56 protein-coding genes and 2 tRNA genes (2 of these 58 cut by a window edge) are annotated in these 57,671 nt (G+C 36.8%); 27 read left to right on the forward strand and 31 right to left on the reverse strand.

All coding sequences use genetic code 11. The features are described 5' to 3' along the window. On the reverse strand, positions 1-376 hold the 5' end (the start) of the coding sequence (locus WBF63_RS03420) for an alpha/beta hydrolase (protein ID WP_424368294.1). Its footprint begins 437 nt before the window's first position; only the first 376 of its 813 coding nucleotides appear in the window; it begins with the start codon at positions 374-376; its stop codon lies beyond the left edge, outside the window. A 19-nt stretch (positions 377-395) separates the two neighbouring features. Next, a complete protein-coding gene (hemW, locus tag WBF63_RS03425; RefSeq protein WP_424368295.1) occupies positions 396-1,523 on the reverse strand; it encodes a radical SAM family heme chaperone HemW in 1,128 nt (375 codons plus the stop codon). Between the two features lie 103 nt (positions 1,524-1,626). On the opposite strand from hemW, the gene WBF63_RS03430 reads away from it, so the two are divergent. Beyond that, positions 1,627-3,789, forward strand: a complete 2,163-nt coding sequence (locus tag WBF63_RS03430) for a S46 family peptidase (RefSeq protein WP_424368296.1) — start codon at positions 1,627-1,629, stop codon at positions 3,787-3,789. A 50-nt stretch (positions 3,790-3,839) separates the two neighbouring features. Here the strand turns inward: WBF63_RS03430 and WBF63_RS03435 are convergent, their stop codons facing one another. The 4 genes from WBF63_RS03435 to aspS all read right to left on the reverse strand — a co-directional run bounded on the left by WBF63_RS03435 (position 3,840) and on the right by aspS (position 9,952). Further along, complete coding sequence (locus WBF63_RS03435) at positions 3,840-5,309, reverse strand: hypothetical protein (RefSeq protein WP_424368297.1); 1,470 nt, start codon at positions 5,307-5,309, stop codon at positions 3,840-3,842. A 379-nt stretch (positions 5,310-5,688) separates the two neighbouring features. Further along, positions 5,689-6,849, reverse strand: coding sequence for a 4-hydroxyphenylpyruvate dioxygenase (gene hppD, locus WBF63_RS03440; protein WP_424368298.1), 1,161 nt, complete (start codon positions 6,847-6,849; stop codon positions 5,689-5,691). Positions 6,850-7,107: 258 nt separating this feature from the next. Beyond that, complete coding sequence (locus tag WBF63_RS03445; RefSeq protein WP_424368299.1) at positions 7,108-8,187, reverse strand: glycosyltransferase; 1,080 nt, start codon at positions 8,185-8,187, stop codon at positions 7,108-7,110. A gap of 13 nt (positions 8,188-8,200) precedes the next feature. Beyond that, positions 8,201-9,952 (reverse strand): aspartate--tRNA ligase, encoded by a 1,752-nt coding sequence (gene aspS / locus WBF63_RS03450; protein WP_424368300.1) that lies wholly within the window; start codon positions 9,950-9,952, stop codon positions 8,201-8,203. Between the two features lie 149 nt (positions 9,953-10,101). Here aspS and WBF63_RS03455 point away from each other — a divergent pair, with 149 nt between their 5' ends. From WBF63_RS03455 to WBF63_RS03470, 4 genes are all read left to right on the forward strand, one after another. Next, the gene (locus WBF63_RS03455) at positions 10,102-10,473 is read left to right on the forward strand and encodes a hypothetical protein (protein WP_424368301.1); all 372 of its coding nucleotides are present in this window, start codon (positions 10,102-10,104) and stop codon (positions 10,471-10,473) included. Between the two features lie 56 nt (positions 10,474-10,529). Next, positions 10,530-11,537, forward strand: a complete 1,008-nt coding sequence (locus tag WBF63_RS03460; RefSeq protein ID WP_424368302.1) for a TQO small subunit DoxD — start codon at positions 10,530-10,532, stop codon at positions 11,535-11,537. Between the two features lie 127 nt (positions 11,538-11,664). Next, positions 11,665-12,219, forward strand: a complete 555-nt coding sequence (locus WBF63_RS03465) for an NADPH-dependent FMN reductase (protein WP_424368303.1) — start codon at positions 11,665-11,667, stop codon at positions 12,217-12,219. Between the two features lie 46 nt (positions 12,220-12,265). Next, a tRNA-Leu gene (locus WBF63_RS03470) sits at positions 12,266-12,348 on the forward strand. Between the two features lie 53 nt (positions 12,349-12,401). Here WBF63_RS03470 and WBF63_RS03475 read toward each other — a convergent pair. Beyond that, positions 12,402-14,117: an amino acid permease gene (locus WBF63_RS03475; RefSeq protein WP_424368304.1), complete on the reverse strand. Its 1,716-nt coding sequence runs from the start codon at positions 14,115-14,117 to the stop codon at positions 12,402-12,404. A gap of 180 nt (positions 14,118-14,297) precedes the next feature. Between WBF63_RS03475 and WBF63_RS03480 the strand changes: the two genes are divergently transcribed. The 6 genes from WBF63_RS03480 to WBF63_RS03505 are packed head-to-tail and all read left to right on the forward strand — an operon-like array spanning position 14,298 to position 20,065. Then, the gene (locus WBF63_RS03480; RefSeq protein WP_424368305.1) at positions 14,298-15,362 is read left to right on the forward strand and encodes a DUF6263 family protein; all 1,065 of its coding nucleotides are present in this window, start codon (positions 14,298-14,300) and stop codon (positions 15,360-15,362) included. A 2-nt stretch (positions 15,363-15,364) separates the two neighbouring features. Continuing rightward, on the forward strand, positions 15,365-15,595 hold the full coding sequence (locus WBF63_RS03485) for a hypothetical protein (protein ID WP_424368306.1): 231 nt from the start codon (positions 15,365-15,367) through the stop codon (positions 15,593-15,595). After that, the gene (locus tag WBF63_RS03490; RefSeq protein ID WP_424368307.1) at positions 15,585-18,209 is read left to right on the forward strand and encodes a YfhO family protein; all 2,625 of its coding nucleotides are present in this window, start codon (positions 15,585-15,587) and stop codon (positions 18,207-18,209) included. Before WBF63_RS03485 ends, WBF63_RS03490 begins: the two co-directional genes overlap by 11 nt. Before the next feature lie 21 nt (positions 18,210-18,230). Beyond that, positions 18,231-18,440 (forward strand): hypothetical protein, encoded by a 210-nt coding sequence (locus WBF63_RS03495; protein ID WP_424368308.1) that lies wholly within the window; start codon positions 18,231-18,233, stop codon positions 18,438-18,440. Next, positions 18,430-18,774 (forward strand): type II toxin-antitoxin system RelE/ParE family toxin, encoded by a 345-nt coding sequence (locus WBF63_RS03500; protein ID WP_424368309.1) that lies wholly within the window; start codon positions 18,430-18,432, stop codon positions 18,772-18,774. Before WBF63_RS03495 ends, WBF63_RS03500 begins: the two co-directional genes overlap by 11 nt. Beyond that, a complete protein-coding gene (locus WBF63_RS03505; RefSeq protein ID WP_424368310.1) occupies positions 18,767-20,065 on the forward strand; it encodes a glycosyltransferase in 1,299 nt (432 codons plus the stop codon). The genes WBF63_RS03500 and WBF63_RS03505 overlap by 8 nt, the downstream gene beginning before the upstream one ends. Before the next feature lie 233 nt (positions 20,066-20,298). Here the strand turns inward: WBF63_RS03505 and WBF63_RS03510 are convergent, their stop codons facing one another. The 6 genes from WBF63_RS03510 to WBF63_RS03535 form a co-directional block, all read right to left on the reverse strand. Then, the gene (locus WBF63_RS03510) at positions 20,299-21,756 is read right to left on the reverse strand and encodes an aminoacyl-histidine dipeptidase (RefSeq protein ID WP_424368311.1); all 1,458 of its coding nucleotides are present in this window, start codon (positions 21,754-21,756) and stop codon (positions 20,299-20,301) included. An 833-nt stretch (positions 21,757-22,589) separates the two neighbouring features. Continuing rightward, entirely contained in the window at positions 22,590-23,807 is a 1,218-nt protein-coding gene (gene odhB / locus WBF63_RS03515; protein ID WP_424368312.1) for a 2-oxoglutarate dehydrogenase complex dihydrolipoyllysine-residue succinyltransferase, read from the reverse strand. 25 nt (positions 23,808-23,832) lie between these two features. Then, entirely contained in the window at positions 23,833-26,577 is a 2,745-nt protein-coding gene (locus tag WBF63_RS03520) for a 2-oxoglutarate dehydrogenase E1 component (RefSeq protein ID WP_424368313.1), read from the reverse strand. Between the two features lie 155 nt (positions 26,578-26,732). Beyond that, the gene (locus tag WBF63_RS03525; protein WP_424368314.1) at positions 26,733-26,948 is read right to left on the reverse strand and encodes a (4Fe-4S)-binding protein; all 216 of its coding nucleotides are present in this window, start codon (positions 26,946-26,948) and stop codon (positions 26,733-26,735) included. 17 nt (positions 26,949-26,965) lie between these two features. After that, positions 26,966-27,406, reverse strand: a complete 441-nt coding sequence (locus WBF63_RS03530; RefSeq protein ID WP_424368315.1) for a universal stress protein — start codon at positions 27,404-27,406, stop codon at positions 26,966-26,968. A 31-nt stretch (positions 27,407-27,437) separates the two neighbouring features. After that, positions 27,438-28,046: a fumarylacetoacetate hydrolase family protein gene (locus tag WBF63_RS03535; protein WP_424368316.1), complete on the reverse strand. Its 609-nt coding sequence runs from the start codon at positions 28,044-28,046 to the stop codon at positions 27,438-27,440. Between the two features lie 361 nt (positions 28,047-28,407). Here WBF63_RS03535 and WBF63_RS03540 point away from each other — a divergent pair, with 361 nt between their 5' ends. The 3 genes from WBF63_RS03540 (at position 28,408) to WBF63_RS03550 (ending at position 32,367) form a co-directional block, all read left to right on the forward strand. Then, on the forward strand, positions 28,408-29,736 hold the full coding sequence (locus tag WBF63_RS03540) for an FMN-binding glutamate synthase family protein (RefSeq protein WP_424368317.1): 1,329 nt from the start codon (positions 28,408-28,410) through the stop codon (positions 29,734-29,736). A gap of 7 nt (positions 29,737-29,743) precedes the next feature. Next, complete coding sequence (locus WBF63_RS03545) at positions 29,744-31,063, forward strand: NAD-dependent succinate-semialdehyde dehydrogenase (protein WP_424368318.1); 1,320 nt, start codon at positions 29,744-29,746, stop codon at positions 31,061-31,063. Positions 31,064-31,161: 98 nt separating this feature from the next. After that, positions 31,162-32,367, forward strand: a complete 1,206-nt coding sequence (locus tag WBF63_RS03550; RefSeq protein WP_424368319.1) for an NAD(P)/FAD-dependent oxidoreductase — start codon at positions 31,162-31,164, stop codon at positions 32,365-32,367. Here WBF63_RS03550 and WBF63_RS03555 read toward each other — a convergent pair whose 3' ends face one another. The 5 genes from WBF63_RS03555 to WBF63_RS03575 form a co-directional block, all read right to left on the reverse strand. After that, positions 32,368-32,871 (reverse strand): hypothetical protein, encoded by a 504-nt coding sequence (locus tag WBF63_RS03555; RefSeq protein ID WP_424368320.1) that lies wholly within the window; start codon positions 32,869-32,871, stop codon positions 32,368-32,370. A gap of 131 nt (positions 32,872-33,002) precedes the next feature. Next, positions 33,003-33,719, reverse strand: a complete 717-nt coding sequence (locus WBF63_RS03560; protein ID WP_424368321.1) for a head GIN domain-containing protein — start codon at positions 33,717-33,719, stop codon at positions 33,003-33,005. A 17-nt stretch (positions 33,720-33,736) separates the two neighbouring features. Beyond that, entirely contained in the window at positions 33,737-34,774 is a 1,038-nt protein-coding gene (locus tag WBF63_RS03565) for a hypothetical protein (RefSeq protein WP_424368323.1), read from the reverse strand. Then, positions 34,758-35,318, reverse strand: a complete 561-nt coding sequence (locus WBF63_RS03570; protein ID WP_424368324.1) for a hypothetical protein — start codon at positions 35,316-35,318, stop codon at positions 34,758-34,760. The genes WBF63_RS03565 and WBF63_RS03570 overlap by 17 nt, the downstream gene beginning before the upstream one ends. Positions 35,319-35,322: 4 nt before the next feature. After that, a complete protein-coding gene (locus tag WBF63_RS03575) occupies positions 35,323-35,919 on the reverse strand; it encodes an RNA polymerase sigma factor (protein WP_424368325.1) in 597 nt (198 codons plus the stop codon). Positions 35,920-35,968: 49 nt separating this feature from the next. Between WBF63_RS03575 and WBF63_RS03580 the strand changes: the two genes are divergently transcribed. Beyond that, positions 35,969-36,337 carry a hypothetical protein gene (locus tag WBF63_RS03580; protein WP_424368326.1) on the forward strand — a complete coding sequence of 123 codons (369 nt, stop codon included), beginning with the start codon at positions 35,969-35,971 and terminating at the stop codon, positions 36,335-36,337. A 5-nt stretch (positions 36,338-36,342) separates the two neighbouring features. Then, complete coding sequence (locus tag WBF63_RS03585) at positions 36,343-38,016, forward strand: hypothetical protein (protein ID WP_424368327.1); 1,674 nt, start codon at positions 36,343-36,345, stop codon at positions 38,014-38,016. Here the strand turns inward: WBF63_RS03585 and WBF63_RS03590 are convergent. The 9 genes from WBF63_RS03590 to WBF63_RS03630 form a co-directional block, all read right to left on the reverse strand. Then, complete coding sequence (locus WBF63_RS03590) at positions 38,003-38,704, reverse strand: formyltransferase family protein (protein ID WP_424368328.1); 702 nt, start codon at positions 38,702-38,704, stop codon at positions 38,003-38,005. The two genes, WBF63_RS03585 and WBF63_RS03590, sit on opposite strands and share 14 nt — an antisense overlap. Beyond that, positions 38,701-39,558, reverse strand: coding sequence for a BadF/BadG/BcrA/BcrD ATPase family protein (locus WBF63_RS03595; protein WP_424368329.1), 858 nt, complete (start codon positions 39,556-39,558; stop codon positions 38,701-38,703). The genes WBF63_RS03590 and WBF63_RS03595 overlap by 4 nt, the downstream gene beginning before the upstream one ends. A 114-nt stretch (positions 39,559-39,672) precedes the next feature. Beyond that, positions 39,673-40,128, reverse strand: a complete 456-nt coding sequence (locus WBF63_RS03600) for a DUF4625 domain-containing protein (RefSeq protein WP_424368330.1) — start codon at positions 40,126-40,128, stop codon at positions 39,673-39,675. Positions 40,129-40,159: 31 nt separating this feature from the next. Continuing rightward, a complete protein-coding gene (locus WBF63_RS03605; protein WP_424368331.1) occupies positions 40,160-40,516 on the reverse strand; it encodes a hypothetical protein in 357 nt (118 codons plus the stop codon). Between the two features lie 5 nt (positions 40,517-40,521). Next, on the reverse strand, positions 40,522-42,891 hold the full coding sequence (locus WBF63_RS03610) for a TonB-dependent receptor (RefSeq protein WP_424368332.1): 2,370 nt from the start codon (positions 42,889-42,891) through the stop codon (positions 40,522-40,524). 48 nt (positions 42,892-42,939) lie between these two features. Beyond that, complete coding sequence (locus tag WBF63_RS03615) at positions 42,940-43,278, reverse strand: hypothetical protein (RefSeq protein WP_424368333.1); 339 nt, start codon at positions 43,276-43,278, stop codon at positions 42,940-42,942. Between the two features lie 17 nt (positions 43,279-43,295). Next, on the reverse strand, positions 43,296-43,976 hold the full coding sequence (locus tag WBF63_RS03620; RefSeq protein WP_424368334.1) for a hypothetical protein: 681 nt from the start codon (positions 43,974-43,976) through the stop codon (positions 43,296-43,298). After that, on the reverse strand, positions 43,976-44,473 hold the full coding sequence (locus tag WBF63_RS03625; RefSeq protein ID WP_424368335.1) for an RNA polymerase sigma factor: 498 nt from the start codon (positions 44,471-44,473) through the stop codon (positions 43,976-43,978). Before WBF63_RS03625 ends, WBF63_RS03620 begins: the two co-directional genes overlap by 1 nt. A gap of 223 nt (positions 44,474-44,696) precedes the next feature. After that, positions 44,697-45,932, reverse strand: a complete 1,236-nt coding sequence (locus WBF63_RS03630) for an ABC transporter permease (RefSeq protein WP_424368336.1) — start codon at positions 45,930-45,932, stop codon at positions 44,697-44,699. A 19-nt stretch (positions 45,933-45,951) separates the two neighbouring features. On the opposite strand from WBF63_RS03630, the gene WBF63_RS03635 reads away from it, so the two are divergent. Genes WBF63_RS03635 through WBF63_RS03645 form a run of 3 tightly spaced genes read left to right on the forward strand, consistent with a single transcriptional unit; the run spans position 45,952 to position 49,229 of the window. Next, a complete protein-coding gene (locus tag WBF63_RS03635) occupies positions 45,952-47,244 on the forward strand; it encodes an exo-beta-N-acetylmuramidase NamZ family protein (RefSeq protein ID WP_424368337.1) in 1,293 nt (430 codons plus the stop codon). 44 nt (positions 47,245-47,288) lie between these two features. Continuing rightward, positions 47,289-47,921, forward strand: coding sequence for an HAD family hydrolase (locus WBF63_RS03640; RefSeq protein ID WP_424368338.1), 633 nt, complete (start codon positions 47,289-47,291; stop codon positions 47,919-47,921). Between the two features lie 3 nt (positions 47,922-47,924). Beyond that, on the forward strand, positions 47,925-49,229 hold the full coding sequence (locus WBF63_RS03645) for a DUF2130 domain-containing protein (RefSeq protein ID WP_424368339.1): 1,305 nt from the start codon (positions 47,925-47,927) through the stop codon (positions 49,227-49,229). 86 nt (positions 49,230-49,315) lie between these two features. On the opposite strand, the gene WBF63_RS03650 is transcribed toward WBF63_RS03645, so the two are convergent. Both WBF63_RS03650 and WBF63_RS03655 read right to left on the reverse strand, forming a co-directional pair. Next, positions 49,316-49,921, reverse strand: coding sequence for a thiamine diphosphokinase (locus WBF63_RS03650; protein WP_424368340.1), 606 nt, complete (start codon positions 49,919-49,921; stop codon positions 49,316-49,318). Further along, on the reverse strand, positions 49,914-50,480 hold the full coding sequence (locus WBF63_RS03655; RefSeq protein WP_424368341.1) for a cob(I)yrinic acid a,c-diamide adenosyltransferase: 567 nt from the start codon (positions 50,478-50,480) through the stop codon (positions 49,914-49,916). Before WBF63_RS03655 ends, WBF63_RS03650 begins: the two co-directional genes overlap by 8 nt. Before the next feature lie 311 nt (positions 50,481-50,791). On the opposite strand from WBF63_RS03655, the gene WBF63_RS03660 reads away from it, so the two are divergent. The 4 genes from WBF63_RS03660 to WBF63_RS03675 all read left to right on the forward strand — a co-directional run bounded on the left by WBF63_RS03660 (position 50,792) and on the right by WBF63_RS03675 (position 53,769). Next, a complete protein-coding gene (locus tag WBF63_RS03660) occupies positions 50,792-51,616 on the forward strand; it encodes a MotA/TolQ/ExbB proton channel family protein (protein WP_424368342.1) in 825 nt (274 codons plus the stop codon). 71 nt (positions 51,617-51,687) lie between these two features. Then, the gene (locus WBF63_RS03665) at positions 51,688-52,284 is read left to right on the forward strand and encodes an ExbD/TolR family protein (protein ID WP_424368343.1); all 597 of its coding nucleotides are present in this window, start codon (positions 51,688-51,690) and stop codon (positions 52,282-52,284) included. Between the two features lie 7 nt (positions 52,285-52,291). After that, positions 52,292-52,846 (forward strand): ExbD/TolR family protein, encoded by a 555-nt coding sequence (locus WBF63_RS03670; protein WP_424368344.1) that lies wholly within the window; start codon positions 52,292-52,294, stop codon positions 52,844-52,846. Between the two features lie 11 nt (positions 52,847-52,857). After that, positions 52,858-53,769, forward strand: coding sequence for a hypothetical protein (locus WBF63_RS03675; protein WP_424368345.1), 912 nt, complete (start codon positions 52,858-52,860; stop codon positions 53,767-53,769). Between the two features lie 113 nt (positions 53,770-53,882). Here the strand turns inward: WBF63_RS03675 and WBF63_RS03680 are convergent. Further along, positions 53,883-53,955: transfer RNA gene (locus WBF63_RS03680), tRNA-Lys, on the reverse strand. Between the two features lie 158 nt (positions 53,956-54,113). On the opposite strand from WBF63_RS03680, the gene WBF63_RS03685 reads away from it, so the two are divergent. Further along, positions 54,114-54,638 carry a shikimate kinase gene (locus WBF63_RS03685; RefSeq protein WP_424368346.1) on the forward strand — a complete coding sequence of 175 codons (525 nt, stop codon included), beginning with the start codon at positions 54,114-54,116 and terminating at the stop codon, positions 54,636-54,638. Here WBF63_RS03685 and WBF63_RS03690 read toward each other — a convergent pair. Then, positions 54,607-54,993, reverse strand: a complete 387-nt coding sequence (locus WBF63_RS03690; protein WP_424368347.1) for an RNA-binding S4 domain-containing protein — start codon at positions 54,991-54,993, stop codon at positions 54,607-54,609. The two genes, WBF63_RS03685 and WBF63_RS03690, sit on opposite strands and share 32 nt — an antisense overlap. 59 nt (positions 54,994-55,052) lie before the next feature. Between WBF63_RS03690 and WBF63_RS03695 the strand changes: the two genes are divergently transcribed. The 3 genes from WBF63_RS03695 to WBF63_RS03705 all read left to right on the forward strand — a co-directional run. Then, positions 55,053-55,784 (forward strand): hypothetical protein, encoded by a 732-nt coding sequence (locus WBF63_RS03695; protein ID WP_424368348.1) that lies wholly within the window; start codon positions 55,053-55,055, stop codon positions 55,782-55,784. Between the two features lie 77 nt (positions 55,785-55,861). Beyond that, positions 55,862-57,154 carry a tRNA lysidine(34) synthetase TilS gene (gene tilS / locus WBF63_RS03700; protein WP_424368349.1) on the forward strand — a complete coding sequence of 431 codons (1,293 nt, stop codon included), beginning with the start codon at positions 55,862-55,864 and terminating at the stop codon, positions 57,152-57,154. 2 nt (positions 57,155-57,156) lie between these two features. Next, positions 57,157-57,671, forward strand: the start of a protein-coding gene (locus tag WBF63_RS03705; RefSeq protein WP_424368350.1) for a cytochrome c biogenesis protein CcdA. The gene runs 1,573 nt beyond the window's last position; only the first 515 of its 2,088 coding nucleotides appear in the window; it begins with the start codon at positions 57,157-57,159; its stop codon lies off the right edge, out of view.

Below are 57,671 nucleotides of genomic sequence, written 5' to 3' on the forward strand. Positions count from 1 at the left end.
ATTCTTGCTGACTACTAATTTTTCCACCACTTTTTCCAAATCCTCGGTAATCAATTACGAAAAAATCATATCCCAATTCCAAATACAATCCAGCTAAATCACCCCAGCCACTTAAATTCCCCGAATTTCCGTGCAGATAATAAATAACTCCCTTCGGATTATCGCTTTTAAAAAGTAACGCATTGATATTAATATCATCACTGGTTTTTAAATTGATTTCTTCAAAATTATCTTGAAAATGATAAACATAGTTTTGATCAAGTTTTGTAGGGAGAAAAATGAATTTCTCCTGATTGAAATAAATGAGAGTCAAACCAGCGATATAAATTCCTATAAGTACTAAAAATATTTTACTTAAAAGTTTAGTTTTTTTCAAATTCATAAAATTAAAAACATTAATCTACCCGAAACAAACTCGACGCAATTCCATCGGCCAGAAATTTTCCTTTTTCAGTCAATCTGAAATTTCTATCCTCTAAATAAACCGTTTCATTGTCTAGATGTATCCGGATTTCGCTTAAAAAATCCTCATAAAATTCTTGAGGAAATTTCGATTTAATTTCTTCCGAATTCAATCCTTCTTTCATTCTCAATCTAATCATAATCAATTCATTAAAACGGTCATTTTCATTTAAAACTTCAACTTCATTTGGCAATCGATTTTGAGCAATTTCTTTCAGATAAACCGAATTATTGGGAATGTTCCAGCTTCGGTTTTTTCCGTCATACGAATGGGCAGAAGGGCCAATACCCAAATAAGTTTTTCCTTTCCAATAGTTGGAATTATGCTGCGATAAAAATCCTTCTTTTCCAAAATTCGAAATTTCATAGTGAATGAAATCATTTGTCGTCAGCGTATCAACCAAGATTTGAAATTGCCTCGCTTGCTTTTCCTCATCAATTTCAGGAATTTTCTTGGTTTGAATTTGATAATCCAAAACAGTTTTCGGTTCCACCGTCAAAGCATAAGAAGAAATATGCAGAACCTTCAATTCCAGCGCAATTTCTAGATTTTTCTGCCAGATTTCATCGGTTGTACTCGGACTTCCGTAAATCAAATCAATTGTAATATTTTCAAATCCGAAATCCTGAGCCGTTTTTACAGAAAAAATGGCTTCATTGGCATTATGAGCACGGTTCATCAGCCTTAAATCTTCGTCAAAAAAAGATTGAATTCCAATGCTGAAACGGTTGATGGGCGTAGATTTCAGTTCTTTGATTTTCTCATAAGTCAGATCATCGGGATTGGCTTCCAAAGTAACTTCCGGATTGGAAATCACCGAATAATTTTTAAAAATACTTTCAAAAATCTGGTTGATTTCATTTAAATCGAGCAGGGAAGGAGTGCCACCACCAAAATAAATGGTTTCAACAGGCCCTAAAATTTCGCTTTTTCTCAATTCCAATTCGCTGCAAATGGCATTTACCATCTGCGATTTTAGTTTTAAATCGGTGGAAAAGTGAAAATTACAATAACTGCATTTTTGCTTACAGAAAGGGATGTGTAGATAAATTCCCGCCATTTGGCAAATGTAATTACAAAACCCTTATTTAAAGAAAAAAACTTAAGTTTGTAACGATTTCATTGGGAATTCAACAAATATTCAGATTAAAAATTAATAAAAAATGAAGAAACTAATCGTATTGATTGCGAGCGTTACGTTTCTTATTGCGCCTCTGCAAAAAGTAAAGGCCGATGAAGGAATGTGGTTTTTAATGTTCATCGACAAGAAAATCGATGATATGCAGAAAAAAGGTTTGAAATTAACTGCAGAAGAAATTTACAGTATCAACAACAGCAGTTTGAAAGATGCCATCGTTCAGTTTGGTGGCGGATGTACGGCTGAAATCATTTCTTCGACCGGTTTGGTTTTGACTAATCACCATTGTGGTTACGGACAAATTGCGGAATTATCAACGCCTGAAAACGATCATTTGACAAACGGATTCTGGGCAGCGGATTATTCGCAAGAATTAAAACCCAAAAACTTAAAAGTTCGGTTTTTTGTGAGAATGGATGACGTGTCCAAACGCATTTTGAGTCAGGTAAACGACAAAATGACCGAAGACGAGCGTATGGCAGCCATCAACCGTGAAATTGCAAAAATCGAACAGGAAAATAACGAAGGCGGAAAATACGTAGTTTCGGTTCGTTCTTTCTTTGAAGGGAACGAATATTATTATTTCGTATATCAGGATTTTCAGGATGTACGATTAGTGGGAACGCCTCCCGATATGGTTGGACGTTTTGGTGGAGATACCGACAACTGGGAATGGCCGCGTCATACCGGAGATTTTTCTTTGTTCCGCGTTTATACCGATAAAAACGGAAATCCTGCGGATTATTCGGCTGAGAATGTCCCGATGAAGCCCAAACACCATTTACCGATTAGTTTGAAAGGATACGAAGCAGGAGATTTTTCGATGATTCTAGGATATCCGGGAAGAACCAACCGTTGGATGCCGGCAGGCGGAGTAGAGCAAAACATCAATTTTGCTTATCCGGCTTGGGTGGAAGGTTCAAAACTGGGAATGGACGTTTTGAAAAAATATATGGACAATGAGCAAAAAGTCCGATTGGATTATGCTTCTAAATATGCAGGTTTGGCCAATTATTGGAAAAACCGTGGCGGAATGATCGAAGCTTTGAAACAACATAAAACAGTGGATTCAAAACGTAAAACCGAAGCAGATTTTCAAAAATGGGCCAATCAAAACCCAACTCGAAAAGCAAAATACGGTGATGTAGTTGAAATCATCAATAATTATTACAATAAAACCAATGAATCTGCAAGACACAATAATTATTTGATGACCATCCTTCGTTCCAGCACTTTTGCCGGACTTCCTGCAAATCTTGGAAATGCTTTGGAGCAATACGCCAATGAAAACGAAGCAAAAAGAGCGGAAATGCGTCCTGCAATTGAAGATATGATTAACAATGTTTTTGAAGGTGCGCATTTGGGATTGGAAGAAGAAGTTTTGGCAGCACAGTTGAATTTATATTACACAAAAGCTGCTAAAGGCGGTTTGGCTCCTTATGTGAAACAAATCGGTGAGCAATCCAAAGGAGATTTCAGAAATTATGTAAAAACAGCTTTCAACAACAGTATCTTTACAAAAAAAGAGGAATTGTTGAAGTATTTGGACAATCCGGTTGCCTCAAAAATCACTGATGATGAATTGTACAAATTATCAACGGATTTGATGACGCGTTACCGCGCTGAAACACCGGAAGACAAAGCTTTGAAAGATTCTTATTCCAAAGCATTCCGTTTGTTGGTAGAAGGTTTGAGAGAGTCCGGTTTGAGCCCGATTGAATATCCCGATGCGAATTCAACTTTGCGTCTGACTTATGGAAAAGTAGTCGATTTGCCACTGGGAAAAGGAAAAGTAAACGATGCAAAATACAATTATTATACAACGCTGAAAGGAACAATTGCCAAACACAAAGCAGGCGATCCCGAGTTTGACAATCCACCAAGATTGATCGATTTGTACAACAAAAAAGATTACGGTCAATATGCCGATAAAAACGGTGAATTGTGGGTGAATTTCCTTACCGATCACGATATCACAGGTGGAAATTCTGGTTCTCCGGTGTTGAACGGAAACGGAGAATTAATCGGTTTGGCTTTTGACGGAAACATCGAAGCAATGGCGGGTGACGTGATTTTTGATCCTGAATTGCAGCGAACAATTTCCGTTGACGCTCGCTATATTTTGTTTATTATTGACAAATACGCGGGAGCAAAACACATCATTGATGAATTGACTTTGGTAAAATAATTTCGAATTTATATTCAAACGAAAATCCCGTTTCTCAGGAAGCGGGATTTTTATTTTTCTGCATATTTCAACTTATAATCGACATAATTTAAATTTTCAATTTTGGATCGAAACCAAGAAGGGAAATCAAAATAAGAAAACAAAATCTGGTAATACCCCGAATCACCTGAAACTTCGATTCTATTCAGAATTTTTTCAAATATTTTAGCTCGGCTTTCATTATCGTACTTTTCAAAAGCTTTGCGCATCGGTTTCATGATTTCATCAAATATAGGATAATGCTCGGGATTACGATAAAAATGCATATAAGCCTTGTGGTAAGTGGTGTTGAATACTTCATAATCTTTGGATTCATAAGCCAATAAAACCCCAAACAAATAAAAAAACGAAAGGATTTCTTTGCGAAAAGATTTCGCATAGGATTTTTCATATTGGTATAAAAAATACAAACCTTTTTGCGGATAACCGGAAACATAGGCCGAAATCGAAATACTTCCGAGTAGTACGGGACGCCATTCCAATGCGCATTTCTCCAACCATTCATCCAGATGATTCTTGGATTCCAGATAAAGTTTTTTTACTTCATCGTAATTATATTCTTTGTGCGCTAAACGATTATCAATCAGGAAGATGATAATTTGTTGTTGTCCAGTGAAATAATCCGTCGAAAAGGAGATTTTTTTCAAAGTTGAGAGTAGTTCTGGTATTTCTTCTTTTCTATTAACCAGAAATAATAAATCGGAATAATATTTCAAAAATTGAAGCGTGAAATTTTCGTTGAAACGACAAAAAGATTTCCTACTTTCTTTCAAATATCCAAAACAACTCCGAGCCGAAAAATAAGCATCATTGAAGTTGTGTTGAAGAAAATGAATATAACTCTGAGCAGCATTGTACAAAATCTGGTATTCCTGATCGAAATATTTCATTTCACCAGAAAGGAATTTCAGATTTACAGCTAAATCTTTCAATAACTGATCATCTTTTTCATCTTTGAAATAAGATTTTTTCATCAAAAGCCTTGACTTTCTTTCGAGTTGTCTGATTCGGGTAAGCTTTTCATAACTATGCGAATGCTCCAGATAAAACTCGATGAAATCCGTGTATTCCTTTACTGAATTAAACTTTTCTTCCTCCAGGCTCAGGTGCCATCTTTCATGTAAAAGTAATTGTATGTGAGTCGCGAAGCCTTTTTGTAAACATTGTTTGTAAAGAGATTCCCATTTTTTTACCGCAAGTGAAATCATTTTTTTCTCCCGAAGTGATTTGATTAAAATTAACTCATATAAAATTTCTGCTTGTTCATCGTTTGATTGTCTGGAACTAACGATTGCCTCCAGTAATTTTTGAAGTAAAATATGTTTTAAATAAGTGATATTTTTAAAACCTATTTCCGTAATTTTTGTATCAATTATTTCGTCTTTCTTTTTTTTGTGCTTTTCAATTATTTCAAAAATTTGCATAAAACCAGTGTCAGACAAATGTTTTTGCTTGAAATACTGAACTTCTTGGTTGTTCATTTTTTTTATTAATTGAAATAAATGTTTCACATATTCAGAAAATTTAGGAGGAAAACTGATTTAAATTTACAAATTTTTAAGTCAATCTGAATAATTTTTTCTGCTTAAATACTGGGGTTTTTGCCGATCCCTTGTCCAACTCATTTTAATTTAAACTTAAAAACTATATTTTTTGTGAAAAAACCAAACTGAAATTTACTATAAATTTGAATTGAAAATAAAGCTGTGACCTTCTCTACTGAAAATATCCCCTAAGTATTCCGCGGAAACTCTGTGTTTCCGTGGGTATTTTTCTATCCTAAATCACCTTTCAATTTTTTACCAATAAAAAATTCCCGCCTTATCAGACGGGAATTTTTAAAATTATGATTTAATATTTTTAAAGTGTTCCTCTTTTTTCTTGCTCTCTTTCTATGGATTCAAACAAAGCTTTGAAGTTTCCGGCACCAAATCCGCGGGCACCCATTCTCTGAATTACCTCATAGAAAAGGGTAGGGCGGTCTTCAACCGGTTTGGTGAAAATTTGAAGCAAATAACCTTCTTCATCTGCATCAATCATGATTCCCAGTTTCTGTAATTCATTGATATCTTCTTTGAATTTGTGCATATGATCTTTCAAACGATCGGGAATTGCATCATAGTATGCTTGTGGTGGAACCGATAAAAATTCAACACCTCTTGCTTTCATTTCTGCAACTGTTTTGATGATGTCATCAGTTGAAAGTGCCAAATGCTGAACGCCCGGGCTTTCGTAAAACTCTAAATATTCTTCGATTTGAGATTTTTTGATTCCTTCAGCCGGCTCGTTGATCGGGAATTTGATACGTCCGTTTCCGTTGGCCATTACTTTTGACATGAGAGCCGAATATTCAGTTGTGATTTGTTTGTCATCAAACGAAAGGAAATTCACAAATCCCATGATATCTTCAAACCATTTCACCCAAACATCCATCTGGTTCCAACCTACATTTCCTACCATGTGGTCAATGAATTTTAAGCCTACAGGTTCAGGGTTATAGTCAGATTCCCATTTCACATAACCGGGCATGAAAAGTCCTTTATAATTTTTTCTTTCCGTAAACATAAAAACCGTTTCGCCATAACCATAAATTCCGGCTTGTACGATTTCCCCGTTTTCGTCCGAAGTCACTTTAGGCTCCATGAAAGAATTCGCACCGCGTTTGGTCGTTTCTTCATAGGATTTTCTGGCGTCCTCTACCCAAAGTGCAATGATTTTCACACCATCTCCATGTTTTTTCACGTGTTCTCCAATCGGTGAATCAGAGTTTAAAGCCGTTGTCAAAACCAAACGGATTTTATCCTGTTTCAATACATAAGAAGCACGATCTTTCAGTCCGGTTTCCAGTCCGGCATAGGCCTCTGATTGGAATCCAAATGCTGTTTTATAATAATGTGCAGATTGTTTTGCATTTCCTACGTAAAATTCTACATAATCCGTTCCCAAAAGAGGAAGGAAATCCTGAGCTCCTTCAAAAATCTTTTCCAAGCCGTATTCTACGCTTTTTAATTCTTGTGACATGATAATTTATTTTTTAATTTAAATGTGAACAATATAATTAACTAATTGATTTAGGTAAGTTGACAAAATCAATTAGACCACATCGCGCGATGTAAGACAGAAAGTAAAACCCGATTGTACATATCTCCCAAAGATACAAAACAAATAAGTAATGTTTTAAGTAATGTATAATGAATTATTGTATAATGTATTTTGATTATTTAATTAATTAATTATCAGGTAATTGAGGGTCGCTGAAATGCATAATACTCTATTCAATTAATCTGAATCTGAAAAATGTGAAGGAAATGCTTTCTCGGGTTTCATTTTAAAAATGTTGAGCAAAATCCAGGACTTCAAAAATCCGTAACCATAATTAAAGAATTGAACAGTTGTTGCTATGACTGATAAAAACCCAACTTTTAAATTTTTGGATTGAATCGAAGCTGTACAAAAAATTATAATTAAATATATAATTAGGGGAAAAAATGATAAAATACCTAATTGAAAATAAGAGTAATTAATCCAAGATGAACTGAAATTTAATGTATGAAGTTCAGGATAAATTAATCCATAAGAATATATCAAAAATGATGCAATGAAATATAGCAAAAACAAAGTCGGAAACCAATAAGTCAGCTTTCCGCTTCCCGGATGCCGTTGATTCAGAATCGGTCTTGCTACTCCAAACTGATAAACCTGTTTCGCGAATTTCTTCAAAGAAGTTCTTCGTTTATGAAAAACTTTTGCGTCAGGAAACAATCGGGTTTCAAAACCTTTTTCCCATAAAGTCATGCTCAAATCCGGGTCTTCGCCAATTCTTAAATTTCCAAATCCGCCCGTCGCCTCAAAAGCTGCTTTGGAAATCCCCATATTGAAACTTCTCGGCTGAAATTTTCCTATATGTTTTTTCCCACCACGAATTCCACCTGTTGTCAGAAAGGAAGTCATGGAAAATGAAATGGCTTTTTGCAAATCGGTGAAACTCTCATCCGCCGCATCCGGTCCGCCAAAAGCATCTACATAATTTTCAGTCAACTCTTTCCTTACGGTTTGAATGTAATTTTCAGGCGTAATCGTATCCGAGTCCAAAAAGATAAAATAATCCCCTGAAGCCTTCTGCATCCCGAAATTTCTTGATTTCGCAGGTCCCGAATTTTCTTTATAAAAGTAACGAATGTTTAATTCCGGTTTGAATTGGTTTGCAATTGCTTCCAAAGACTTAGGCGAACCATCATCCACAATCACTACCTCAAATTCGGAATCAGTTTGTTTCACCAAACTAGCCAATAATTCTTTGAGTTCATCTTGTCTTTGATAAACAGCGATGATGATTGATATTAGAATTGCATTTTCCAATCTCCACCTTTATTTATTTTCCTTTTAAACTGATTTCCAACTCATCCAATTGCGACTGATCAATCAGCGAAGGAGCATCAATCATCACGTCGCGTCCGGAATTATTTTTTGGGAAAGCAATATAATCACGGATGGTTTCGCTTCCGTCCAAAATCGAAACCAATCGGTCAAAACCAAAAGCAATTCCGCCATGAGGAGGCGCTCCGTATTGGAAAGCATTCATTAAAAAACCAAATTGTTCTTGTGCTTGTTCAGGTGTAAATCCTAAAAGTTCAAACATTTGAGATTGAAGTTCTTTGTCATAAATCCGAATGGAACCACCACCGATTTCGTTTCCGTTCAACACTAAATCATAAGCATTTGCGCGAATTTCTCCGGGATTTGTTTTCAATTTTGCAATATCTTCCGGTTTTGGTGACGTAAACGGATGGTGCATAGCATGCCAGCGATTGGTTTCTTCATCCCATTCCAGAAGCGGAAAATCCACAACCCAAAGCGGAGCGAATTCATTCGGCTTTCTGAGTTCCAGTCTTTCAGCGAGTTCCATGCGCAAAGCACTCAATTGTTTTCTGGTTTCGTTTGCTTTTCCGGCCATAATGATCATCAAATCACCTTTTTGGGCATTCATTCGTTGGGCAAAAGCTGCCAAATTTTCTTCTGTATAAAATTTATCGGCAGAGGATTTAAAAGTTCCGTCTTCATTTACCCGAACCCAAACAAAACCTCTTGCTCCGATTTGGGGTCTTTGCACCCATTCGAGCAATCGGTCAATGTCTTTTCGGGTATAAGAATTCAAAGTAGGAGCGGAGATACCGACCACCAATTCTTCTTTATCAAAAATATCAAATCCTTTTCCTTTGGCTAAATCATCCAATTCATGAAACTCCATTCCGAAACGGATATCCGGTTTGTCGTTCCCGTATTTCCGCATGGCTTCATCATAAGTCATTCGAGGGAATTTCTCCATTTCCAGATTATGAACCGATTTCAACAAATGTTTAGTCAAACCTTCAAAAATATGGAGAATGTCTTCTTGTTCCACAAATGCCATTTCGCAGTCGATTTGGGTAAATTCTGGCTGACGATCCGCACGCAAATCTTCATCACGGAAACATTTTACGATTTGGAAATATTTATCCAAACCACCGACCATCATCAATTGTTTGAAGGTTTGGGGCGATTGAGGCAAAGCATAAAATTGTCCCGGATTCATTCTCGATGGCACTACAAAATCACGTGCTCCTTCCGGAGTAGATTTGATCAAAACAGGTGTTTCTACTTCTATAAATTCTTTGTCGGAAAGATATTTGCGCACTTCCTGCGCAACTTTGTGACGGAAAATCAGTTTTTCTTTCACCGGATTTCTTCTGATGTCCAGATAACGATATTGCATTCTGAGTTCTTCACCGCCATCGGTTTTGTCTTCGATGGTGAAGGGTGGAAGTTTGGATTCGTTCAGGATTTCCAGTTTTTCAACCAGAATTTCGATTTCACCTGTTGGGATATTCGGGTTTTTGGAAGCGCGCTCAATCACAGTTCCCGTAGCCTGAATGACGAATTCACGACCCAGATTTCGGGCCGTTTCCAGCAAAGATTTGTCGGAACGTTCTTCATCAATGATTAATTGTGTAATTCCGTATCGGTCACGTAAATCAATCCATATCATAAATCCTTTATCGCGAATGACGGAAACCCATCCGCTCAAAGTTACTTTTTCATTTAAATGATTTAGGTTTAATTCCCCGCAAGTATGTGTTCTGAACATTTTTGAAAAATTTAACTGCAAAGGTAAGTTTAGAAATTAGAAGTTAGAAATTAGAAGTCAGAATTTTTCAGATTCTGGAATGAACGTTAAATTTTGTTGAGAAAGTCGCTAAGAATAACATTAATTTAATTAATTGTAATTTTGTCGGTATGACAAAAATAAAATCCCACATAAAATCATTTAGAAACTTCGGGTTGATGTGGTTTGTTTTATTTGCGTTAAGTCCTTGCACTGTCAAAGACGCGTTTTTTAGTTCAATAAACAGTGAATACGCTAAGCCGCTCAACAAATCCAGAACTACGGCTCCAACTACTTCTTGTTCATATGCACAAGTTAAAAGTTTGCAATCTTCGGTTGTAAAAGAATCAAAAAATAAACGAACTGAGCCTGAAGCGCTTATTGGTTGCGATTATTTAACTTTTAACACGGCTATAAATCATAGTGATTATTCTAATAAGTCTTCGGGCAATAGCCCTCCAAAATATATTTTATATAAACGTTTGAAAATTGCAATGGCTTAGAATTTTCACTTCTAACCTAAGCACATTATTTAATGTTTAATAAAATATAAAATTCAATGAAACAACATATTAACAGTGCAGTCAATAAGGCTGGACTTTTTACATTATCCTTAAGATGGGTCATCGGCTGGATCTATTTTTCTGCATTTTGGAGGCGGCTGATTTTAGACAACAAACTCATCCCGGAAGAAGCAGGATATATCGGCGAAAAATTCAATCACTTTCTTCCCAATGCTTTGGGCATAAAACCCATTATCGAATACCTCGTTTCCAATCCGGAAGCTCTACATGTTGCGATGATTTCTTTTACCGTTGTAGAGGCTATTGTCGGTTTGTTTATAATCTTAGGTCTTTTTACTCGGTTGATGAGTATTGGGATTTTCTCTTTGGCAATGGGAATTCTTTTGGGTTCCGGTTGGTTGGGGACGACTTGTTTGGACGAATGGCAGATTGGTGTGTTGGGGATAGCAAGTGGGTTCACCTTATTCCTCACAGGAAGCGGATCTTATTCATTGGATAATTTTCTGATGAATAAACCCTTTCGATTTACAGATAAAAAATGGTTTGCTTTTTTAGGTTCAGGCGAGCTTCCAATAAAGAATTTAGCTTCAAAAGTATTGGTAATGTCGGTATTCATTTTTGGATTGACTTTGTTTACCAATCAATATTTTCACGGTGGTGTGTTTGGTACGCTCCACAACAAATCGGTAAAACCAAAAGTTGAAATTTCAGATATTCAACAAGATGGTTCGCTACTTTCATTTCAATTATTCAGGGTTGAAGGAGCAGATGTTTACGGCTCATTTTTGATCGGAATACAGGTTTTGGACGAAAAAAATCAAGTCGTAAAGTCCATTGATCAAGAGGAATTGGCCTTATTTCCAAAAGAAAAAATCAACAATCATTATGTGGCGAAAATCAAACCCGGAAAACATAGTTTGATCTTACCACTTGGTGCCAAAGCCGACCTGACGATAGATTTGGAAAATATAGTACTCAAAGAAAATTACACTTTAAAACTAATTGATATCAGCGGTATAGAATGGACCGCCCAAATAAACTAAATTGTTATTATATAAAAGCTGTTGCAAATCGTGGCAGCTTTTGTTTTAATGTTTAGACAAAAGTATTTGGAAGAATTTTGATTGACGAAAATATATGTCTTAATTTTATAGTTAAAATAGATAAATAATGAATAAAACGATAGGATTGTTTGTAGGAAGTCTGAGAAAAGAATCATACTCCAAAAAAATAGCAAAAGCTATTGCCGAAATGGCTCCCGAAGGATTTATATTTAAACAAATTTCTTTGGAAAATCTTCCTATTTACAATCAGGATTTTGATGATTATGGTCTGGCGCCGGAGGAATATCTGAAATTTAGAAACGAAGTCAAATCACTCGATGGATTTATTTTCATTACGCCCGAATACAATCGTTCCATTCCCGGAGTTTTAAAAAATGCAGTTGATGTAGGCTCTCGTCCGAAAGGAGAAAGCGTTTGGAATGGTAAGCCCGGAGCTGTTTTCAGTAGTTCGCCCGGCAATCTCTCTGGATTTGGCGCCAATCATCATTTGCGACAATGTTTGGTTTCGCTCAACGTTCCTGTGATGCAGCAACCGGAAGTTTATCTGGCCAAAGTTCATGAGATTTTTGATGAAAACGGGAAAATCAATGAGAAGACATTGGAATTTTTACAGAAAGCTGTGGATGCATATATCGAATGGTTTGGAAAAATTGCAGATTAATAATTCTAATTAATTTAAAAATAATTCTAATTTTGCACGCAATCCAGCACACGTGGTGAAATTGGTAGACACGCCATCTTGAGGGGGTGGTGAGCCAAGCTCGTGTCAGTTCGAATCTGATCGTGTGCACACAAAGAAAAGGCGCCCATTTGAGCGCCTTTTTCATATATAATAAATTGATTTTAAACTGATTGTTTATTTCCCTGAAGAGATTTATATCCATAGAGCAGAATATGCAGAATTCCAAAAATCAGTGAGAAATAATAAAGTCCTGCGTCATTGATTCTACCTGTTTCAGGATTTATCTCGGAAACTTGATGATGTGCAATTGCAAGTCCAATTAATACTAGCGAAAATACAACGCCACAAATACCCACTATTTTATTGGCATTTTTCATAATTCCGGTTTGCTGGCTTGTGATATTACTGTTTTTGATACTATAAAACAAATAAACATCAAGTCCAACAATCATCCAAAGCACCAACCGCATCCAAGTGTCAAGCGGTAAAAATGCCATCATAAAGAAACATACCAGAATTCCGGCTATGGGAATAAATGGAACCAAAGGAGTCCGGAAAGCTCTTGGCGCATCGGGCATTGTTTTTCTCAGAACCAAAACTCCGATACAAACCAGAATAAATGCGAACAAAGTTCCGATACTTGTCATTTCACCTACAACTCTTCCGGGAACAAAGGCAGCAAAAATGCTGACAAACAAAAGGAAGAATAAGTTAGATTTATGCGGTGTACGGAATTTAGGATGGATGGCTGAAAAAACTTTCGGCACAAGTCCATCTTTACTCATCGAATAAAAAACACGGCTTTGTCCCAATAACAGAACCAAAATTACGGAAGCGTATCCCAGCAAAATCGCCACAACAATTGAGGTATTTAACCACGGATAAGCAGCGTGCACAACGCCGTCGGGTCCCAAATCTCCCATATTACTAATCGCAATGGCAACTGGCGCCAATTTATTGGTTGGGTCGGCACCATAAGCCTTGTAATTCGCTACTCCGGTCATTACAAATGCAAATAAAATATAAAGAACTGTACAAATTAAAAGTGAGCCTAAAATCCCTAGTGGCATTGATTTTCGCGGATTTTTCGTTTCCTGAGCCGCGGTACTTACCGCATCAAAACCTATATAGGCAAAAAATACGACGGCTGCTGCCCGAATGATGCCGGAGAAACCATATTCACCGAATTTACCGGTATTTTCAGGAATGAACGGAACGTGATTTTCAGGACGAATGTATTGAAAACCAACCGCAATGAAAATTAGTACGATCGTAACTTTCATAATTACGATTATTGTATTTACAAAAGAAGATTCTTGAGTTCCACGGATTAAAACCATAGACATTACACTCACAATGAATACCGCGGGTAAATTCATCACTCCGGTTACCACATCTCCATTTGCCAAAGTCATAGTATCAAAAGGAGTCATTAATAACTCAGGAGGAAAATCAATACCCATCGTTTTAAGGAATTTATCGAGATAGCCAGACCAACTCGAAGCTACGGTTGCCGCTCCTACGGCATATTCAAGCACTAAATCCCAACCGATAATCCATGCGACAAATTCGCCCATGGTGGCGTAGGAATAGGTGTAAGCGCTACCCGCGACGGGAATCATGGATGCAAATTCGGCGTAGCAAAGACCCGCCAATGCACACCCAAGTGCAGCAATGATAAATGAAATTACAATAGAAGGTCCGGCATAGTCTGCTGCGGCCATTCCTGTGATAGAAAATAAACCGGCACCAATAATAGCACCGATCCCCAATGAAATCAATCCCCAAGTCCCAAGCGTTTTCTTGAGGGAGTGTTCACCACTTTCATTAGATTCTGCAATCAGGCTCGAAATTGGTTTTCTCGAAAATATACTCATGTGTTTGTGTTTCTTATGTTAACAAGATTAACAAATGTAATAAAATCTTTAAATTCTCTTTAAGAAATTAATTTTCCGAATGAATTTTAACGAAAAAATCTTCGAAAAATACGTTCAAAACTCCTTAAGCTTTTCAGCGAAATATGATTTTATAACTATCTTGCCGAAAATTTTAAACAAATGAGAAAATCATTGATAATCCTATCGGTTTTTGTTGCTTTGATTGCATGTAAAAAAGAAGAAAAAACCGTTGGTACAAATGAAAATGGAGAAAAATTAATTCTGAATGAAGATGGTGATACAGTTATTATGAATACTGATTCTACGGCTTATGCTACTCCTAATTCCGATAACCAGCAAACCGCTTTGGTGAAAAACACCGACGATTCTTATTCATTTCGATACAACCTGAAAAAAGGCGAAACTTATCCTTTTTTGCTTAAAACTCAACAAGATCAATCGATGACTGCCGGCGGACAATCCATGAGTATGTCTTCTGAAAGAACGGTTGGTTTTGATTATTTCGTAGAAGATGCTGTGAATAATGTTTTCAAACTGAAAGCGACTTTCAAAGGTTTTAGTGAAAAATTCAAAGCGCCTACCGGCGAAACAATTTCTTACAATACAAATGCTGCCAAACCTACTGATAAAGATGTAGCGCAAAGTTGGACGATTTACAAAGCGATCATTGGCGAAAGCTTTCAGATGGAAGTGGACAACAAAGGAAAAGTTATTTCTGTAAAAGGTTTGGAAAAAGTTGTTTCAAACGTTCAGAATAAACTTAAAAATGATTTCAATGCGGAGGAACAAACAATGATTAAAGAACTTCTGACTGCTTCTCTGAACAATGAAGCCATAAAATCCCAGTTCGAAGAAACGTTGAATATTTTCCCCGACAAAAACCTGACAATCGGCGAGCAGTGGTCAGATTCTCAAAACATAAGCGAAGGCCCGGTAAAAGGGACTAACAAAGTGACCCGTACTTTCAAGGAAATTAAAGACGGCAAAGCGACCATTACCGTTGCCGGAACTCAGAATGTGAGCGGAAGCGAAACCCAGCAGGGAATCAGCATGAACATGAAAAATAATGCTACGCTGAACGGATTTATTGATGTGGACATGGAATCGGGATGGATCAAAAAAGTGAGCATCACCAAGAAGGAAACCATCAATACAACTTATCAGCAGGGAACTCAAAAAGAAACAGAATCAGGGACAGCCACCACAATCACAACCGTTAATTAATTATGTCTTTACTCAAATTCATACTTTATTCGCTCATCGCATATCTCGTGATTCGATTTGTGATGCGGCTGATTTCACCGCCACGTCAAAACCAATCTCGTCCCAACCCAAATCAAAGTTCGAATTCGCAAAGAAAAGGAGCTCAAAGTTTGGACGAACCCAAATTTACCATTGAAGCCGAATCGGTGGATTATGAAATAATTGAAGAACCGAAAAAGAAAAATGAAGAATAAAAATCTAATATTCAGCGCGGTCGCCATAGTTGTTTTTGCAATTCTGGCGATTGTTTATTGTGCGCCGGTGCTTTCCGAAAATTCAATCATTCAGCCCGACATTGTAAATTACAAAGGAAGTGCCGAAGAAATGCACAAATTTCAAGAACAAACCGGTGAAAATATTTACTGGTCAAACGCTATGTTTGGCGGAATGCCGACTTATCAAACCGGTGCCCGTTACGACAATGATTTAATCAAAAGCATTGACCGCGTCATCCGATTTTTACCGCGCCCGGCAGATTATATTTTTCTTCTCTTTTCGGGATTTTTCATCCTCGGAATGGTCTTGTTTAAAAACTGGAAATACGCACTCGCGGGTTCGGTTTTCTTTGCCATGGGCGCTTATTTCTATATCATCATCGGCGCCGGACACAACGCAAAAGTGCACGCCATCGCTTATTTTGCGCCATTGGTCGCAGGAATTTTATTGCTTTATCAGCGGAAATTCATTTTAGGATTTATTCTCACCGCGCTTTTTATGGGACTTGAATTATCGGCCAACCACCCACAAATGACTTATTATTTATTTCTGGTGATGTTGGTTTATTTTATTTTCGAATTAATTCAGGCCATTCAATCAAAAGAAATCAAACCCTTTGCGATTTCCACCGGATTATTGGTCGTCGCTTGTTTAATTGGTGTAGGACTGAATTCAACCAAACTTTTGACCACTTACGAATACAGTCAAGAAACCATTAGAGGCAACTCAAATCTCACGATTCTTCAGGACAAACAAAAAGGTCTGGATCACGATTATATCACACATTGGAGTTATGGAAAACTGGAAACATTCAATCTTTTCATTCCCGACTTTATGGGCGGTGCTAGCCAGCCACGTGAAGAAAATTTAAAGAATTACATAGCCGAACTCCAGAAACAACAATACATCCTCAATTTGGAAGATGAATTCAATGCGCAAGCTTTTGATTATCTCGCAAGTTCGCCTGTTTCTACTTATTGGGGCGATCAACCGGGAACTTCAGGGCCGGCTTATCAAGGCGCAGTCGTTGTTTTTCTTTTCTTTTTGGGATTATTTTTAGTTCGAAATAATTGGTCACGTTACAAATGGTGGCTTCTGGCTGCAACGGTTCTAAGTATCGTTTTGGCTTGGGGTAAAAACTTTGCCGGACTGACCAACTTTATGATTGATTACTTTCCGTTTTATGACAAATTCCGGGCGGTTTCTTCTATGCTCGTGATGGCTGAATTCACAATGCCTTTACTCGCCGCTTTGACTTTGTACGTTTTTATTAAAGATGAAAGCCTGACGGAAGAATACAAAAAGAAAATCCTGATGTATGCTGGAGGTGGAGTAGTGGCTTTGCTTGTGATTTTCTATTTGTTTGGAGGAAGTTTATTTAGTTTTTCAAACGAATTTGACATCGCTTCCAAACAGCAATACCTGGAACTTGTCAAAGAATACAATCCGCAAGCTTATGGAACCTGGGATACTTTGCTGAACAATGTAAAAAATGCACTCCGTCAGGATAGAATTGATATGTTCAAAGCCGACACGCTTCGCACTTTGATTTTTGTTTTATTGACTTTGGCGCTTCTTTTCCTTTATCATTTAAAGAAAATAAAAAACGCAATGGTAGTGGTTTTGGGAATTGCAGGATTGGCTTTGATTGATGGATGGCAAGTCGATAAACGTTACCTCAACGATGAAAATTTCGTGGATAAAATGTTTGTGGACAATCCCTTTCCGACTCAGTTTTCTCCTAAACTAATGGAAGGAGCCAGAGAAAATCACCATCTGGCAGGAATTGCACAAAAAGTTCCGTTCAACAAAACTTTGGATAGTTTAAAGTCGGCCGATAAATCTCAATTCAGGGTTTTTGACAATATTTTCAGCACATTCAACGATGCCACGACTTCTTATTTTGTAAATTCAATCGGCGGATACCACGGAGCAAAACTCCATAATTATCAGGATGTAATTGATTTGTATTTTTCCGGTTCTGAGAAATCCAAACAACTGGGAATCTCACAAGTTCACACCCAAAAAATTCTGAATTTGTTGAACACGAAATACATCATTCACGGCAATCCAAGTAGCCCGATGGTTCAGCAAAACAATGATGCTTACGGAAATGCTTGGTTGGTTTCCGATGTCAAATGGGTACAAAATGAAGACGAAGAAATTCTTGCGCTGAAAGACGTGGATTTGAGACGAACTGTCGTTTTGGAAACTAAACTAAACAATCAGATTGGAAAAGGATTTGTGCCGGAATCTGGTTCTACCATTGAATTGGTCAATTATCAACCCAATCGTTTGACGTATAAAACCAATATTGTTTCGCCGAAAATCGCCGTTTTCTCTGAAATTTATTATCCGCACGGATGGAAAGTCAAAGTGGACGGAAAAGAAAGAGAAATTCTGAAAGCCAATTATTTTCTTCGCGCAGTCCAATTGGAACAAGGAGACAAAGAAATTGTAATGGAATTTGATCCGCAAAGCGTAAAAACCGGAAATAAAATGACTTTGGCGTTTAATGTGATTTTCATTTTGATTGTTTTGGGTGGCGGATATTTTTGGTGGAAGAAAAGGAAAGAAGAAAATATTGATTAAATTTGTTAGAAACATTTAAGAATGAAAGTTTTAATTGAAATTAGCGATAAAGAATTTCCTTTCGCAATGCGTGTTTTGAAAAGTCTTTCATTTGTAAAAAAAGCCGTTCCTTTTTCTAAATCAGCAATTGAAATTTGGGATGAATTAACAGACTCATCGGAAGAAATCAGATTACACAAAGAAGGCAAAATCAAATTAAAATCTGCAGAGGATCTTTTAAATGAGTTATAAAATTCTCATTACTTCAAAGTTTGAAAAAGAGTTGAAGCGTTTATCTAAAAAGATCAGCTCTTTAAAAAATGAATATAGAGAATTTTTGTCTTTGGTTTCCGAGAATCCTGAACTTGGTACTTTCATAGGAAATAATTGTTATAAAATACGACTTGCAATCGCTTCAGAAGGAAAGGGTAAAAGAGGTGGAGCGAGAATTATTACTTATGTTTATCATTCTGGTGAAACTGTTTATCTCTTGACGATTTATGACAAATCTGAAAAAGAAGATTTAACGGAAAAAGAGTTAAATAAGATAATTAGCCAATTGGATTTAGGGGAAGAAAATGAGTAAGTCAAAAAATAATAAAGTTTTAATCGTCACGTATTATTGGCCTCCGGCCGGTGGGCCTGGCGTACAACGATGGTTGAAATTTGCAAAATATCTGCCTGAATTTGGCATTGAACCGATTATTTACACTCCGGAAAATCCATCTTATCCACTCATTGATAAAACTTTGTCCGCAGAAGTTTCCCCCAATTTAAAAGTTATAAAAACCAAAATTTGGGAACCCTACCAAATCGCTGAAAAACTCAATCCGAAAACGAAGGATTACAAAGCCGGGAACTTTGAAAAATCCGATAAACAATCGTTCTTGACACGATTATCGGTTTTTGTACGTGGCAATTATTTCATTCCCGATGCACGAAAATTTTGGGTGAAACCTTCCGTTAAATTTCTAAAAAATTACCTTCAAGAAAATCAAATTGAAACCATCATTACTACCGGACCTCCACACAGTATGCATTTGATTGGATTGAAATTGAAAAAGAAAAATCCGAATTTGAAATGGATTGCCGACTTTCGTGATCCCTGGACGCAAATCAGTTATCACAAAGAATTAAAACTTACCGAAAAATCAAATAAAAAGCATTCTGAACTGGAAAAACTGGTTTTAGAATCTGCGGATTCTGTAATTGCGACGAGTTTCAGCGATGGCGAGGATTTTCTGAATTCCGGAGCGAATAGGGTAGAAGTCATCACAAATGGTTTTGAAGAATCGGATTTCCGAATTGGGAAATTTATTTCAAATAAATTTAAAATCACTTATTCCGGTGGACTTGAATTTGCAAGAAATCCGCTTGTAGTCTGGGAAGCTTTGAAAGAACTAATTCAGGAAAATCAGGAATTTAAATCTGATTTTGAACTGGAATTTTATGGGAATTTAAGTCAGGATGTGGAAAATTCAATCCTTGAAAACGGATTGGAAAATCATTTGATCAAAAAAGGTTATGTTTCGCACAAAGACGCCATTCAGGGAATTAAAAACGCTGATTTACTATTACTTACAAATTTCCCCGATGAGAAATCCAGAGGAATTATTCCCGGAAAATTATTTGAATACTTGGCAACCGGAAATCCGGTTTTAGCCATCGGACCGAAAGATGGCGACGTAGCCAAAATCCTAAAAGCAACCCAAAGCGGGGGTTATTTCACACATTTTCAGAAAGAAGAAGTGAAATCCTTTATTTTGGAGGAATTTAAAAAATGGAAAACTGAAGATATTCGATTACCTTCTTCCACGATAGATCAATATTCCCGTAAAAATCTGACCCAAAAATTAGTTCAACTAATTACTTCTTAATTTTAAAAATACAATTTCCCTCAATCAAAAACAGGAATTTCCTTGTGTGGTTTTCAGGGTTTTTCCTTGTATATCAATGAATTGAGATATGTAAATTTGTAATATAAAACTCAACGAAGCGTTCTATGAATTATTTTGAACATCACTTATTCAAAATTCTCTTAATCCTCATTATTTAAACTCTTTATTTACAAAAAAACGCGCCACAATTCTCTATGCGGCGCGTTTTTGTTTTATTTTTTTGGCGTATTTTTCAATACATCAACAAAGAATTTCCAGAATTTCTGAACTGATTTAATTTCGACACGTTCATCTGGTGAATGCGCTCCGAAAATATTCGGACCAAATGAAACCATATCCAAATTCGGATAATGCCCTCCTATGATTCCACATTCCAATCCTCCATGTGTTGCACTAATTTTTGGTTCTTCACCAAACATTTCTTTGTACAATTTTTCCATCAATCTTAAGATTTCAGAATTGGTGTTGGGTCTCCACCCTGGATATCCTCCTGAAAAACTCACTTCAAATCCACATAATTCAAAGGTTGCTTTTAAGGTTTCGGATAGATTTTTCTTGTTGGAATCCAATGCCGAACGAGTCAAACATAAAATTTTCATTTCACCATCACCGACCACAACGTTAGCAACGTTATTGGAAGTTTCTGTTAGACCTGCAATTTCAGGACTCATTCTATACACTCCATTATAAGCGGTCATCAAGGCAAAAGCAAGATTTTTAGTTTCGTCTTGGCTGGCCACATTTGTTGCCAATTCAACATCAGAAACAGAAATTTGAATGTTGGGTTCAACATTTTGGAATTCGATTAAAATATCCTTTTTAAGGTTTTCCAATGCAGATTTTAATTCGTCAAAATTAGCAGTAGGAGTGGAGATGACAAAATGACCTTCACGCGGAATTGCATTACGTAAACTTCCACTGTTCATTGATGAAATCTGAGCATTAAAATTCAAAGATTCGTGTAAAAATCTTCCTAAAATTTTATTGGAATTCCCCAATCCTAAATGAATATCTCCCCCGGAATGTCCACCTTTCAATCCTTTTATATCAACTTTTAAAGATTTGAAATCTCCCGATAAATTTTCAACTGAATAAGACTTTGTAGCAGTTACATCTAAACCACCAGCACATCCCATTGTCAATTCATCGTCTTCTTCTGTATCTAAATTCAATAAGATTTCACCTTGAAGAATGGTTTCGTCCAAACCGATTGCTCCGGTCATGCCGGTTTCTTCATCAATGGTAAACAAAGCTTCAATAGGAGGATGAACCATATCTTGAGATTCCAATACCGTCATAATAGTGGCAACTCCAATACCATTATCGGCTCCCAAAGTAGTTCCTTTCGCTTTGACAAATCCGTCTGTATCAACATACATTTCAATTCCTTGTGTATCGAAATCAAATTGGACATCGTTATTTTTTTGACAAACCATATCCAAATGTGATTGTAAAACAATGGTTTTTCTGTCTTCCATTCCAGCAGAAGCCGGTTTTTTGATGATGACGTTTCCTACAGAATCTTTTATGGTTTCCAGATTAAGTTTCTTCCCGAAATCCATCATAAATTTAATTACTTTTTCTTCTTTTTTGGAAGGACGTGGAACTTGATTCAGGTCGTAAAAGTTTTTCCAGATATTTTGGGGTTCGAGATTTAGTATTTCTTGCATAATTGTTCTGATTTTAATTTGCTAAATTAAGAAACAATAAACTCATAAGGTAAGAATAACCTATGTTTTTTATAGGAAAAATCTTTTAAAAAAATGGGGTTTTTCCTTGTGAAACATTGATAATGATGATTTAGTTTTGTTAAACAGAAAATGTTAATCAGACTAACCTAAACTTTTTACCAGTTCAAACATTTTTGAAATGACGCTCTCTATCTAAAATTAAGTACATTGAAAGTCTCACGATTCTTTCCCTCAGAATTGTGGGATTTTTTTATTTACCCAAAAGTTGGTTTAGCAAGTCGGATTGAATAAATTAAATAGATTTGATTTCTAAAGGATTTGGATGATTTCGTGTTTGTATTTAATGAGTATGTTATAATTAAAAATTCAATTTGATTTCAGTAGATTTTTTTTCAAAGGGAAAAATCCTGTTGAAAAATGAGGGTTTTCCCTTATAAATTCATAGTTATCATGAGTAAGTTTGCTGTATCAAAAGTGTCAAATCAATCTAACCTAAACTGTTTTAACCAACTTAAACATTTTTGATACTATGTTCTAAACTAAAATTTAAGTGAATTGAAATCTCACGCTTCCTCCCCTGGATAGTGAGATTTTTTTTGATATCAACTAGGGATTTTCCTTTTAAAAATCAGGATAATTCCTGATAATAATTAAAACTTGAAAACTAAATTTGTATCAGAATAATAGACATCTCTCTCTACATATACTTTTTATAACTCTCTAAACCTCATAAACCTATTAGTTTTATGGGGTTTTTGAATAAAAAAAATGGATGCTTTAAGCATCCATTTTTAAATATAATAGACTTATTCTTACAACTCAAGCGCTTTTTTAACATTTCCGTCCATCAAAAGATTTACCGGATCTTCCAGTCCTTCTTTTACGGCAACCAAGAATCCAACGGATTCGCGTCCGTCGATGATTCGGTGGTCATAGGAAAGTGCGATGTACATCATCGGGTGGATTTCCACTTTTCCATCCACTGCAATCGGACGTTCAATGATGTTGTGCATTCCCAAAATTCCGGATTGTGGCGGATTGATAATCGGTGTACTCAACATCGATCCAAAAACGCCACCGTTTGAAATGGTAAAAGTACCTCCGGTCATTTCATCCACTGTGATTTGTCCGTCACGTGCGCGCAATGCCAAACGTTTGATTTCATTTTCAATTCCTCTAAATGTCAAGGCTTCTGCATTTCGCATTACCGGGACCATCAGTCCTTTTGGTCCTGAAACCGCAATGGAAATATCACAGAAATCGTAAGATATTTTATAATCTCCGTCGATCATGGAATTCACATCTGGATAAAGTTGAAGTGCTCTGACAACAGCTTTTGTGAAGAATGACATAAAGCCCAATCCGACACCATGTTTGGCTTTGAATTCTTCTTTGAATTCGCTACGCAATTTATTAATCGGTGTCATGTTGGCTTCGTTGAAAGTAGTCAGCATCGCCGTTTCGTTTTTGGCTGCCACCAATCTTTCCGCTACTTTTCTTCTCAACATTGAAAGCTTCGTCCTTTCCGAACCACGGTTTCCACCAGTTGGCGTTCCCATTGCTGCAACCTGTGCATTCTGGGCGTCTTCTTTAGTTATACGACCGTCTTTTCCAGATCCTGAAACGGTGGAAGCATCCACACCTTTTTCATCTAAAATCTTTTTTGCTGCCGGAGATGGAGTTCCTGTAGCATACGTATCAGCAGACGATTTTACTTCTTCTTTTTTAGGTTCTTCCGCTTTTGGAGTTTCTTTTTTCTCTTCGGCCGGAGCAGATCCACCTTCTGGTTTGGCAGCAGATGTGTCAATCAGGCACACAACTTGTCCCACAGCAACAGCATCGCCTTCTTCGGCTTTAAGGGTAATTATTCCGCTTTCTTCAGCCGGTAATTCAAGTGTTGCTTTATCTGAATCGACTTCGGCAATTGCCTGGTCTTTTTCCACATAGTCCCCGTCTTTTACAAGCCATGCTGCAATTTCAACTTCGGTGATGGATTCTCCCGGTGAAGGGACTTTCATTTCTAATACCATATCTGTTCAGTATTTGGTTGCTAATTTATTCAAAAACTTTGTTAATCGTGTTATTGTGTATTGTGTTGAATTTCTGATGAGAACCTGTTGCTGGTGAAGCTGCTTCTCTCGGTGAAATCAATTCAAATGGAATGTCTCTTAGTTTTCTCAATAAAAATGTCCAAGCACCCATGTTTTCCGGTTCTTCCTGTGCCCAGATGATGTGTTTTTTATTGGAATATTTATTTAAAATGGATTCGATTTTTTCTTTATCCAAAGGATACAATTGTTCCAAACGAACCAATGCTACATTTTCAGCATTGAGTTCTTCTTTTTTCTTCAATAAATCATAATAGAATTTACCTTGACAGAAAACCAGTTTTTCAACTTTTGCCGGATCTGCCGACTGATCATCAATCAGTGTTTGGAATTCGCCGTTTGCCAGTTCGTCCATAGTAGAAACGACCTGCGGATGTCTCAATAAACTTTTGGGTGTAAATACCACCAGTGGTTTTCTGTATTTCGCACGGGTCTGTCTTCTCAGTAAATGGAAAAAGTTAGCCGGGGTTGTACAATTGGCCACAAACATATTTCCCTGTGCACAAAGCTGGAGAAAACGTTCCATGCGTGCCGAAGAGTGTTCCGCTCCCTGACCTTCATATCCGTGTGGAAGTAAAAGCACAAGTCCATTCTGGATTTTCCATTTGTCTTCTGCTGCGGAAAGATATTGGTCAATTAAAATCTGAGCCCCATTGGCAAAATCACCAAATTGAGCTTCCCAAAGGGTAAGAGAGTCAGGAGCAGCCATGGCGTATCCATAGTCAAATCCCAAAACTGCATATTCGGATAAAAGGGAATTGTAAATGGTGTATTTTCCTTGTTTATCTGCTAAATGGTTCAGAAGGATAACTTCTTCTTCTGTATCTTCTGTTTTAAGTACAGCGTGACGGTGGGAGAAAGTTCCTCTTTCCACATCTTCACCGGAAAGTCTTACGTCATTTCCTTCGTCCAAAATTGATCCATAAGCCAAAAGCTCGCCCATTCCCCAATCCAGTTTGTTTTCTACAACCATTTGTTTGCGTTGACTGAGCAAACGCTGAATTTTCTTGATAAATTTTTTACCGTCAGGAATTGTGGTAATCGTTTCTGCAATATTATGGAGTTTTTCAACCGGAAATTTGGTGTCGACTGTTTTAAGCATATCTGCTTCACTGGCCATTTCATAACCTTCCCATTCGTCTGGCATAAATGTATCCAGTTTATTTTTTTCGATTTCCTTCGCCGCATCGAAATTTTCATCCAGTAATTGCTTGAATTCTTTTTCTTTTTCGGCAAGGATTTCATCTCCGATGATTCCTTCTTTTATTAAATGTTGTTTATATATTTCTCTGGGGTTCGGATGTTTGGCGATGATGCTGTACAATTTGGGTTGGGTAAAACGGGGCTCATCCCCTTCGTTATGTCCGTATTTTCTATATCCCAATAAATCAATGAATACATCTTCACCAAATCGCATACGATAATCAGCTGCGAAATGTAAAGCATGAACCACAGCTTCTGCATCGTCTGCATTTACATGCAAAACAGGTGACAGAGTAACTTTTGCGACATCTGTACAATAAACAGAAGAGCGTCCGTCCAGATAGTTTGTAGTAAATCCAACTTGATTGTTTACCACAATGTGAATGGTTCCTCCGGTTTTATATCCGTCGAGATTCATCATCTGTACAACTTCATAGACAATTCCTTGTCCGGCTATTGCGGCGTCACCGTGAATAAGGATGGGCAAAATCTTGCTGTAATCTCCACCGTAATCTTTATCTCCCTTGGCGCGTGCAATTCCTTCTACCACGGCATCAACTGTTTCAAGGTGAGAAGGGTTGGGCGCAAGGTTCATTTTTACTTTTTTTCCGGCAAGCGAAACCACTTCTGTAGTCGAACCTAAATGGTATTTCACATCACCTGAGAAAATGTCTTCTATGAATTCTTTTCCTTCAAATTCACTGAAAATCTGAGTATATGATTTATTAAAAACATTGGCCAAAACATTTAAACGACCGCGGTGTGCCATTCCCAAAACAACTTCTTCAGCTCCGGCCTGAGAAGCACGGTTGATAGCTGCATCCAAAGCAGGAATCAGCGTCTCGTTTCCTTCCAGAGAAAAGCGCTTTTGTCCGACAAATTTGGTGTGAAGGAAATTTTCAAAAGCTACCGCTTCATTCAGTTTCAATAATATTCTTTCTTTTTCCTGAACAGTTAGTTTCGGATGGTTCAGGTTTTCATTCAACCAGTTTTGAATCCAGTTATTTTTTTCGGGATCGCGTATGTACATATATTCCACACCTATGGAATCACAGTACATATGCTTTAGGTGTTCAATGATGTTGCGAAGTGAAGTTGATTTACCGATTCCAAGTATATTACCGGCGTCAAAAGCTTCATCCAGATCTTTTTCCGTCAATCCGAAATTTTCAATATCGAGAGTAGGCGAGTGCTGCCTTCTCTCTCTTACAGGATTGGTTTTGGTAAAAAGATGTCCCCTTGTGCGGTAGGCATCTATGAGGTTAATTACTTTAAATTCTTTCTGAACTTTTTCTGGGATTTCGGCAATTATCTGTTCGTTTACCTCGCCATCAAGTGAATGACCGTTATAGGAAACGCCGGCAAAATCAAATCCTTGAAAAAATGCTCTCCAACTTGGTTCTACGCTGTCAGGGTATTTTTTGTACTGCTCATACAGCTCACTTATGTATTCAGAGTGTATGGCGTTTAAAAATGAAAATCTCTCCATTATTAATTATGACTCTTGTGAGAATTAGCTTACAAATTTAGCACATTTCACACGTTAAAAAAACAGGAAAGGATATTTTCTTTCGTTTGAATAAAATTGGAACGAATTTTCAAAAAATCCTTAGCGAAATTTAATGATTTCGCAATAAAAATTGATTAAACTTTACTTTCATACCCCAAAGCACCGGAAGGGCAAGCGTCAATCTGAGCTTTCAATTCCTCAATAGTGGCATCTTCAGGTGTGATCCAGGGACGTGATTTTGGATTGTAAACATTTGGAAGCTTTTTAACGCAAACACCGGCATGGATACATTTGAAAGGAGTCCACAGAATCGTAAAGTTTTCGTCTTTTTTGTATCGTTTTGTTTCCATTTCTGTTGTATCAATGATTATTTTTCTTTTGGAATAACCAAAAGTGGTACGCTCGAATGTTTGATTACATCACTTGCCACACTTCCGATGAACATATTATATAAGGCGTTATGCCCCAAAGAACCGATGACAATCAAATCCACATTCAGGTCTTTTGCTTCCTGCACGATGATGTCGGCCGGGATTCCTTGTTTTACAATGGTTTCGCATTTGATTCCTCTGGCTTCAATTTCCGATTTTAGTTTACTCATCTGTTCAGCTTCCTCATTGAGCGCAGTTTGCTCAAGTTCAGGCAAATAGGTGAATCCAGTTTCACTTACGATGACCCCAATGTCCAAGGTAGCCACGTGAATCAGATAAATCTCACCATTTACGAGTTTTGCATGATCAATAGCTCTGGCAATAACGGTTTGGTTGAAGTCGGAAAAGTCAATGGGAACTAAAATTTTTTGTGACATAGCCGAAGTTTTAAATTTCTTTAAAGTTACGTTATTTCACCTGAACCTCAAAAACTTTTCGCTCATGCATCCAGCCTTCCAGCAAATCGTTTTCCTCAACACGACCAACTCCGGCAGGCGTTCCGGTGTAAATCAGATCGCCGGTTTTAAGTGTGAAATACTTGGAAGCTTCAGAAATAATTTTAGCAAAACCATGAATCATATCCTTGGTATTTCCCTGTTGAACAGCTATTTTATTTTTATCCAATCTGAATTCCAGATTTTCTAAGTCAAAGTCTTTTTTATCTAAAAATTCACCCACCACTGCAGAATTATCAAAAGCCTTCGAAATTTCCCAAGGATGTCCTTTTTCTTTTAATTGAGATTGCAAATCACGAGCAGTCAAATCAATCCCGAGCGAAATCTGTTCAAAATAATTCAACGCAAATTCGGGTTGAATATATTTTCCTGCTTTGGAGATTTTTAGAACTATTTCTGCCTCATACTGAATATTTTGACTGAATTCAGGCAAATAAAAATCTCTTTCCTTTTGTAAAAGTGCAGTGTCGGGCTTCAAAAAAAATACAGGATTTTCAGGAACTTCATTATTTAATTCTTTGGCGTGTTCTGCGTAATTTCTTGCAATACAGATAATTTTCATGTCACTTTTTAAAATTAAATTCAAAATTATTATTTAAAATCGATTTAATTCATAATCCATAAGAATTTTTAAATTTTAAACACAATTGGGTAGTTTGCAGTTAATGTTTAATTTTGTGTCGAATTCAATGAATTTTGAAATGAAAGTTAGGCCATTATTTATCCTATTATCAATCAGTATTTCGGTATTACTGATTGCAATTTCCTTATTTTGGAAACCTGTTCTTTGGTTTTTTGTGATTGTAGCGCCCCTTATTTTGCTGGGGATCATAGATTTAAACCAGAAAAAACATGCGATTAGACGAAATTTCCCGGTTATTGGGCGTCTTCGTTATTTTTTGGAGAGTATACGGCCGGAAATCATGCAGTATTTTGTGGAAAATGACCGTGACGGAAGACCACTGGATCGTGTAATGCGAAGCATGGTTTATCAACGTGCCAAAAATGTTACAGATACAGTTCCGTTTGGGACGCAAATGGATATTTATGAACCCGGATATGAATGGATGAATCATTCTATGTATGCCGGAAGAGTAAAAGTAGATGAAGATCCACGCATTATGATTGGTGGTGAACATTGTACACAGCCTTATTCGGCAAGTTTACTGAATATCTCTGCGATGAGTTTTGGTTCTTTGAGTAAAAATGCAGTTTTGGCTTTGAATAAAGGAGCAAAAATGGGACGATTTGCACACAATACCGGAGAGGGTGGGGTAAGTCCTTATCATTTGGAACCGGGTGGAGATTTGATTTGGCAGGTTGGAACAGGTTATTTTGGTTGTCGTGCAGATAATGGTAAATTTTCTCCTGAAAAATTTGAAAAAACAGCCGCTCATCCGAATATAAAAATGATTGAGTTGAAAATTTCTCAAGGTGCAAAACCGGGTCACGGAGGGATTCTTCCGGCAAGTAAAAATACGCCCGAAATTGCGGCTATTCGTGGGGTAACACCACACACTGAAGTAGATTCTCCACCTTCGCATTCAGCTTTTAAAGATGCAGAGGGATTGTTGAAACTGATTCATCAAATGCGTGATCTTTCAGGTGGAAAACCGGTCGGATTTAAAATGTGTATCGGCCGAAAAGAAGAGTTTATAGATATCTGTGAAGCGATGGTAAAAACAGGTCTAAAACCAGACTTTATTACCATTGACGGTGGAGAAGGAGGGACAGGAGCTGCACCGGTAGAATTTTCCAACTCGCTTGGTATGCCCTTACTGGACGGACTTGCTTTTGCAGTAGATACTTTGCGAGGTTATGCTTTGAAGGAAGACATTAAAGTCATTGCTTCCGGAAAAATCATCAGTAGTTTTCACATTGCACGCGTTCTTGCCATAGGGGCAGATTTGTGTAGCAGTGCCCGTGCTATGATGCTGGCAGTAGGCTGTATTCAGGCTTTGCAATGTAACAAAAACACTTGTCCGGCAGGAGTTGCAACACAGGATCCGGATCTGGTCAAAGGTTTGGATGTGGAAGACAAGGCATTGAGAACTTACAATTTCCACAAAAATACCATGAAGAGTTTTGGGGAATTGATTTCTGCCGCAGGATTGGTTCACCACAGTGAAATCGACAGAACTTACATCAACCTAAGAGCTGAAGTAAATAGTGTGATGCGTTATGATGAATTATATCCGGAAGTGGCAGAAGGCGCTTATTTGGATAGGATTAAAAATCATACGCCTGCTTAAGAAGAATATGTCAAATCAATATATCACGATAGATCAGGCCGTTCAGAAAATAGAACAGGCAAATGATTTATTCATCAAAAACAAAGCAAATTACAGAAACCGTCCGGTGGATAAAATCCGGAAAGTCGGCGAAATTTTGCTGAAAAACAAACAGGAATATGCAAGAGTGATTTCAGAAGAAATGGGTAAACCTGTTTTTGAATCCATTGCCGAAATTGAAAAATCAGCACTGAACTGTGAGTTCTATGCCGAACATGCCGATGAATTCCTGAAAGACCGAAAATATTCCACCGAACGATACGAGGCAACCGTTCGATACGAACCTTTGGGTGTGATTTTAGGTGTAATGCCTTGGAACTTCCCGTTTTGGCAAGTATTCCGATTTGCGGTTCCTACCATTCTTGCCGGAAATACAATTGTGGTCAAACACGCGAGCAATGTTCCCAAATCAGCTCAAATCATTGAAGAAATCTTTTTGGAAGCGGGTTTTGAAGAAGGTTTTTATTTCAACCTATCTCTGGAAAGTAAATATATTCAGACTATCATTGAACATCCTTTCATCAAAGCTGTTTCGCTTACTGGAAGCGAAAAAGCAGGTTCTTCTGTAGCTTCGATTGCCGGAAAGGAAATCAAAAAATCAGTTTTGGAACTGGGTGGAAGCAATGCCTTCATCATTATGGACGATGCCGATTTGGATAAAATCATTGACAAAGCCATCAATGCGCGTTATCGAAATGCCGGACAAAGTTGCATCGCAGCCAAACGTTTTCTGGTGCAAGAAGGAATTTATGAAGAATTTTTAACCAAATTCACACCCAAAGTAAAAGCTTTGAAAATGGGTGATCCTTTTGATGAATCCACGGAAATCGGACCGCTTGCGAGAATCGATTTGGCCGAAGAACTCGAAGAACAAGTCAATAAATCGGTAGAAATGGGTGCCAAAATTTTGGTAGGAGGAAAGCGCAAAGATGCTTTTTATGAACCGACTATTTTGACCGAAGTAACTTCTGAAATGCCAGTATTTAAAGAAGAAACTTTCGGGCCGGTTGCCGTTGTTTCAAAAATAAAGACATTTGAAGAAGCAGTTGAATTAAGCAATCTAACTACTTTTGGATTAGGTGTTTCCATATGCTCAGTGAATGTAGATAAATACACCGATAAAGCTCATTTATTTGATGAAGGCGCTGTGTTTTTTAATGAATTGGTTCGTTCCGATCCGAAACTTCCATTTGGAGGCGTTAAGAAATCGGGATTTGGAAGAGAGCTTTCAGAAGACGGAATTCGCGAATTTGTAAATACCAAAACCATCGTCGTTTCGAAAGCTTAGATTAATAAAAAATATAAATAAACAGAAAGCCTCAGAATTTTGATTTTGAGGCTTTTTTATGGGAAATTTCGACTAAATTTAAATCCTAAATCAAATTTATGGATTTACATTCCGGATTGCCTTTTTGGATCGTTAAAAATGAACTTTTCAATTATTATAACCCATTAAGCAAAAACCATAAAACCGAAGTTGCAGTGATTGGCTCCGGAATTACGGGCGCGCTTGTGGCGCATGAACTTTGCAAAGCTGGAATAAAATGCAGTGTTTTTGACAAACGCACCATCGCCACCGGAAGTACGGCAGCGAGCAGTGCTCAGCTTCAATATGAAATCGATGTTCCGCTCTGTAAAATGAAAAAGAAAGTAGGCGAGGAGGCAGCTGCAAAAGCTTATCACGCGAGTTTGCAATCGATTAAAGACATCGAAAAAGTTCTGAAAGAAGCCAATGCCGATGCAGGTTTTCAAAACCTTTCAAGTCTTTGGTTGGCATCGTTTAAAAAAGACATCAAATTATTGGAAAGAGAATTTGAAATCAGGCAGAAACATGGTTTGCCAGTGGAATTCCTTGACGATAAAAAGCTTAAAACACAACACAAATTGAATTATCCGGCAGCTTTAAAAAACAAGGAAGCAGCCATGATGGATACTTACTCGGCGGCTACAAAACTGCTAAAATTTCATTTGGACAAAAAGGAATTAGAACTTTATTCACATACCGAAATTGTGAAATGGAAAGAAGTCAAAAACGGTTATGAGTTGGAAACGCAGGAAGGCAAAAAGATTCAATGTAAATATGTGGTGATTGCAACGGGATTTGAAGCGGGACAGTTTTTGCCAAAAAATCCGATGAAACTGATTTCAACTTATGTTTTAGTTTCCTATCCGGTTGCAGAAAAAGAATTATGGCCGGAACGAAGTCTGATCTGGGAAACAAATTCTCCCTACGTTTATATGCGAACCACGTCCGATAATCGCATAATGATTGGAGGAGAAGACGAAGATTTCAGAGATCCGGTGCGACGCGACAGTTTGCTTAGAGAGAAAATTCAGAAACTTGAGAAGAAATTCAGTAAAATATATCCAGAGATTCCGTTTACAACCGATATGGCCTGGTGCGGAACTTTCAGCTCCACGGAAGACGGATTGCCTTACATCGGAACCTGGCCGGGCAAAGACCGAATGTTTTTTGCGCTTGGATATGGCGGTAATGGCATCACATTCAGTATGATTGCTGCACAGATTATTGCCAATAAATTGTCCGGTAAAAAGGATGAAAGAACGGAGATTTTTAAGTTTGAGCGCTGATTACAACTGCAATAATTCCATTTTTTTGCGACAACGCTCAATGTCGGTTTTGATTTGATCTAATTTTTCGAGGTTATTCTGCATAGGGATGATTTCCTTGTATTTCGCAATCGCTTCCTCAAATCTTCCAGAATATTCCAACATATAAGCCCATTCGGTATAAAGCGAAATTTTATTGATTCCCACGACATCTTTTGCTTTTTCGATGTGCGCTTCTGCTTCTGCACCGCGGAGTTCAGTGTTGAGGAGATACAATAAATTGATGTAAGGAGCCGGATAATCGGGTGTGAATTCCATCGCCTGTTTGTAAAGACGTTCAGCCTCTCGAAATCTTTTTTCTTTGGTTTCGTAAATCCAGCCGATATGGTTGTAAGCCTTTCCAAATCTAGGTTCTTCTTCAATAATTCTGAAAAGTATTGCTTTTGCTTCTTCAAATTCCGTGTCGGCAATCAGCTGATCGGCAAGTCTGAAATCCGCTTCCAAATGTTCTAATCGTTCATCCATCAGAGTGAAATTAATTTATGCGTAAATATAAGGTTTATTCAAAATCCTTTGACTATTCAAAACAAAAATCCCTGCCCGAAAATTACGACAAGGATTCTTTCTGAAAGAAAGTATCTGAGCTAAGATTCACTTTAATTGGCATCAATCACATCTCCGGATCCACCCGATGCAACTTTAATTTTAGTTGGATTTCCTTTGTAAAAAATATCTCCGGAACCGGAAACTCCGCCTGTCAAAGATTCGGAAACCTTAACTTCTGTATCGCCTGAGCCCGAAACTCCAATTTCCACATCATTTGCATCTAAGTCGAAGGCGTGAACGTCTCCCGAACCCGATGTCGCCACCTTCAAAACTTTGGTTTTACCAGACAATGTGATATCTCCTGATCCTGAAATAGCGGTGGATGTTTTATGGGCTGAAACTTTTGCCTCTATATCTCCAGATCCACTTATAGCCGCTGTAAATTCCTCTACATTTTGGGTACCTTTTGCTTTTATACTTCCGGAGCCTGAAAGCCCTAAATATTTCAAGTTCTGAGCATTAATTGTAATTCTTACCGGTTTTTTAAAACTCAGATTAAATCCTTTTTTAGTTTCCAAAACCAAGGAATTTCCTTTTACTTCGACAATTATTTTTCCCAAAATATTTGCGTCTCCTTCGAGCTTAATTTTTCCGTCCTGTGGGGCATCATTTATAACGACTTCGAAAGCACCTGACGAACCTACTGCCTCAAAATTTTCATTGACGTTTCTGATTTCTGTACTGAAATTTCCGTTTCCTTTTACAGTTTCCTGCGCACAGGAAATCAGGGAAAGACCAAAAAATGCGGTGATGATAAATGTTTTCATAATTATTTGATTTCTGATTATTTAATTTTTGCGCTACCGTAATTCATATTGATCAATACCTCTCCGGAACCGTCTCCGGCTTTGCCTTCGTAGGTTTTGGCCACTGATTTTTCGATTTGTTTGGACATATTCACGTTGGATGGAAATTTCATTCCGCCGTATTTGAAATTTCCGGTGAGCGTATATCCGGCTCCGGAATCCATTCCGATGGAAACATCAGAATAATCAGCTCCAATCGAAATTTTATTGAATCCTTTTCGGACATTTCCGATGGCAATGGAGCCGTAGCTCATAGATGAAACAAAACTGGTCTGTACATTATTGATTTTCAGATTTGTATATTCAGATACACTTGAAACCGAACCGGCTTGTTCAATGAAAAGATTTCCATAATCCATACTGCTGACCAAATCGGAAATCTGACCGATGGTTACATCGCTGTAATCCGCATTGAGATTGATAACTTCAGATTTTGAAATATTGATCCGGCTGTAATCCATCGTAAGTTGCACCGATTTTACAAAATCCACACTGGCAGAAGTTACATAGTCCAAATCCCAGGTATTCAACGCGTTTTCCATTTTCCCCAAACTCATATTTCCATAATCCAGATGAATGACCGAATTTCCTTTGAGCTGATCCAGCGAAATATTTCCATAGCGGTTGGTAATGTTGATATTATTGCTTTTTGGGAGTTTCACGAAATAGTGAATCGTAATGTTGATATTATTGCTGTTCCGAATGTTTTTAATGATTGTTTCGGCCGAAACGAGATTTGGGTTTGCGCTAAAATCCACCGAAATCGAATTAATGCGTTCTTTTACGCGGTCGGCATTGGCGCCATCAACTTTGATTTCGATATGAAATTCGACCGTATTTCTGTCCCAGGTGGTCATATTGACATTTCCGTATTTGTTGCTGATGCGCAGTTCAGCATTGGGATTCACGGTAAAAGATTTATCGATGATTTTGGTTTCAATTGCTGCCGGACCGGTTGCGGTGGCGAACTGAATTCCCCAAAATATGAACAGGAAAAGGCTATAATATCGTTTCATTTTGATTGTGTTTAAATTCTTGAATGGTATTGATTTGAGTAAGAACGGTTTCTAAAACTTCGACCTGCAGTTGCAAATTCATAAGTACAGACTTCATTACCTGCGGATTTCCACCACTTTCTTTTAAATCTTCAAGCAAATGATTGTAATCTCTCTGTAGGTTCTGAAGCTGATTTAGCGAATTATCCACCAACTCACGGTTTTCTTCGGTTTCCATTGATTTTACTTTTTTTACGTTCATTTCGACCAGATAAGCAAGCTGATTTTCGGCTTCACTTAGTTCAGGCGAGATTTCAGCAAGCGAAAAACTTTGATTATCGGGATTTTCCGGTCGAATTTCTGTCCAATAATAAATGGACAACATCATCAAAGGAATCAGGACTGCTGCGACTTTCCAATAATTGAATTTTGGTTTTTCAACAAGCGGAAATTCCTGTTCGAGTTTATCAAGGAATCGTTTTTCGTGTCCGGAAGGAAGTGTAAATTCTTCCCGGATTTTCTCCTTATTATCTTCAAATATTTTTTTCCAATTATCTTCCATCATCACTTTAATTTAAAAGTGTAATTAATTTATTTTTAGCTCTATTGAGCATTACTCTTGAATTTGCATAACTCAGATTTAATATTTCTGAAATCTCTTCGTAATCGTATCCTTCCAGATAATAAAGCGAAAGAATAATCCGATAATTTTCAGGCAAATTATTCATTGCTTTTTTGACGGCTTCAATCTTTTCGCTCAGGTCAATTTCTTCAGAATCTTCCAAAAGCTGAAGATTTTCTGCCGATTCGGCATTCTGATACATTTTCTCCTTTTTGAGGTAATCCAGTGATTTGTTGATTACAATTTTCTTCAGCCAGGAACCAAAAGTTACTTCTGCTTTGAATTCGTCCAGTTTTTCAAATGCCGATAAAAATGCGTCCTGCATGGCTTCTTCGGCTTTCATCTCGTCTTTAATTATGTTTCTGCTTACCTGGTACATAGCGCGCGCATATTTTTTGTACAAAGTCATTTGCGACTGACGATCGCCTTTTTGACATTGTTTCAACAATTCTTGTTCGCTATTTAACTGAAATATTTTCAATTCGGTAATCAGTTTCTGTACAAAAGACGAAAGGTAATTCTTAGTTGTTACAGTTTTGGTCAAAAATTTGAATAAAATATTTTAAATTCGTTTAACTTAAAAATCTATAATTATGAAATTCTCTTTATACATCAGCGTTATGGCTTCGTTTATATTCTTCAATTTTTCTTGCGAAGCCAACAAACAAAACACTGAAGCCACCGAATCCGGCGAAATGACATCAACCCAAAATGAAGTCTGGACCGAAGGAATTACCACCATCACCGGAACTATTTCAAACGTAATTCAGGAAAAAGACGGACAAACCATTGTGCTATACAATAATAAAGGTATTGAATACACGGCCGTCATCAGCATTCCGAATCTTGGAGAAAACGCTGCCCAATACAGACAATTTGAAGTGGGAGAGGAGATCGGTTTCCGAGGAAATCTGATTGAAAATCAACGAATGGTAGTCAGAGAAGTATTGGAAATGCGATGAAAAATATGAAAAAGGTATTATTGGGTTTATTTATAATTTACTTTAACTTTTCTTGCAGCACCAATTATCTTCGTTCTACACAACAAACTGTTGCGAGTGATGATTCTACACTAAAAATGGTAAAATTGGGTGCGCCACTTGACTCCATTGAACTTTATTTATTGGGCGATTATTTTAAATTCGAAAAGAATAAAGAAAATATCTGGATTGAGAACCGGGAATTTACATCATTATTAACCTCAAAGGTCAAAAAGAAACCGGATCATCAGGTTCTCTTCACTTTCAATACCCAATCGGATTATAATAATGTGTTTGGATTTTATTATGAGAGCGAAAACTTATCCGATATTCAAAAAACATTTACAAATACCGATTATTATAAGTTTCAATCCGGCATTACTTATTTTTATTCCTTCAATTCGTTTAAAATAACTGATACTTTTATCGAAAAAGGAGAGGGTCTTTTGAGGTTCATAAATGTAAATAATCCATTTTATGACAAAGATCCCTACAATGTTCATTTTTATCGTGAACAGAACTATCTTTTATTTGGCATAAATAATAAATTTTTTGGAGAATTAAAAGAGCAAGATTTATTGTTCAGCACACCCTATGGTAATTATTTAAAATACATAAATTCTCAAAATGACACTACGGCATTGGGCAAACAAATTAAAGCAACGGCATTAAGTTTTATTGGCGATTTTGAAACAAGAGATATGATGATTGCTAATATATTTCAATATCAAATAAGAAAGCCTTTTGAAATCGAAGATGAATTTCAACCGAGAGATGCAAAAGAATTTATTTTGAATCAAACTCAAAACCAGGATGTTGTGATGTTTAACGAAAATCACATGAATCCTCAAAACCGCATTTTCTTTGCATCTATGCTCGAAGATTTCAAAAAGCGGGGTTTTGAAGCAATTGCATTTGAGGCTTTGACCGAAGAAGATTCTGCTTTTGTAAATGGTGTTCCGACATTAAAATCAGGGTTTTACACACCTGAACCCGAGTTTGGGAATCTGTTGAGAGAAGCAATTAATTTAGGTTTTGAAATACATTCATACGAAAGCAGAATTGAAAGTGATTTGAAAGGAATGAAACAAATGAATTTCAGAGATTCTGTTCAGGCTGAAAATTTGAAGAAAATTTATAATAAAAAGAAAAAACTGCTGGTATATGCCGGTCATGGTCATATTGAAGAAAAACAACGCAATGAATGGAAAACCATGGCACAGCGTTTTTATGAAATAACAAATGTGAATCCACTGACCATAGAGCAAGATATTTTTTCGGATTTAGGAACAGCTTCTAGACGAAACAATGTCAGCACAAAAATTACAGCGCCTTCCGTATTGGTAAATTCAGAAAATAAGATCTGGACAGTATCAGACGGCTTTTTTGATATTCAAGTATTTTTTCCGCAAACCGATGAATGGATTAAAGTTGGTCGCAGAACTTATACTTTCCAATTCCAAAACGGTCTGCAGGGAAATATTATTCAAGTGTACTATGCTGATGATGAAATTTTCACAAATCCTATTCCAGTAGCCATTCAAGAAATTAAACCCAATCAAAATGTCGAATTGATTTTACCTGATAAAAGGAAATATAAATTATTTGTTTTGACCGAATACGGCCAAGTCTTACATCAAGAGGAAATCAACTTTGAATAAATCCCTTTTTATACACTTCAAAATCAGCCATTAAATTCTCTTCAATCGATTTGGGCATTCGGCGAGTGGCTTCAAATTCAGTTGTACTGAGCGAAGGAAATTCAGTTCTTGTAGGAATGATTTCGATGGAACTTACCAGCATATCGATTTCGATTTCGTATTGACGAAAGGCAACCGAATGAAAAGTATCATTGGCATAAACCGGAACCTCACGCTGCTCGATCAGAAAACCGGCATCGGCTTCCGAATCCACAAAATGGCAAGTCACGCCCAAAGGTTGTTGGTTGTGAATCGCCCATTTCAAGGAATCCAATCCACGAACTTTGGGCAACCAACCCGGATGCGAATTAATCAATTTATGGTTTTCAACCAATTCGTCGGGCAATAATCCGGCACCTGCAATCATAATAAAATCGGCTTTATGTTGATTCAGATAAGCATTTATTTCGTCCACTTTTACTTCTTTAAATCGGAAATGAAGACGTTCACATAAAACCTCTGGCATCACATCAATTGCTGTGGAAGGACGGTGCGCATAAATCGGTTTGAATGGATTTTCACGAAGGACAAAAGGCAAAGCCAAAACCGTAACATTTTGATATCCTCTGGCTTTCAGTTGAAATAAAACATCCTGCGTTTTACGGTGCGGCGTGTTGTAGGAAATTACAACGATTTCTTCTTGCTTCATTTCGAAAGAATGTAGGTTTTGTGATAATCCACTAAATTGTCAATCGGTTTTCGCACAATATGCCCGACTTCCAGATGATAAGTCGCTGCCACCGCGCGAATGATTTCTTCGTAATAATGCGCCACAGAACCAATGAAATTCACTTCCGAAACTCTTGCTTCGGGATTGGGTAAAACCTGATTTTCAAAAAATGCTTCCATCGAAGTATAAATCAGATTTTGCATAAATGGCTCATCTTTGTATTCGTAAACGAATTTGCTAAACGAAGCCAGATAAGCATTTGCAAGTGGTTTCTGGTAAACATTTACGTTCATTTCACTGATAGTCAGATTATAGGTTTCGTGGAATTTATCGGCAATATGTTTTGGCATTTTTTTGGTAAAATACGCGTGTAATAATTTTTTGCCCATATAACTTCCGCTTCCTTCGTCACCCAAAATATAGGCGAGGGAAGGAGTGGCTTCTTTCAGATTTTCTCCGTCAAAATAACAAGCGTTTGAACCTGTTCCCATAATGCAAACAATGGCAGGAGTGCCGCGATAAACCGCATAACAAGCCGCCAATAAATCGTGGTCGATGTGAATTTCGGCTTGTGTAAAATAATCTTTAAAACCGTTTTTTACGATTTCACGCAGAAAATCAGCCGAACAACCGGCGCCGTAGAAATAAACTTTTGTGATTTGATCAGCAATGGCTTTCAGTTCTTGATTTTTGAACATTTCCGCTTCAATTGATTTGGCGTCAATGTGGTAAGGATTAAATCCGATGGTATTGGTTCTGAAATTTTCGGTTAAATCTTCATTTAAAATCACCCAGTCCGTTTTGGTCGAGCCGCTGTCTGCTATTGCTATCATTGTTTTGTATAATTAAGAACCGCTAAATTAAACTTCCTGAAGCATTCCTGCAAATCTAAAGAAGAGACTTTTCTTTCGAAAAATCTCTTCCGATATTATTTAGAAATAGGATTATTAATGCGCTTCGTGAATATCAACTTCAACAAATAATTGCTGCTCATTTCCTGATGTATCCACCAAATAAATTCCCAAATGATAATGCCCTTCTAGAACAGGTTCTCCATTGATTTCCGATGGAATTAAAATCTCTCTTTGAGCGATATAATGCGTCGGATTTCCTGCAATCGGATGCGTTTCGGTGTGAAACCATTCGGTTCCTACCAAAGTTTTATGCGTATGCCCATCACCGGCACTGTGAATTTCGATTTTATAGGAAGCCAATCCAACGTTGTCCGAAAATTCAGCTTCAATATGAAGGTTTTCTCCAAAATGGAATTCGGTCTCGTCTAGTGGTTGATTTAAAATGATCATCGGCTTTTGCGTATCGATACTGTCATCGTCACTCGAACAAGAAATCATTCCAAACGTTCCAATCAAAATTAGCATTGAATTTTTAATTATATTTTTCATTTTTATTTATTTTTAAATTGTTGATTATAAATTAGATAAGTTGATTAATTAAACCAACACTATAATTAGGTGGTCCCCTTAAAAATAAATTTAAATTCTCTCTTTGCTCATAATAGATTAGAAAAATCCGGTCAGAAACGGACTGATAGAATACTTCTGACTTTCCAAATTCTTTGTAACTCAGGTCAAGCAGATTGGAAGCCGGAACTTTGAAGAAAAACTGTTCGCAGTTGTGGTCTTCCGCCTTTTTAGTTTGAATTTGAACTTTGTTTAGTTCATAGGAATTTGACTGTTCATTATGATCTACCCATATAAAATGAGTAATATTCAGCAAATTGGGCAATAAAAAAATCCCGATTAGCAAATAGGAAGCGATATGTTTCTTCATCCCACTCATTTTCCAAACGGAATTTGAATAATCAGCTGAATGTTTCTTCCCATTTCCGGAATTTCCAATGCGCGGTAAAAGCTGATGTGGTTATAATATTTTTCATTGGTCAGATTCTGAACCGTCAAAGTCAAATTGGGCTGGAAAGAATTCCATTTGAAACCGGCTTTCATTCCGGCACCGAAAAGGGTATAACCGTCCGTTATTTCTTCATTTCTTGCAATTCTTTTTTGAGCCGACGTAAATTTCACATTAGCCGAAACTTCCAAATGATCCAAAAATCCACGGTTTTGAATGATTTTATAATTCCATTCATTGAAAATCGTCATCGGCGGACTGAATGGCAAAGGAAAATCTCCAGATTGATTGATTTGTTGGTTGTAGAGATATTCCAGCGTCAGCAAACCATTTAATTTTTCAAAAAATTCTTTTTCAACTTTGAATTCAACTCCCGTAATCAAGGCTTCGCTTTGCGTGTATTGATAGATCTGTCCACCGTGAGGCAAAGGCGAGAAAATTCCGCTCGGCTCCAGAAAAATATAATTCTGAAAATAGTAGAAATAAGGATTTAGTTCAAAATTCCAATCTTTCGGATGGAAAGCGATTTTCAGATCGGCAGTCCAGCCATTTTCGGGGTCGATATTTGGATTTCCTTTTTCGTGACGAAAAGAGCCGTGGTGAATACCATTGGAAGCGAGTTCTATAGCAGTCGGAATACGGAAATTACTCGCAAAATTCAGATTGAAATCCCAATTTTTATCGGGCTGAAATAAAACCCCGGCCGAATAATTAAAATTATGATAATCCTTATCCAAATCAGTGCTTCTCAAAGCAAATTGATTGGCTTCAGACTCCGAATGTCCGTTATTCATCAGGAATTCAAATAAATATCGGTCATAAAATGACGAAGTTTTTAGTTTTGTAAAATCGTAACGAATGCCGTAATTCAAATTCCATTGCGGCGAAATATCCCAATTATTGATGACAAAAGCAGAAAGATTGGTGCGTTCAAATTCCGGAAGCAAAAAATTGTATCCGCTGATTTTATTGGATTGAATTTGCGACTGCACACCAAAGTTCCATTTGTAATTCTTTGATAAACGATGCTGGTATTTAACCTGCGCATCATAAGTTGCCAATTTAAAATCCAGTTCCAAATTGGGATTTATTAGTGGCGGTTGCTGATTATTTCCATAATGCGTGTGAAATTCACTCCATTCCTGACGGTGATTGTTCTGATAACCCAACAAAAAACTCAAAGAATTTCCATGGAAACGCAAGGTGGATTCACTGCTTATTTTAAAATGATTGACGTTCTGATAAGGAAATTCGATGTTTCTCCGATCGCCGTCATCCTGCACCCGATCGAGTGTAGGAACGCCGTGCGCTCCCGGGAAAAAGCCAAGTTTCTGATAATATTTACTGATGTTCAGCACGGTTTCAAATCTTGGTGAAACATAACCGATTTGCCCTGAAACGGCATAATCCCTTCCGGCCGTGTTTTTCAGTCTTTGATTGAAAATCGGGATGTTGCGTGAGAGGTAAACAATCTGATCGGTCTGCACCGAATAATCCCCGAAATCGGTATAATTCCCGGACAATTTATAGTAAAAACTTTCGCCTCTCTGCGCCAGATTAAAGGAAGAACCAAACGCCTGATTGGCCGATCTTCCCATTAAATTCAATTCGCCTTTGAAAGAGTGGGGAAGTGGTTTCTGATTGTTTTTGATAGAAATCACACCGCCCATCGCATCACTTCCGTATTCGAGTGTATGGGCTCCTTTGATGATTTCCAGATTCTCAATGCTCCAGGGATTGATTTCCAATCCATGGTCGGCGCCCCATTGTTGCCCTTCCTGTTTGATTCCGTTGTCCACGACTGAAATCCGGTTGAATCCAAGCCCGCGGATGACCGGTTTGGATGTTCCTGAACCGATTTCCATGGCTTGAATTCCGGGAATTTTCTCAAGTGATTTGGCAAGCGAACCCGAAAATTCTTCTTTTAAAAATTGGGCATTGACGGTTTCGGCGTTTTGAATCTTTTTTTCGTGAGAATGTTGAATGATGGTTTCGCTTAATTCGTAAATTTCTTCGGTCAAAATGAAATTCCTGACCTGAGAAGAATTAAGTTCCAGCCTGGCTTCCAGCGTTTGGAATCCTTCTTTTTCCAGTCGGACCGTTGTCTTTCCGGGATTGGGAATAGGCAGTGAATAATTCCCTTCGGCATCTGAATAAACCGAAGCGTTTTGTGCAGTAATTCTCACTTCTTGAACCGGAATTCCATAATTATCCCGAATATTTCCGCTGATGATAATTTGCGAATTTGCGGATATGCTTAAAAATAAAAGCAATATCCACCCATAATTGGTTTGCATTAAAAATGTTTTTAGTTAGAATAAATAATTATTCGTTCAAAGGCAGTTTTATGCAAGAAATGGTGGTGCGCGAAGCTGTTTTGCGCTTTGGGTTTGGATTGAATGAAGTGGTTTGTATTCAAATGATTCAGGAAGAAAAAATGGTTGATCCTGAATACTGAATTCAAAGGTTGATGTGGTAAATCCGGTTGTGGCCGGTAAGGTAAAATCACAAAGAAAACAAAGATTTCCGTGTTGGATTTCGGGATTTTGGTGCTTTGAGTTGGATGATTCCTGATGATTTTCAACGTGGTTATGAGCCAGCTGATGAACAGGTTGAAGGAAAACGACCATCATCAAAATGACAGCGGTAAAAATCGAAATGATTTGTTTTCCTTTGGAATTCATAAACGCAAAGATAGAGTTTAGTTTTCAATGTTTTTAAGCTCCTTGAGGTTTCTTCCGAGTCTGCGCAGAAAAATTCCGTAGATAATTCCATAATAGATTGCACAGAAAATAGTGATGAACCCAATCATGATTCCGGCAAATATCCAAGCGGTTTTCTTTGCTTGCAACCTCATTTGTTCAAGGGTTTCGTTTTCATGATTCACTGTATTCAAATAGGTATTTTCGCCCATTTCCATTACCAAAGGAATGATCAAAATAAAAGAAAACGAAACCCAGCAGATAATCAGCCACATAATGGTTTTTCGGAAGCGCATTATGGTTTGCATGAGCTTATTGACTGAAAGAGCAGATGATATTTTCCGGTAATAATAAAAAGTTACCGAAATGAAAAGAACCGATCCGATTAGTCCTACATGTGAAATACTTTCAAATTTGGAATAAGTTTCCAGTCCGATTGCGTCAAGAGTTTCGGGTGAATACATTTTTTGCCCAGAGAAAATACTCCAAAGCGACATGAGTATTCCCAATAGAAATTCAATGATAGTAATGATAAATAACCACTGCACAGAATTGACAGATTTGCGATGAATCATTTTGAAGATATCTTCCTTGTCATAATTTTTTTCATCAGGCTGGTTCTTCCACAACGATTTCAAATCATCCAATTCATCATTTATATTGAGTTCTTTTTCGTTCATTATTTAGAGATCATCATTTCTTTTAATTTATCTTTTGCCCGATTCATTTTTACGCGGGCATTAACTTCAGAAATTCCGAGTGTCTGAGCGATTTCTTTGTAAGGCATATCTTCAAGATATAGCAATACCAAAGCTCTTTCCACGTCATTCAGTTTTTTTATGGCTTTGTAGAGCAGTTTGAGTCTTTCTTCCTTTTCATCATCATGTTCAACGGCTTTTAAATCAAAATAGGGTTGACTATCAATAGATGAAGTTGGAATTAATTTATTTTTTTTTCTGATTAATGTAATTGCGGTATTCAAACCAACACGGTACATCCAAGTGCTGAATTTCGAATCACCTTTAAATGAATCAAATGATTTCCATAGCTGCAAAACAATCTCCTGAAACAAATCTTCATGCGCTTCGGGGCTGTCACTGTATATGCGGCAGACCTTATGCACAATTCCCTGATTGCTTTCGATTAATTCTGTAAATTCAGTTTCCTTGGATTTCAACTCGACCCGATGTATAAGTATGCAAAAATAGCATAGTTGTTACAAACTATTGTAAAATAATTGAAAACTAACCTTTATAAATGAAGAAACCCTCGCTCAATAAAGAACGAGGGTATTCCCCCTAACCAACTTAAACCTAATGAAAATAGTATTTCTATCTATTTTCATTGCAAAAATAGAGGTTTATTAACAAATGACCTAATTATTTCGTGAAAAAATAATTTTACATCTCATTAGTTTTCATAGCTTGATTAGGTGTTATTTTAGAAATCAGATAGGAAGGGACTATCAATATAAGTGCAGAAATCAGAATCGCACAAATATTGAGCAATAAAACCTGAGTTAAATCCAAATAAACAGGCGCAGTTGATAAATAATAATTTTCTGCCGGTAGCTTAATCACATGAAAGTATTTCTGAATTAACAACAAGCCAATCCCCAATAAATTACCAATTATTAATCCCGGTATCATTATAAATACAGCGTAATAGATAAATATCATTCGCACACGCCAGTTAGACGCTCCAAGTGTTTTGAGTAAACCTATCGAATGCGTTCTTTCTAAAATCAAAATCAACAAAACCATGATCATATTTATAATCACGACCACCATCATGATGAAAAGCACAACAAAAATATTGGTATCAAAAATCTGAATCCAATCGTTGATCTGACTAAAAGAACTAGTAGCAGATTGCGCATAAAGCTGAAAATCAATCTGATCATTTACTTTATTGGTAACTTGATCCAACTTTTCAATATCATTGGTAAACAGTTCAAATCCACCTACAACATTTTCATTCCATTTGTTCAGTCGCTGTACGTGTTTAATGTCGCCAATCACATAAATATCATCAAAATCCTTGATATCGGTACTGAAAATTCCTGTGATGTGAAACCTGCGGTAGATAGGCTTTCCACTGTCCTGAATGAAATAAGTTACAAAGGAACTATCAATGTCTAAATGAAGTTCATTGGCAATTTTCTTAGAAATCACCACATCATTTGAAATTTTTTCCTTTTCAATTTTTGGAAACTCACCTTCTAATATATACGATTCAAATCTTTTTGTATCGAAATCAGTTCCAACGCCTTTCAAAAATATTCCCGAAAAATTATCGGCTGTCCGGATGATTCCGCCTTTTACGGCAATCGCTTGAATGTGTGTAACTTCTGGAAGGCTTGAGAATTCAGGATAAAATCCTTGGTGAATCGAAAGCGAATCGGAATTGAAAGATTGATTGCTATTATAAGGTTTTATAGTAATGTGTCCATTGAAATCCGCAAGTTTTTGTTTGATGCCTTTTCGAGCGCCAATTCCGGTGGAAATCGTAATCAGCGCCACCATAATTCCGATTGCTACTGCAATTTGTCCGATGCGGATAATCGTAGTAGAAAGGTTATTTTTACTACTTTTACCAAACGCAATTTTTTTAGCAAACCACCAGGTGAAATTCAAAATATTTTAAATTTTAAATATGAATCAAAAACTTTTCAAATATACATTAATTGCATTATTTCTCGCCAATTCTTCTTTTGCTCAAATAACAATTGACGGTGAAGACATTGAAAAGAAACGAGATGTTTCCCTAATTACGAACTCCGAAATCATCACAGGTGCACAGCAACCTAATCTTTATTTGCCGGAATTGAAAGGAAAAAGAGTAGGGGTAGTGACCAATCAGACCGGGATTACGAACGGAAGTAAAATCATAGGTAAAAAAGGATGTAAAAAAAATCCAGAAGTAAGTACTTGTGCGATTTTTGAGCAAATCAGCATTGTAGATTTCCTGATTGATAACGGGATTGACGTTAAAAAAATATTTTCTCCCGAACATGGATTTCGGGGCGATGTAGATGCAGGCGAAACCGTAAAATCCGGAAAAGACATCAAAACCGGACTGCCAATTGTTTCGCTTTATGGAAAAAACAAAAAACCCACGGCTGCACAATACGCCGATTTGGACATTGTTTTATTTGACATTCAAGATGTAGGAGCGAGGTTTTACACCTATATTTCAACTTTGCATTACATCATGGAAACCGCTGCCGAAACCGGAAAGAAGGTAATCGTCCTGGATCGTCCCAACCCCAACGGACATTATGTGGACGGGCCGGTGCTCGATATGAAACATTCGACTTTTGTTGGAATGCATCCAGTGCCGGTGGTTTATGGAATGACGATTGGCGAATACGCGCAAATGATCAACGGAGAAGGTTGGCTGGCCAATAAAGCAAAAGCGGATTTAACTGTAATCCCTTTGCGGAATTATACACATCAATTGAAATATTCGCTGCCAGTAAAGCCTTCCCCAAATCTTCCGAACGATAAATCCATCAATTTATATCCGTCCACTTGCTTTTTTGAAGCTTTCAATGGGAGCGAGGGAAGAGGAACCGACAAGCCTTTTCAGGTTTATGGTTCTCCTTATTTAAAAAATATGCCGTATCAATTTATTCCGAAACCCAATGAAGGAGCCAAAAACCCAAGATTTAACGGAGAAATTTGTTATGGCGAAGATTTATCGGACACAGATTTTTTATCAGAAATCAATTTGGAATGGTTGATACGCGCGTACAATAATTACGAAGGAAAAGACCCGTTCTGGATCAAACAGTCGGGAGCCTTTTGGATTGATAAATTGGCAGGTACCGATCAGTTGAGAAAACAAATCGAACAAGGACTTTCGGAAGCAGAAATCAAAGCTTCCTGGCAAAAAGATTTGGAAGCATTTAAGAAAATAAGAGTTAAATATTTAATTTATCCTTAAGTTTAATTAAATTACATAATTAATTAATATTCAAATAATTAAAATTGAAATATAAAAACATAATTTTTGATTTGGATGGAACGCTTTGGGATTCCACAACGTCCATTGCAGAAAACTGGAACGAAGTTTTGGCTCGCCATAATTTATTGGAAAGACCCTTAGTTGCTTCAGATATGCATCCATATATGGGCTTATTGATTGGCGATGTTTTGAAGATAATTTTCCCGGAAATTACTGAAGAATTCATTCAAAAAATCATTGCGGAAATCATGGATAACGAAGAAAAAATCCTGAGTAAAAATGGTGGAATTCTTTATGAAAATGTGCAGGAAACTTTAGAGAAATTAGCAGTAAATCATAATTTGTACATTGTGAGTAATGCATTGGATGGATACATTCAGGCGTTCATCGAATATTTTAACTTTAATGAATTATTCAAGGATTTTGAATCTCACGGTGCGACAGGAAAAAATAAAGCAGAGAATATTCGATTACTGATGGAGCGAAATCATTTGAAACCCTCGGAAACGGTTTATGTTGGCGATACGCAAACCGATTATCTTTCTGCAAAGGAAAATGATTTGGATTTTATTTTTTGTGCCTATGGTTTTGGTCAGCTGAATGAAGACTTAAAAGTTAAAAAAATTACTAAATTTCAAGAATTAATTACCTTATAAATTATGAATTCATCTACTCAAATAAAATGCCCGAATTGTGGAACATCCGTTGATGTACAGGATATTCTGGCACATCAATTAGAAGAAAAAATTAAACAAAAATATCAGGTTCAGGCGGCAGAAGAAAAGCAAAAACTTGACAAACAATTTGAACAATTTAACCAGGAAAAAGAGCAATTTGAATTAAAGAAAAAGCAGGAAAACGAGCTTTTTAAAGAACGTCTGGAGAAACAGCTAAACGAAGAAAAAGCTGCTTTGGAAAGGTTAACCAAAGAAAAATTAGCCAAATTCGAAGCACAGGCAAAAGCAAAATTACTGGAAGAACAAGCCGAACAGTTTGGTGCCTTGCAAAAAGAATTGAATGAGAAGTCTGAGCAAATCAAAGAATTAAACCGTTCAAAAGCCGAAATTGAAAAATTAAAACGTGAAAAATCTGAGTTAAGAGAAGCGATAGAAGCGGAATCTCAACGGAAAATAAACGAAATCATTCAGCTGGAAAAGGATAAAATCCGAAAGACAGAAGAGGAACGTAATGAATTAAAATTCAAAGAATTACTTAAACAACTTGAAGATCAGAAAAAACTTACGGAAGAAATGAAACGCAAGCAGGAACAGGGTTCTATGCAATTGCAAGGCGAAGTTCAGGAACTTGCAATCGAAGAATGGCTAATGTCTGAATTTCCGCTTGATACAATTGAGGAAGTGAAAAAAGGCGCTCGTGGCGGGGATTGCGTACAAATCGTAAATACAAGATCACGTCAAAATTTAGGTAAAATTTATTACGAAAGCAAGCGTACAAAGGATTTTCAACCAAGTTGGATTGAAAAATTCAAGGCCGATATGCGTGAAAAAGGAGCTGATGTAGGGATTTTGGTTACGGAAGCAATGCCTTCAGGACATGATCGTATTGCAAATCTAAACGGCGTTTGGGTCTGTTCGTATGAAGAATTCAAAGGGCTTTGTCTGGTATTAAGAGAATCGGTTATTCAGGTAAGTCTGGCTTTGGCTTCTCAGGAAAACAAAGGCGATAAAATGGATATGCTTTATGATTATTTGACAAGCAATAATTTTCGAATGCAGATTGAAGCAATTGTAGAAGGATTTTCTTCTATGAAAAACGCATTGGAATCCGAGAAAAGATCCATGCAACGTATATGGAAAGAACGTGAAAAACAAATTGAGAAAGTTATTTCAAATACAATCGATATGTACGGTTCCATAAAAGGTATTGCAGGAAATGCAATTCAACCTGTAAAGGCTTTGGAGCTTGATCCGGATTTTGAAGAACTGGATTTTGATGAATCCTGATTTTATATTGAAAATTAGAATTGTAAATATACTTATTTATTTTTTCCTATAATTTATATTATGTTAAATAGGATTTTGTAAATAAATTATAGTTTAATGAATATCAACAAGTTACCCTCCTTGTGGGAAATTTGAACTTTCTCTTCTGTTGCTTTATTTCTCGTACCAATTCTTTTGGTTAGATCAAGATCTTCGTTATTTAAAGGATATTTCAATCCACGGGTTATAATTCCTTTCACAACGGGAAACGGATACAAAGAAATAATTCGGTTTTTATATCCTTCCAGAAAAACTTCCTTATCGGCAAAAAAGTAATAACTAAAATCATCAAAGAAAATTATGGTCAATTGATCTTTGAATTTTAGTCCTGATGTCAAGTTCCCTAGAAAATGATCATGTTCCATTCCGCTGCTTCCATAGACGTAAACTTCTGTGAAATTTCGTTCTTTGATTATCATCAGCGCTTTTTCAAAATCTGTGAAGTTTTGATCCGGCGTTACGATAACTTCAATTTCTGCCGGGATTTCAGCTGTAGAAATCGAATCAAAATCACCACTTACTACATCCGGTAAAATATTGAGTTCTTTTAAATAAGCATAAGCACCATCGGTGCAAAATATTTGCACAAACTGCTGTAGATCAGGAATTTTATCCGGTCTTTGTCCGTTCAGAAATAGAGCTACTCTACTCATTGGGCAACCATTTTATTTCTTCATGTCCGGCATCTTGTGCAATTTTTCTCGCCAGAACGAAAAGATAATCAGACAAACGGTTGAGATATTTTAAAATTTCTTCTCTGGTTTCTTCCACTTCCCTTAGGGCAACCGTGATTCTCTCTCCTCTTCTGCAAATACAGCGGCATAGATGTGTGTGTGAGGAAGCTAAATTCCCACCCGGTAAAATAAAATGCATCAAAGGGGGTAACTCCTCCTCCATTCTATCGATCCAAATCTCTAATTCTTCGATATCCGCTTCTTCGATTAATTTTGGTAATCTTGACTTACCATTGGCCAAAAATAACTTTTCGGGCGGCGTTGCAAGTTCTGCACCTACATGAAAAAGATTTTTTTGAATTTGAATTAATTGATTTTTTGAATCGGATTTTATTTCTGAACTCCTTATAAGACCTATAGCCGAATTTAATTCATCAACCGTTCCATAGGCGTCAATACGTATATGATTTTTGGATACTTTCACACCGCCATATAGTGATGTCGTGCCTTTATCGCCTGTTTTTGTATAGACTTTCATTATAACTTTAGTATATATCTGTAAACTTAATGTTTTTAATAGTAAGGATTAAAGACTATTAATTGTCGTAAATATATTCAATATTTTGAAATAAGTTTCAGATTTTGGACTTTCTAAAAATTTGGTTTAGTTTTTGTTGGAACCAAAAAGAATACGGTTCTATTTTTATCAATTCTCCTATTTTAGTGATGATATTTGTGTTAAATTATAATTAAGAACAAAAATTTTATTCCAAAATTTCGGTTTATTTAAGATAAAATTATAGATTCGCATTCTTGTAAATAAAAAATTAGTGATAATTAAATTAAAAAATGGAAATGGAAACAAATGAAACTTTTCAACCTAGAAAATCTACTAAAAAAGGAGGTTTAAATGCACCTATTACTATTATTATCTTGATTGGTGTTGCGATGGCAGTATTTTATGGGCTATTTGGAAGTCCATCTAATTTTGAAGGTGGAGACTCATATGCAGGACACCCTAAAAACTTTATGGGAATTATTTTCAAAGGTGGTGTGATTATTCCATTCCTTATGTCATTCTTTTTGATGGTAATTGTATTTGGTATTGACAGATTCATTGCATTAGGAAAGGCGTCTGGAAAAGGAAACACTACAAAATTTGTAGATGATATCCGTGACTTAGTTTCAAGAAATCAGATCAATGAAGCATTGGAACTTTGTGATCAGCAAAAAGGTTCTGTAGGGAACGTTGTTCGTGAAGGACTGACTACTTACAAAGCACTTGCAAACGATAGCAGTATGAACAAAGAGCAGAAACTAATCGAGCTTAACAAAACTTTGGAAGAAGCAATGACTTTGGAAATGCCTGCATTGGAGAAAAACACTTCTATCATTTCAACTATCGCTTCGATTGGTACCCTTATCGCTTTGATGGGAACAGTAATCGGGATGATCAAGGCATTCTTTGCTTTGGGTGAAGGTGGAGGAACGCCGGATGCTGCTAAACTATCGGTAGGTATTGCAGAAGCACTTATCAACACTGGTATGGGGATTGGAGCATCAGCAATCGCAATTATTGTATATAACATGATTACCAATAAGATTGACGACCTTACTTTCAAAATTGACGAAGTAGGAATGAGCATTCAGCAATCATTTGCTGCACACCATTAATTCATTTTTTTAGATTTGATAAACGGTTTCAACCGTTGAGCGTATTAATTGATTAAATAAAAAAATGAAAAATGGCAAGAGTTAAACCAAAAAGACAAGGTATCCATATGGATATGACGGCGATGAGTGACATGGCTTGGTTGTTGCTTACATTCTTCATCCTAACCACACAGTTCAAAAAGCCGGACATAGTTCCTGTGACGACCCCGAGTTCTGTTGCTGAAACTAAAATTCAAGATGGTGATCTGATTCGTATCACGATTAACAACGAAGGAAAGTATTATTTCAGCATCATTGACGACAAAAATAAACTTCCAGTTTTGGAAAAAATGGGGAAAAAATATGGGCTTACCTTTACAGATGCAGAAAAGAGCAGTTTTCTAAAATTGTCCGAAATTCCGGTTCCAGTTAGGAGTTTGAAACAATATTTGAACTTGTCTGACGGTCAGAAACAATCTACTATCCCGGGAATTCCTATGGATAGTACAGACCTTCAGTTAATTGATTGGGTAGATTTCAGTTTTGAACATGATCCAAACCTGAAACTCGCAATCAAAGGAGATGTGAATACTCAGTATCCGGAATTCCGGGATCTGATTAAGCAATTGGTAGAAAGAGACTTTAACAGGTTTCAGTTGGTAACAAGTTCAGAATCTAAACCTAAATAATTGAACAATGGCACAAATTTTAGATAATAACGGTGGTAACAAAGGCGGTAAAGTACGCGCCAAGAAACAATCCACAGCGGTCGATATGACCCCATTGGCAGATTTAGGTTTTCTTTTGATTACGTTCTTTATGTTTACCACTACTTTTAGTAAACCCAATGTAATGGGACTGAATATGCCTCCAAAAGATCCCAATAAAGAATTAAACCAAGATACTCCGGAAATTGATTTGAGTAATTCAATTTCAATTATCATCGGAGGTGATAATAAATTGTATTGGCATCAGCAGGATAAAACAAAGCTGACCGCAGATCAGTTGTACGAAACTTCTTATTCAAAAGAAGGAATCCGCAACGATATTTTAGCGGCCAGACAAAGAGCTAAAACACCTGATAATTTCACGGTAATCATCAAACCTACAGATGAATCTACCTATGAAAATCTGGTGAACGTCTTGGACGAAATGGAAATTACCGAATCTTCCCGATACGGTATCGTGGACATTGCGCCAAGCGAAGTTGCAGTGTATGAAGAAAAAAGTGGAACTAGTAGTAACAATTAAATCTAAAAGTCATGTCAGAAAAAAATTACAGATCGCTGGACGACATCGTATTTGAGAAGCGATTCAAGGATTACGGTGCGTATGACCTACGGATGGGCGAACGTTCTACCCTTACCAAAGCATTTTTATTGGGTCTTTTGATCATTGCGTTAATAACTGCGGGTATTATATTTTATAACCAAGTTTTAGCGAAAAATGATAAAGAAGAAACCGTGGTCGATATCACGCTTGTAGATGTAGAGCAACCCGAAATCATTGAAGAAGAAAAACCTGAAGAGCCAGAACCAGAACCGGAACCAGAGCCGGAACCGGAAGTAGCTCAAGTACGTGTGGTTGTTCCTGAACCAAAAGAAAATGTGGTAAAAGAAGAGCCTATCGTAAAGGTAGAAGAGATGGAAAACAAACTAATTGGTTTGAAAAATGTAGAAGGAGAAGAAACGACTTCATCAAAAGGTAAATCTGAACCTGAAAAACCGAAAGGTGACGGAGAAGGCAAAAAACCGGCTCCGGTTGGAAACTTTACAGCTCGTCAGGTATCAGAAATGGCTGTATATCCAGGTTGTGAGAAATTCAAAGGTGATAAAACCAAATTGCAACAATGTTTGCAAAAAAATATCACTGAAGAACTAATCGATCAGCTTTCTGATTTTGCCGAAGTAATGAACAATAAAGGTGAATCACAAGCAGTAACCAGATTACAGTTTGTCATTGACAAATCTGGTAAGATTATTCAAGTTCAGGCTATGCAAGGTAGCGGTGGCGCAATCAATGTAGATCTTGGTAAAGAATCTGAGAAAGCATTACAAAGAATTGCTTCACGTCTGGCAAGTAGAGGAAGAACAATCCAACCAGCAAAACTGGAAGATGGTTCATCTGTAAATCTTGTATTCCAATTACCAGTGAAATACGTCATTCAGAACTAAATGTCCATTTCATATAAAAAAAGAGAGCCTTGAGCTCTCTTTTTTATTTCCAGATGTTTTAAAATTTGCTAAATAAAGAAAGCGAAACTTTCAAATGAAAATTTCGCTTTAAGTGACCCGGCTGGGGCTCGAACCCAGGACCCCAACATTAAAAGTGTTGTGCTCTACCAACTGAGCTACCGAGTCTTTTGTTTCCCGCTGTTGTAACGTTAACGGGGTGCAAATATAGAAATAAGAATTAAATTCCAAAACCTTTTTGAGATTTTTTTAAAGAAGATTTATCAGCTTCTATTTAACCAATTGATTATAAGAATTTTTGCAATTTTGTGAGATAAAATAAATTTATGAAAATTTCTCTTTTGGGATATATGGGCAGCGGTAAAACTACAATCGGAACCGCATTGGCCGCTGAATTAAACATGGAATTCATCGATCTTGATGTTTACCTACAAAACAAACATGAAAAGACAATCTCTGAAATCTTTCATTCAGAGGGAGAAATCAAATTCAGAAAGTTTGAAAGAGAAGCTTTGGAAGAAGTATTGTTACGATATGAAGATTTGGTATTATCGCTTGGAGGTGGTACACCTGCTTATTACAACAATATAGAGCTCGTTAATCAATACTCCTTCTCCATTTACCTGCGTTTAACCCCAAAAGAACTCATAGACCGTCTTACCCACGAAAAATCAATCCGTCCGATTATTGCACATCTTAGCGAAACAGAAATGCCCGAATTCATCGCCAAACATCTTTTTGAAAGACGTCCTTTTTATGAAGAGGCTAAATTTAAAATTGATGTAAAAGAAAAAAGTCCGTTCGATATCGTTGGAGAAATCAAGTCTCTTCTTGCTCCTCATCTCCCGTAATAAATTCATCCAAATCCCTTCTGTCTTTTTTGGTAGGTCTTCCCTCCCCTTTTTCACGATAATAATCCTGACTCAATTTCCGAAGTTCGAGTTTAGCCAATTCTTCTTGTGGAGTACGATCAACGATATGAAGCGAAACCAGTTTAGCGCCCATACGACTTTTGGGAAGTTGTAATATTTCGAAAGAATAATCAATCTGGTCTTTACGCACAGTAATTATATCAGAAGGCCCTACTTCTCGGGAAGATTTGGCGACCTCTCCGTTTACCTTTACCCGATTCTTTTTAACGGCTTCGCTGGCATTGCTACGAGTTTTGAAGTAACGTACACACCAAAGGAATTTATCTAAACGCATTGTTAAATTTATTTTAAGGAACTTAATTTTTGTAAATTCGCAAACTAAATAACAAAGTTATGATGAAAAAATGGGGAATTTGTCTTCTTGTGGCCGGATTGTTTTTGGGAGCATGTAAAAATGATGACGATGTCAATGAACTTCCGCAGGACGAACAAAACCAAGTAGATGACCAAGCCATCCTAGCCTATTTGGAGGATCACTATTTTGATCCTGAACGTGGCTTGATCAAAAAATATGACGAAGATGATGAAGAAGATGATAATTATCCAAGTCTAAAATCATTGGGAACCAAACTGAATTCAGGTGTTTGGGTGATTAAGCGTCCGGGTGTTCCTGCAGAAGGACCAGCCGTCACCAACAACCTTCAAGACAGTTTATTGATTTCTTATCATTCCAAAAGATTTATTGCGACCAACAAAGATTTAGCAGAAGGTGAAAAATCTTATGAACCCTACATGTCTGACTTTTTCAATACCATAAATTCCACCGGACAAGCTGCCTGGGATCCTTATTTTTATTATACGCCAATTACCGAAGATTTGGCAGGTAATGACATAAACCAATCGCATTTTATGATTGAAGGATTTGTGGAAGGTTTGAAGCATTTCCAATCTACACAAACCAGTGGGGCAGATTTGTATAATTTTCAAGGCGCTGTTGTTGTTCCTTCTCGTGCTGCGTATGCAAGAGATTTCATTTATTCGGGCGGTATGTTGAGAAATGATATTTACCGAGACAATAGTTTTATTTTTAATTTTGAAGTACATAAAGTCTTGCCGAGAAATTAATCTTATAAATAGTTTAACTGAAAAGGTGTGAAAGTTTCTTTTGCACCTTTTTTTATTTGGATAAATTTGTAGGAATCATGAAAAATGAACTAACTACAAAATCGCTGAACCTCAATGTTCCACACGGCACAAAACTTCTTGTAGCCGTAAGCGGTGGTGTGGACAGTATGGTTTTGTGCGATTTGTTATTTAAGTCAAACATCTATTTCGAAGTTGCGCATTGCAATTTCCAATTAAGAAAAAAAGATTCTGATGAAGACGAAACATTTGTCAGGAATTATTGTTTGAAAAACGATTTGAATTGTTTTGTCAAAAAATTTGATGTGAAAGAATTTAAAGATTCCGGGAATTTTTCAACTCAAATGGCCGCACGTGAACTTCGGTATAATTGGTTTCAAGAATTGATGCAAAAAGAGAATTTTGATTATTTACTCACCGCACATCATTTGAATGATTCATTCGAAACATTTTTCATCAATCTTTCACGCGGAACCGGTATAAAAGGATTAACCGGAATTGGTTCTGAAAACGAACAAATTTTAAGACCACTTCTCCCCTTTTCAAAAAATCAAATTCTGGAATATGCGGAAAAAAACAATTTGGACTGGAAAGAAGACAGCTCCAATTCAAGTACCGACTACGTCAGAAATAAAATACGACATCAGATAATTCCTCATTTAGAAGAAATTCATCCAAATTTCCTTGAGAATTTCGCTCAAACCATTCAACATTTACATTCCGATTCCAAATTAATCCAAAATCATATCCAATTAATTAGAAATCAATTATTTAATAATTCTGGTAATATGATTTCTGTTTTGATTTCTGAACTTAAAGAATTAGCCCCTCTGGAAACTTATTTATTCTATCTGTTTCGTGTATTTGGTTTTCAATACCCGCAGGAAATCACAAAATTAATGAATTCGGAAAACGGAGAAATCCAGTCCGAAACGCATAGATTGATCAAAAATCGTGAAGAATTATTATTAATCGATTTAAAACAAGAGAACTTTGAGTCGGAAATTGAATTAAATGAACATGAAATCCTCGAAAAACCATTATATTTGAAACTTTTGAAATCTGATGCGAGAGATTTATCTGCTCATGAATCACTTGATTTTGAGAAGATAAAATTCCCGCTAAGATTGAGAAAAAAGAAAACGGGCGATGTTTTTTTTCCGTTTGGAATGAAAGGATCAAAAAAGCTGAGTAAATTTTTCAAAGACGAAAAATATTCAAAACCTGAAAAGGAAAATACCTGGCTTTTGGTAGATGATGATGACAGGATTTTGTATGTAGTTGGGAAAAGAATCGACGACCGTTTTAAAATTACAGAACACACACACAAATACTTAAATATTTTTTTATGAAAATGAGGACTTTATTTTTTCTTTTATTGGTTCCTTTTCTTTTAAATGCTCAGGTTTTGACACCCGTCAAATGGACCACAGAAACAAAAGATTTAGGCAACAATGAATATGAAGTTTTGCTTCACGCAAAAATTGACAACGGCTGGCATATGTATTCCCAGCAACATCCCGGAGACGGAATTGGTGTTCCGGCGACGATTACATTTGAAGATAACCCAAATGTTCAACTCATTGGCAAAACACAGGAAATCGGGAAATTACTTGATAAATACAGTGAACTTTTCCAGCAACAGGAAAAATATTACGAGAACAAACTGACTTTCAAACAAAAAATTAAATTAAAAAATCCCAAAGAAACCACTGTGAAATTCAGTGCAGAAACACAAGTTTGTGATGCGGAAAAATGTTTACCCCCCGACTGGCTTGATTTTTCGGTGAAAATAACACCCAAAAAAGAAGAAGTTGCACAGGATGATAACAAGGAAGAAGCTACGGAAACCCTTCCTGTAACTGAGTT

The organism is Moheibacter sp. (assembly GCF_049672845.1).
In the GTDB taxonomy this organism is placed as follows: domain Bacteria; phylum Bacteroidota; class Bacteroidia; order Flavobacteriales; family Weeksellaceae; genus Moheibacter.

Bases quoted from the DNA above. Each gene is read 5' to 3' on its own strand.
- WBF63_RS03615 (WP_424368333.1), bottom strand. From the start codon at position 43,278: ATGAATTCCAAAGGAAAACAAATCATTTCGATTTTTACCGCTGTCATT.
- WBF63_RS03590 (WP_424368328.1), bottom strand. From the start codon at position 38,704: ATGAAGCAAGAAGAAATCGTTGTAATTTCCTACAACACGCCGCACCGT.
- WBF63_RS03620 (WP_424368334.1), bottom strand. From the start codon at position 43,976: ATGAACGAAAAAGAACTCAATATAAATGATGAATTGGATGATTTGAAA.
- WBF63_RS03520 (WP_424368313.1), bottom strand. From the start codon at position 26,577: ATGGAGAGATTTTCATTTTTAAACGCCATACACTCTGAATACATAAGT.
- WBF63_RS03580 (WP_424368326.1), top strand. From the start codon at position 35,969: ATGAAATTCTCTTTATACATCAGCGTTATGGCTTCGTTTATATTCTTC.
- WBF63_RS03595 (WP_424368329.1), bottom strand. From the start codon at position 39,558: ATGATAGCAATAGCAGACAGCGGCTCGACCAAAACGGACTGGGTGATT.
- WBF63_RS03675 (WP_424368345.1), top strand. From the start codon at position 52,858: ATGTCAGAAAAAAATTACAGATCGCTGGACGACATCGTATTTGAGAAG.
- odhB (WP_424368312.1), bottom strand. From the start codon at position 23,807: ATGGTATTAGAAATGAAAGTCCCTTCACCGGGAGAATCCATCACCGAA.
- WBF63_RS03460 (WP_424368302.1), top strand. From the start codon at position 10,530: ATGAAACAACATATTAACAGTGCAGTCAATAAGGCTGGACTTTTTACA.
- WBF63_RS03455 (WP_424368301.1), top strand. From the start codon at position 10,102: ATGACAAAAATAAAATCCCACATAAAATCATTTAGAAACTTCGGGTTG.
- WBF63_RS03540 (WP_424368317.1), top strand. From the start codon at position 28,408: ATGCAGTATTTTGTGGAAAATGACCGTGACGGAAGACCACTGGATCGT.
- WBF63_RS03685 (WP_424368346.1), top strand. From the start codon at position 54,114: ATGAAAATTTCTCTTTTGGGATATATGGGCAGCGGTAAAACTACAATC.
- WBF63_RS03485 (WP_424368306.1), top strand. From the start codon at position 15,365: ATGTCTTTACTCAAATTCATACTTTATTCGCTCATCGCATATCTCGTG.
- aspS (WP_424368300.1), bottom strand. From the start codon at position 9,952: ATGTTCAGAACACATACTTGCGGGGAATTAAACCTAAATCATTTAAAT.
- WBF63_RS03530 (WP_424368315.1), bottom strand. From the start codon at position 27,406: ATGTCACAAAAAATTTTAGTTCCCATTGACTTTTCCGACTTCAACCAA.
- WBF63_RS03605 (WP_424368331.1), bottom strand. From the start codon at position 40,516: ATGAAGAAACATATCGCTTCCTATTTGCTAATCGGGATTTTTTTATTG.
- WBF63_RS03465 (WP_424368303.1), top strand. From the start codon at position 11,665: ATGAATAAAACGATAGGATTGTTTGTAGGAAGTCTGAGAAAAGAATCA.
- WBF63_RS03670 (WP_424368344.1), top strand. From the start codon at position 52,292: ATGGCACAAATTTTAGATAATAACGGTGGTAACAAAGGCGGTAAAGTA.
- WBF63_RS03655 (WP_424368341.1), bottom strand. From the start codon at position 50,480: ATGAAAGTCTATACAAAAACAGGCGATAAAGGCACGACATCACTATAT.
- WBF63_RS03695 (WP_424368348.1), top strand. From the start codon at position 55,053: ATGATGAAAAAATGGGGAATTTGTCTTCTTGTGGCCGGATTGTTTTTG.
- hppD (WP_424368298.1), bottom strand. From the start codon at position 6,849: ATGTCACAAGAATTAAAAAGCGTAGAATACGGCTTGGAAAAGATTTTT.
- WBF63_RS03525 (WP_424368314.1), bottom strand. From the start codon at position 26,948: ATGGAAACAAAACGATACAAAAAAGACGAAAACTTTACGATTCTGTGG.
- WBF63_RS03650 (WP_424368340.1), bottom strand. From the start codon at position 49,921: ATGAGTAGAGTAGCTCTATTTCTGAACGGACAAAGACCGGATAAAATT.
- WBF63_RS03545 (WP_424368318.1), top strand. From the start codon at position 29,744: ATGTCAAATCAATATATCACGATAGATCAGGCCGTTCAGAAAATAGAA.
- tilS (WP_424368349.1), top strand. From the start codon at position 55,862: ATGAAAAATGAACTAACTACAAAATCGCTGAACCTCAATGTTCCACAC.
- WBF63_RS03690 (WP_424368347.1), bottom strand. From the start codon at position 54,993: ATGCGTTTAGATAAATTCCTTTGGTGTGTACGTTACTTCAAAACTCGT.
- WBF63_RS03510 (WP_424368311.1), bottom strand. From the start codon at position 21,756: ATGCAAGAAATACTAAATCTCGAACCCCAAAATATCTGGAAAAACTTT.
- WBF63_RS03610 (WP_424368332.1), bottom strand. From the start codon at position 42,891: ATGCAAACCAATTATGGGTGGATATTGCTTTTATTTTTAAGCATATCC.
- WBF63_RS03430 (WP_424368296.1), top strand. From the start codon at position 1,627: ATGAAGAAACTAATCGTATTGATTGCGAGCGTTACGTTTCTTATTGCG.
- WBF63_RS03660 (WP_424368342.1), top strand. From the start codon at position 50,792: ATGGAAATGGAAACAAATGAAACTTTTCAACCTAGAAAATCTACTAAA.
- WBF63_RS03495 (WP_424368308.1), top strand. From the start codon at position 18,231: ATGAAAGTTTTAATTGAAATTAGCGATAAAGAATTTCCTTTCGCAATG.
- WBF63_RS03550 (WP_424368319.1), top strand. From the start codon at position 31,162: ATGGATTTACATTCCGGATTGCCTTTTTGGATCGTTAAAAATGAACTT.
- WBF63_RS03535 (WP_424368316.1), bottom strand. From the start codon at position 28,046: ATGAAAATTATCTGTATTGCAAGAAATTACGCAGAACACGCCAAAGAA.
- hemW (WP_424368295.1), bottom strand. From the start codon at position 1,523: ATGGCGGGAATTTATCTACACATCCCTTTCTGTAAGCAAAAATGCAGT.
- WBF63_RS03475 (WP_424368304.1), bottom strand. From the start codon at position 14,117: ATGAGTATATTTTCGAGAAAACCAATTTCGAGCCTGATTGCAGAATCT.
- WBF63_RS03480 (WP_424368305.1), top strand. From the start codon at position 14,298: ATGAGAAAATCATTGATAATCCTATCGGTTTTTGTTGCTTTGATTGCA.
- WBF63_RS03600 (WP_424368330.1), bottom strand. From the start codon at position 40,128: ATGAAAAATATAATTAAAAATTCAATGCTAATTTTGATTGGAACGTTT.
- WBF63_RS03645 (WP_424368339.1), top strand. From the start codon at position 47,925: ATGAATTCATCTACTCAAATAAAATGCCCGAATTGTGGAACATCCGTT.
- WBF63_RS03505 (WP_424368310.1), top strand. From the start codon at position 18,767: ATGAGTAAGTCAAAAAATAATAAAGTTTTAATCGTCACGTATTATTGG.
- WBF63_RS03585 (WP_424368327.1), top strand. From the start codon at position 36,343: ATGAAAAAGGTATTATTGGGTTTATTTATAATTTACTTTAACTTTTCT.
- WBF63_RS03665 (WP_424368343.1), top strand. From the start codon at position 51,688: ATGGCAAGAGTTAAACCAAAAAGACAAGGTATCCATATGGATATGACG.
- WBF63_RS03635 (WP_424368337.1), top strand. From the start codon at position 45,952: ATGAATCAAAAACTTTTCAAATATACATTAATTGCATTATTTCTCGCC.
- WBF63_RS03490 (WP_424368307.1), top strand. From the start codon at position 15,585: ATGAAGAATAAAAATCTAATATTCAGCGCGGTCGCCATAGTTGTTTTT.
- WBF63_RS03565 (WP_424368323.1), bottom strand. From the start codon at position 34,774: ATGAAACGATATTATAGCCTTTTCCTGTTCATATTTTGGGGAATTCAG.
- WBF63_RS03555 (WP_424368320.1), bottom strand. From the start codon at position 32,871: ATGGATGAACGATTAGAACATTTGGAAGCGGATTTCAGACTTGCCGAT.
- WBF63_RS03560 (WP_424368321.1), bottom strand. From the start codon at position 33,719: ATGAAAACATTTATCATCACCGCATTTTTTGGTCTTTCCCTGATTTCC.
- WBF63_RS03500 (WP_424368309.1), top strand. From the start codon at position 18,430: ATGAGTTATAAAATTCTCATTACTTCAAAGTTTGAAAAAGAGTTGAAG.
- WBF63_RS03435 (WP_424368297.1), bottom strand. From the start codon at position 5,309: ATGAACAACCAAGAAGTTCAGTATTTCAAGCAAAAACATTTGTCTGAC.
- WBF63_RS03570 (WP_424368324.1), bottom strand. From the start codon at position 35,318: ATGATGGAAGATAATTGGAAAAAAATATTTGAAGATAATAAGGAGAAA.